Origin of the sequence: Nonomuraea sp. NPDC048881 (assembly GCF_040649795.1) — a bacterium.
Taxonomy (GTDB): Bacteria; Actinomycetota; Actinomycetes; order Streptosporangiales; family Streptosporangiaceae; genus Nonomuraea.
In genome coordinates, this window is the sequence record NZ_JBEZGC010000006.1 from 127,514 (window position 1) to 181,603 (window position 54,090).

The window sequence follows — 54,090 nt, forward strand, 5'->3', positions numbered from 1 at the left end:
CGGCCGACCTGGCGATCCCGGTCGAGGTGTTCGGCCGTGCCCGGCTGGCCGACGGGAGCCGCCCGTACCGGGTCCGGGTGTGCGCGGCGACGCCGCAGGTGCCCGGCGACGCCTTCACGATCGTCGCGCCCCACGGCCTGGAGGCGCTGCGCACCGCCGACACGATCATCGTGCCCGGCTGCTCGGAGCAGGCCGTCCCGCCGGGGCCCGAGGTGCTCGCGGCGCTGCGTGACGCGGCCGCCGCCGGCACCCGCGTCGCCTCCATCTGCGTGGGGGCCTTCACCCTGGCCGCGGCCGGGCTGCTCGACGGGCTGGGCGCGACCACCCACTGGATGGCCGCCGACCGGCTGGCCGAACTGTTCCCCGACGTCGACGTGCGGCCCGACGTGCTCTACGTCGACAACGGCCAGATCCTGACCTCGGCCGGCGCCGCCGCCGGGCTCGACCTGTGCCTGCACCTCGTCCGGCGTGACTTCGGCTCGGCGGTCGCCGCCGACTCGGCCCGCCTGTCGGTGACGCCCCTGGAGCGGGAGGGCGGCCAGGCCCAGTTCATGGCGCACACCCGGCCGCCCGTGCCCCAGGGCTCGCTGCTGGAGCCGGTGCTGGCGTGGATCGAGGACAACCTCGACGGCAGGGTGACCCTGGCCGCGATGGCCGCGCACTGCGGGATGAGCGAGCGCACGTTCGGCCGCCGGTTCCGCGAGCAGACCGGCACCACGCCGCTGCAGTGGCTGCTGCGCGCCCGGGTGCGGCGGGCGCAGCTCCTCCTGGAGACCACCGACCACGGCGTGGAGCGGATCGCCGCGCAGTCCGGGTTCGGCTCGGCGGTCGCCCTCCGCGAGCGGTTCAAGCGGGTGGTCGGCGTGCCGCCGCAGTCCTACCGCGCCTCTTTCCGGCCTCTCGTCACGGACAAGGCCTCTCGTCACGGACGCAGCGCCGCGAGCGCGCTCTCCCAGACGTAGGTGTCGTTGCCGTCGCCCGCGCTCGGCGTGTGCGGCTCGAACTGCCCCGGCCCGATCAGGACGCGCACCCCCTCCGACCGCAGTTCCTCGACGCTGCGCCGGAAGGGCGCGCGGGCGGCGAGCGCGCTGTTGACGAACGGCAGCACGACCACGGGGATGCCGAGCCCCGGAGCCTCGGCCAGCAGCCCGAGCGCGTAGGTGTCGGCGACGCCCATGGCGAACTTGTTGATCGTGTTGTACGTGGCCGGGGCGACGATGATCGCGTCGGCCCTCGGCGGCCTGGGCTCGTGCGGCTTGCGGTAGCGGCTGCGGACCGGGCGCCCGGTCAGGCGCTCCAGCTCCGGCACGTCGACGAAGCCGAGCGCCGACGGCGTGGCGACGACCTGGACGTCCCAGCCCTCCTCCTGGGCCGGGACGACCAGCCTGGCCACGTCGCCGGCCGGGCCGGCCGCGCACACGATGACATAGAGACTGCGTGCCGGTGTCTTCACGGTTGAGATCGTAGGACGCCCGCCGTCCCCTCGACCTCGCGTACGCGGGCGGCGACCTCCGGCGTGAGGTGGCGGGCCAGCACCTCCAGGGCGGCGGTGACCTCGCCGACCGCCTCGGGGGCCGGATCGGGCAGGGCGGCGGCGAGGGCGTCGTCGATCGTGGCGGCCCTGACCTCGGCGACCCGGGCGGAGGGCGTCGCCGCGGGACGGATGAGCCGCCGCCGCCGGTCGGCCGGATCGGGCACGCCCTCGATCGACCCCGTGGACTCCAGCCGGGCGACGGCCGTGGACACCTGGCTCTGCGGCAGGCCGGTCCGCGCCGCGATCTCGCTGACCGTCGTGCCGGGGTGGGCGACCACGTCGCCGAGGACGACGAGCACCGTACGGACCGAGCCCCGGGGCCCGTCGCCCTTCGGCTGGGGCATCGCCTGCTCGCCGATCTTCATGAGGGTGCGGCCGAGCAGGAACAGTTCGACTCCGTTCATGAAGTCATGATACATCTATATTGATGCATCGATTTAGATGCTTTTTTTACCTAGCGGAGGAGACCCCCATGAACGCCCTTCCCGTCCCAGGCGCCACCCTCCACTTCCAGGTCGAGGGCAGCGGCCCGGTCCTGTTGTTGTCGCAGAGCGGCGAGGGCGACGCCGATCGCACCGCCGACCTCGTGCCGCTCCTCGCCGATGCCTTCACCGTCGTCACCTACGACCGGCGCGGCCTGTCGCGCAGCACCCTCGACCCCGCCGCGCCGCCCGTCACCATGGCCGACCACGCCGACGACGTCGCGCGGCTGCTCGCCGAGGTCGCCGACGGGCCCGCCCTGATGGCCGGGTTCAGCATGGGAGGCGCGATCGGCCTGCGGGTCGCGGCCCGCCACCCCGGCGTGCTCGGCACGCTGGTCGCGCACGAGCCCGTGCTGCCGAACCTGCTGCCCGCCGGCGGCCGCGCCGAGCACGTGGCCGAGCTGGCGGCCATCCAGCGGGCGTACGCGGACGGGGGGCTGGCCGCGGCCTTCCCCGCGATCACCCGGCACCTCGGCATCGACCCGGCCCACGACGAGACCGAGGACGGCCTCACCCCGCAACCGCTCACGGCCCGGCGGCAGGCCAACTTCGGGTTCTTCATCGGGACGGAGTTCACGGCCGTCATGGAGGACGACCTCGCCCCGGCGGAGACGGTGGGCACCGGGACCCGGGTGATCCCGGCGATCGGCCTCGCCACCCGGCCGTCGGTGCACACCTACCGCTGCGCGCTCGCGCTGGCCGAGTTGCTCGGCGTCGAGCCGGTCACGCTGCCGGGCGGCCACAACGGCAACACGGCCTTCCCGCGCGCGACGGCTCGGGCGCTCAAGGAACTGCTCGCTCCGCGTCACGTCCAGGCGTGAACGTCCGGGCGGCCAGGTGGACACGCGGTCAGCGGCCGCAGGTGCGGAGCATGTTGGACAGCGCCACGCGCTCGCTGCGCGTCACGAACAGGCGGTAGTGGTGTTTCACGGTGATCCACGAGGTCGCGTAGCGGCACCAGTAGGCGCGGCGGCGCGGACGCCAGCTCTGCGGCCCCTGCCCGCCCTTGGCGATGTTGGCGGAATGGCTGACGGTGACCAGCTCAGGACGGGTGAGATCGTTGGCGAAGGCCCGCCGCCGCGCCTGGCTCCACCTCTTGGCGCCCGAGCGCCAGGCGTAGGCCAGCGGGACGACGTGGTCGACGTCCACCATGCGCTCGCTCTTCAACCGCCTGCCGTCGTACGGGCTGTACCAGACGCCCTTCACCGGATGGCAGGCCGCGTTCCTGCGCACCCGCCGCCCGTCCCGGGCCAGGACGGTCTCGCGTACGTCACACCTTCCCTTGTGACGTCCCCACCTGGGCTGGAACCGGCGATGCGTGTAGCCGCGCAGCGATAAGGGCCTGGCGACCCGTAGCTGGGCCAGCATGCGGCGGGCCCGCGCCGCACCGGCCTGCGCGCCTGCGTGGGCGCGTGCGCCGGACTGCGCCGCGGCCGGCTGCGGCGCGGCGACGACCTCGGTGATCGGGATGACCAGAAAGGCGAGGACGGCCATCAGGACGGCCCGTCTCAGGAAGATCATGCTTTACCCCATACCCACCCACGACGGACCTCCTCCAAGTGGATGGCCAGCCCTCCGCAAGTGGGGGTGCGTACCTTCCCGAACCATGAGAAAGCTCCCTCTCCTCCTCGCCGCCCTGACCGCCGCCTCCGCCACCGCGCTGCCCGCGCTGCCCGCGACCGCGTCCCTCGCGTCGGCCTCCTCCGCCGGGAAGACGCTCTCCTTCCGCGGCATGACGCTGCGGATCCCCGCCGACTGGAAGGTGCACCGGTCCGGCGACCACGTCGTGGTGGTGACCGGGTTGTTGTGCAAGAAGCCGGAGCCGTTCGCGCCCGACTGCGAGAGCTTCTGGATCTTCGGCCCGAAGGACTACACGAACGTGCCGGTCGGCGGCGGGTCCGTCACGTACACGGGCAAGCAGCAGTTCCATCCGTTCAGCGGGGTGATCCCGTGCCCGTTCAACTCCAACCTGAGCTGGTATCCCGGCGAGAAGGCGTCCTACCGCGGGCTGCGGCCGGTGGGCTCCGGGCACAAGGCGACGTACACCACCTGGCCGAACCGCTGCGTGACGAACGACACCGGCCGCACCACCGCCAGGTGGAACGAGAAGGAGTGGTTCCTGCCGCGGTCCGGGATCCTGGTGGTGGACGCCTGGAACACCTACGGGCTGGCCGGCGTGCTCAAGCGCGCCACCTGGAGCTGATCCCGCATGTCCCGATCTCCGGCACCATGGGCGGTGGTTCGGTGATGCGGGGTGAGGAATGACGAGCCGGTTCTTCATCGGTGAGGGGTACGCGTCGTACCAGGGGCCGTCGGCGGACAACTCGCTCCATCGTCACGCCGCCTACCAGGTGACGGCCGCCGTGGAGGGCGAGGTGACCGTCATCGACGAGCGGGGGGCGTGTCATCGCGGGCCTGCCCTGATCATCCCGCCCATGGTCCGGCACCGCATGCCGGGGACGCCGGACGTCCGCATCTGGTTCGTCGAGCCGCAGTGCTCGGACGCGTCCACCCTGCGCGACCGCTGCACCCCGGCCTCCGACCGGTTATCCACCGGCTCCGGCCTTTCAGCCGCGGGAGGCAGCTCCCCCAACGGCTCGGGCCTTCCGCCCACCGTCGGCTCCGGCTTCCCGTCCGTCGGTGGCGTGATCACCGCGGCCGCCGACCTGCATGCCCTCCGTGAGGAGGACTTCCGTCTGGTGGCGGAACCTCGGCCGTCCCGGGCGCTCGATCCGCGCCTGGTGATCGCGATGGAGGCGTTGACGTCGCGGAACCTCCTGGTCGCCGACGCGGCCGCGCAGGCCGGGCTGTCCCCCCAACGCCTGCGCGCCCTGGCCCGGCTGCAACTCGGCATGCCGCTCGCCCGGTGGCGCATCTGGCGGCGGCTCACCCGAGCGGCCCGCGCCCTGGCCGACGGCCGCTCGATCACCGAGGCCGCGCTCGACGGCGGCTTCGCCGACCAGGCCCACTTCCACCGGCAGCTGCGCGACATGCTGGGGCTCACGCCGGCGACCGTGCTGCCGCTGCTGCGCCGGTCAGCCGCAGGCGGCCACGTAGACGGAGATCGAGCCGGTCAGCCGCGGGCGGCCACGTAGACGGAGATCGAGCCGGTCATCGTCCGCACGATCTCAGCCTCCCGGACGTCCGCGAACCCCGCGCCGGTCATCAGCTCCGGCAGCACGCCGTCCGCGTTGGGCTGCGTGTCCCGCACCCCGTCGGCCAGTTGCACGACACGGAACGCCAGCCGCATCGACGCCGTCCGCTGCCACCCGTAGTCGGCGATCACCAGCTTGCCGCCCGGCCGCAGCACGGCGTGCATCGAGGCGAGGATCGCGCGTTTCATCGCAAGCGGACATTGGTGGAGGACCAGGCTCGACACCGCCGTGTCGGCCGAACCCGGCCCCAGCAGGCCGGTCAGCGCGTCCCCCATGCCGAGCCGCCATTCCGGGGCCGTACCGCTCGCCCTGCTCTTGCGTCGCGCCTGGGCCAGCGTCTCCGGATCGGGGTCGACGCCGATGATCCGGGCCCGCGGTTCGAGGCGGTGCAGCAGCATGGCCTGCGAACCGGTGCCGCAGCCGACGTCCACGATCGTGTCGTCGGGCCTGGGGGCGACGTGCATGGCCACCAGGCTGCGCCACAGCCGTTCCCGCGTCAGGGCGACCACCGGGTCGTACAGGCGGGTGAACTTCAGGCGTCCGAGGGCGGGGGTGAAGGTCTGTTGCGACATGAGCGCAGTCTCAGCCGTACGCCGCCCCCCGGTCTTGAACAGAACGCTCGCGCGTCGACGCCGCTACTCGCATTCCCGGGTTCGGGCTTCGACGTTCTGCAGCCCGTATTCGGACCAGAGCCGCGCCGCTTGGGACACGCACTCGTGGTCCCACACCTGGCTGACCCCCGGCATCTTCGCGAGCCGGTGACGCCAGGGACCGCGGTTCACCTCCGGCTGTATCGACAGCCGATACGACTCGGGCATGTCCGACACCTTGGTAGCCGCGACCAACGTCTCACCGGACTCCTCGCACCACGAGAATATTCACCTGCGCCTGCGCGGGCGTCGCTGACGTACCGGCGCGGTCGAGGAATCGTAGCCGGACCATCGCACCATCAAGATGGACAGGCCGACGACCGTCGTCACCGCACCGGAGAAGAGGCCCAGAAGCGCCAGGACGCTTTCGCCTTCCGGATCGCCTATCCCGGACGGGCCAGTCTCGACCCATTCGCCCATGGCCCATGCCTGAGTGGCGACCAGCACCCCGAAAAGGGTCGTGACCGTCCCCAGCAGATAGCCAGGAGTCCGCGCCCATGCCCCTTTCACGGCGAGCACGAGCTCCCCGACCAGCGCGATCGGCACGGTGACGAACTGCCCTATCTCCAGGGCCATCAGCGTCGAGAGCCGCGCATGCTGAAAATCGTCCTCACGTAGCGGCGACCACAGGAACAGGCACAACGCGGCACCGGCAAGAAGACCTATCGCGAACAACCGGAGCATCGCCACGGGCAGCATGATCCCGGACCAACCCACCAAACCACCAGACGTTTGACCATAGTCATCGACCGGCGGACCGCCCGCTCCAAACCGGGTGGTACGGTATGCGTCATGCGGATGATCCACTCATTTCTCGGCTGGTGGCGCCCCTAACCGGGCGGCACTGCTCATCCGCGCAGACCTGACAAAGCGGCCGCCCAGTCCCGGGCGGCCCGTCGGTGTCCTCATCTCTCGGCCGATCCAGGACGACAGGCGGCTCCCGACCTGAGGGAGCTCCACCGATGCCACGACGTCTCACGGGTTTCACGCCGTCCGGCGACCTGCACCTCGGCAACTACTTCGGCGCCATCGCCCCGATCATCGCCGGTCAGACCACCACGGACACCGTCGTCTTCATCTCCGACCTGCACGCGCTCACCCTGGACCACGATCCCACCCAGGTGCACCGGCGAACCCTGGAATTCGCCGCCCTGCTGCTCGCCGCCGGCACCGACCCCGAGTCCTGTCTGTTCCTCGTCCAGTCGCACGTCCCGGAACACACCGAACTGCACTACCTGCTCGAATGCACCACGGGCTACGGCGAGGCCCAGCGGATGATCCAGTTCAAGGAGAAGTCCGGCCGTCAGCAGCAGGTCCGCATGTCGCTGCTGACGTACCCGATCCTCATGGCCGCCGACATCCTGCTGTACGACACCGACGAGGTCCCCGTCGGCGAGGACCAACGCCAGCACGTCGAGCTGGCCAGAACCGTCGCCCAGCGGTTCAACACCCGGTACGCCCCCGTCTTCGCCGTGCCCACGGCGGTCAACCCGCCGGTGGCCGCCCGTCTCATGGACCTGACGTCCCCGGCCGACAAGATGAGCAAGTCGGCCGCCACGCCGGGCGGCGCCCTGCGCCTGCTCGACGAGCCCGACGTGCTGCGGCGCAAGGTGATGCGCGCGGTCACCGACGCGGACAACACGGTCGCGTACGACCCCGACCGCAAACCCGGCGTCTCGAACCTCCTGGCCATCCTGGCCGCCTGCACCGGCCACGCCCCCGAGGACCTGGCGTCCCGCTTCGACCGCTACGGCGAGCTCAAGGAGGCGGTGGCCGACGCGGTGGTGGCCACCCTCACCCCCATCCGCGACCGCTACCTGCACCTGTCGGAAGACCCCGGCCACGTCCAGAAGGCCCTGCGGGCCGGCGCCGAGCAAGCCCGCGACCTGGCCGGCGCCAAGGTCCGTCAGGCCAAGGCAGCCATCGGCCTGCTCCCCGCCTGACTGCGACTCCACCCCGCACCACGCCCGCCTCCGACCCCGCACCGGAGGCGGGCACCCATCACCCGCCGATCACGACATGGGCCCCCTCAGAGCCTCACGAATCCGCCCGAGCACCCGCAGAGAACGACGACCGTGCGGATACAGGCTGCTCCCGGGAAGTCCCGGCGTCAGAGCAGCGCCAGGCAGACCGCGAACGGCAGCGGAATGAGCACTGCCGTGCCGAGCCGCGCCGCGAGCCCCCGCCTGCGCCGGACGGGAAGAACCACGTCGACCACCACCACCAGCGCCAGGATGACGACACCGGTAACCGCCAGGAGGAACATGACGATGCTCGCGTGATCGAGCGTCGTGTAGTTGCAGTTGACGAGACCCGGCTTGGCGAGGTCTTCCGTGCTCCTGCAGTCCATCGGCAGGTACTCGGTCAGCAGCCAGCGCGCCAGAGCGAGCGGCAGGGCCGTGGGCACGCCGAGCGCGAGGTTGACCAGGGCGGGGCCCAAGAGCCCGCTCCTTGCTCGTCCCTCACGCCGAGAAGGCGGGTCCGTCCTGCGCACAGCCATCGAAACGCCCTCTGCTCTTCGGTAACCCGCCAGGGGCATCATGACCTACGACGCCCGGCCGACCGTCATCGGCTGACCTGTTCCCATGCGACGCCTACAGGCAGCTCGGCAGCGGGACAGTCCGTCAATCACGCAGGCGAATCGCGGCTTCGATGCGAAGCCCGACACCGATCCCAGCGAAAATGAGCGTCCCGAGGAGAGCATTGGTGGAGAGCTCTTGCTGGAAAATGAGATCGAAAGCGGCCACCACCGCTGCAAGTATGAAAGCGGCGTTCCCAGGGCTCTCACGGTAAGGGCATCAGCTGCAGCGCCTGTTTCAGGGGTGGCGGCGTCGTCCGCCTCATTCACACGGCAAAGCATCGCAGAAGAGTCCGGAGCAGCACAGGCAGCGAATCGGGAGGTGGCGTCCGGTGGATGGGCGCGGCTGTCGGCCGTGCCCATCATTCCTATGAGTCCGTTTCCCAGCCTGGAGAGGTGACGGCTTGCGGCAGGACGACTCTACCTGTCCACCCGCGTACGCTACCGCCATGCTGCCCGAATTCGCCTATCACCCGGCCCCCCTCAACACGGGATCGGTGACGGCATCTGATGCCACCTGCGTGTGTTGCGAGAGACAGAGAGGCTACGTCTATACAGGGCCGGTCTACTGCGTCGAGTCTCTCGCCGGTGAGCCATGCCCCTGGTGCATCGCGGACGGAAGTCTGGCAACCCGCTTCGATGCCACCTTCGTGGACGTGTATGACGTCCCGGACGACGTCCCAACGAAGGTGATCGAGGTCATCAGTCGCCGCACCCCCGGTTTCTCCACCTGGCAGGGAAACCGTTGGCTTTTCCATTGTGGCGACGGGGCTGCTTTCCTCGGCGCAGTCGGGGCATCGGAACTCGTCGCTTACCCGGATGCGCGGGAAATGCTGCGCTTCGAGAATTCCACGGGCGGGTGGTCTGCCGAGCAGGTGAACGAATTCCTTGCCGCGCTCGACAAAGACGGCAACCCGACCGGCTATCTGTTCAGGTGCCGCGACTGCGGGATCCACATGGCGTACGCGGACTACACCTGACTTCGGTCGTGCACGCCGAGCCCCTACTGGGACGGCACCTGGTTGGCATTTATCGAGGCTCGTTCAGCGTCGGTCAGGCCGGCTTCCGCGAGGATGGCCTGGACCGTCGCGTTCTTTCTTCGGACGTAGTCGTCGATGTCGGCGGCGTTCCCGGCAACGTGCTTCTTCACCATGGCGTACTGGTCGCGAAGTCTCGCGTTGGTTCGCAGGGTGTCTCTGACCGCGAGATGATTGCGGAGGGACAGCGAACCGTCGACGATGACGTAGGTGTGGGTCCCGGCGAGTCGTGCGGGTGCCTTGAAGGCCCATCTCTGGGGGATCCCCCGCTCGCCCAACGGCGAGAACCCCAGGCCGATCAGGACGTCCGTGGCGGCGGCGACATCCTGCTCCGCCACCACGATGTCGCAGTCGATGATCGGCTTGGCGGCCAGCCCAGGGACTGACGTGCTGCCGACATGTTCGATGGAGATCACGGCGACTTCGGCGGCTGCCAATGCCTCGGCGTACTCCCTGCGCAGCGCCTCGAACCGATCCGGCCATGTGGGGTCATAGTCGACTATCGTGATCACGGCTGGAGCCTAGTGGGCGGACAGGCATGCGTGAGCGGTGCGCAGGAACGTCCGGCTGCCGGCCACGTTCCGTTCGGGCCGAACACGCGGCGATCCACTGCACCCCGATCGACCCGGCACAGACGCCGGCGGGCCACCGTCCGGGACCGGCCCCCGCCGCGCGCCCGGACGGCGGGCGGGGTGAGGGCCGCGGTGCCGTTCTTCCGATGCCCCTGTCGGGCGGGACGCCGTCCGACCTCGTGCCCCGTGGTCAGGAGGGTTGGTGACCGCGATCAACGGTGGTTGGGCGGTCGTAGACGCCGACCGCCCACTCGCCGGGCTGTTCGCCGACCTCCGCCGAGAGGCGTTCGAGCACGTCAGGGCGGGAAAGTGAGACGCTGGCCGCCAGCTCGTCGCATGTCGCCCCCTTCCGGAACGGCAGGCAGCGGCCGAGTTCTTCGGCGACCCTGACGACGGGGGCGTCCGCGGGGAAGACCCATACCTGGATCGTCTGCCGGCCCTTGAGCCATTTGGTCGGTGCCGACAGCCGGTCGTGATGGCCGCCCGCCCCGGCGCCGCACCGCCCGGACGTGCCGCCCGATTCGCCGCTCTTGAGCGGGACCCTGACGACGACCCATGCTCGGGGATCAGCACAGACCACCTTGTAACCGGTGGAGAAGCTCGTCGGTGTGAACGTCACGCTCTTGCGGACGCCTGTCGTACCGAAGCGCTGGGTGTGGATGAGGGGAAGGGTGAACTTCTCGGCTCCCAGCACCACGGGGAACGTCTTGGGCAGCTCCGGGGGCGTCTGGATCCGCGCCGAGCTGGGCGGCGCGGCCACCGCGGCCTGGTCGGTCCGGTCGGGGCCGGTCAGCATGACGGCAGCGACGGTGGCGACGGCCAGCACCCCGACGTTCAGCGAACGTCGGACCCGCCGCATCCGGGTGCCTCGGCGGACGATCGCGTCGAGGTGGGGGACCGGTTCCCTATTGGTCGTGTCATGGGCGTACGTGTCCAGGAGCGTGCGCAGGTTGCTCTCCGTGTGCCTCATCGCTGGAGCTCCTTCAGATTCATGGTGCGGATGTCCGGATCGACGCGCAGACGGGTCAGCGCCCTGCCGAGCTGGCTCTTGACCGCGCCCAGCGAGCAGCCGATGATGTCGGCGATCTGGGTGAGCGTCCGTCCCTCGAAACAGTGCAGGACGATCACCGCCCGCTGACGGGGCGACAGCGTGGCGATGGCCTTCCACAGCGCCGCCTGGTCCCCCACGGCGGCCGCGTGGTCCTGCGGGTCGGCCGTTTCGGGCAGGGTTTCGACCGGCAACTCGCCACGCCACAACCGACGCCACCAGGTGGCGTGGGTGTTGACGATGATGCGATAGACGTACGGATCGGGGTTGCCCTCGATCCGCCGCCAGGCCACCCAGGCCTTGGCCAACGCCGTCTGCACCAGGTCCTCGGCGGTGCCCCAGTCCCTGGTGAGGAGGTACGCCATCCGGCACAGCCGTAGATGGCGATGCGCCACGTACTTGGCGAACCCGTCGTCCATCAGTCATCTCCGTCTCGTCGTCTCCGGCGATGACTACAACGTGGGGGGCACGTACGGATGACAGGCGGCGCGGTGAGCGCTCACGTCGAGGCCGGGCAGGCGTAGATCATCAGCTGCCAGTGGCATCGACGCCCAAGGCGCTTATCGCGTATCCGCTCACGTCTCCTCGCATGGGTACGGCCCGCCGTAGGCGTTCGGGCGCGGCGCCGAGGACGCGCTGAATGCACCGGAGACCGTCACCACTCTCAGGGCAGCCAGACGACTTGGACCCTGTGGATCAGACCGGAAGAATACTGGCCTGACCTCTCTGGAAGGATCGTGGTCGTACTCCCCAGGATGCGGGGACTGCCCCTGGCGAAGGCTCCTCCGACGGATCGTGGCTGCTCAAGCAGCACCTCATGCGCTGTGATCATGTCGGTCAGCCCTAACTGGAGTGCGACCATGACCAGTTCGGAGGAACTTGAGCGAGAGAACGCGATAGTTCTGGATGCGGTCCAAGCATTATTGGGCCTTGTTTCTGCTGACGTCATTGCCGTCGCAGTCTGCGTGGAGACGGATCGCGTCGGATTGCACTTCTGGGTTCGACGCCGTACCAGTGAACTCGACGAGGACATCGAGGATGCGATTTTCGAGCTCGACGCTCTTCTCTCTGGAGACGGCCCTCTCATCGAGTCCCGAATCCATGACGGGCCACCTGATTCGACGATGCTGCGTTCGTACGGTCGGATGATCTATTGGGCGAAGTGCTAGGCGCGCTGTAGCTCAACCGCGCTCCCAGCGACTCCCCCACCAGCCCCTGATTTGCCCCACGTCGAACCGCCGACGGCTTACAGCGAGTCAGTCGTCAAGGCCCCCAAAATCTGAGCGTCGACCTGCGGTGGAAACTCGAACCGCGCACACCTGAGCCCAAGACCATCGAACGTACTTAGGAGCCTGGAACGGTTAACGGTGACGGACAGCCGCTTCAATGCGCAGAGTCAATCCAACCAGGACCACGAGCGTGAAGACTCCAAGGACCTGCCAGGGGGGCTCACCCTCTGCGAAGAACAGGGCTCCTACACAAAGAGCCAGGCCCAGCACCAGGACAACGGTGCCACACACGCGGAGGGTATCGATCTTGTCCGACTCGGTGGGTGGGGTTGTATGGAGCATCGTTCACCTCGTCCCTACCGCGGTCATGTCGAGAGCATCCCACGTTGATCCACAATCCGAAAGTGCGGAGTTGCCGTATCGCCCCCAGACTGGTCCATGCCTCAGCTTGGCAGCAGACCGCAATCACATCGTCCAAGCAATGTGCGACGGCCAACTACGCGTGGCGATCGTCAAGACCACATCTGTACGACGGCATTGGGCCAGGTTGGAGCGTTCGGTTCATAAGTGCGGGGCCGGCCCGGTGTCCCGCCGTTTGATCGGGGAGCCGATGGCCCGCATGGGCCACACAGCACCCGCGCCGTCCTTATGTTCCAGCACTCCACGGACGAACATCAACGCGAAGTAGCGCGCAAGTTCGACGAGCTTACTTGTGTATCTCTCCTGTGAAGTGAATACGCTGCCGGGATGGTCAGGAACTATGGGACGTCGGAATCGCAGTTCCCGCCGAAGCGGGTGGTTGGTCAGGAGCGTGGCTGGTATCGAGGTGACTGCCATGTGCATTCGGTTCTCTCGAACGGTGGAGAGCTGACGCCGGAGGAGCTTGCGGCCGGTGCTCGTGCTGCGGGGCTGGACTTCATCGCGACCACTGAGCACAACACCGCAGATGCGCATGGTGCGTGGGGTTCGCTCGTCGGTGACGACCTGCTGGTGATCATTGGCCAGGAGGCCACCAGCCAGACCGGGCACTGGCTGGCGCTCGGCATCAGTCCGGGGCAGCTGGTCGACTGGCGGTACGGCGTACGCGACGACGTGATCGGCAAGCATCTGGATCAGGTACATGAGGCTGGTGGCCTATGCGTGGCGGCCCACCCGCATGCGCCGTACCCCTCTGGTGTCTTCATGTACCCGTTCGAGGGATTTGATCTGGTGGAGGTGTGGAACGGGCCATGGATCTCCGATGAGCCTTGGCAGGCGGACAATGCGGCAGCACTGGCCGAATGGGGCCGGGGCCTGGCCGTCGACATCCGCCGTGGACGGTGGCGTCCTGCGATGGGCAACAGCGACACCCATCTGGAGGGCCAGATCGGCAGACCGCACACCGTCGTGCTGGCTGAGGAACTGAGTGCTGACGCAGTCCTCGCCGGCATCCGTGCCGGCCGGAGCTGGATCGCCGAATCGGCCACGGTTGAGCTGTGGCTCCAGGTTTCTGCTGGTGATGGCAGTGCCGATATCGGGGGGCGGCTGGATACCTACGGCGAACCGGCTGTGGTCCGGGTGGATGTCTGTGGTGTGCCGTCCGGCACTGTCAGCTTTCACACCGATCGAGGAACGGTGCACCGCGCACCATTGCCAGGCGATGGATCAGGCGTCTTGGAGTGGCATACCAATGCGGAGGAATCGTCCTTCGTCCGCGTTGAGGTGCGTCATCCCAACGAACACATGGCGGCGCTCACCAACCCCATCATCCTGAGCTGAAAGGGCCGAAGGGTCAGATGGTGCACCTCCTCCAGACGGAGAACGCGACCCTGTGGGGACAGGTCAGCGACAAGCGCTTCTCCACGGTGGTCAGCGTCGAGTACGACCCGTCAACAGGCGAGCCCATCAAGGCCGAGCTGGCGAGCCCGCTCTACCGGCACGAAGAGGAGTAAGCGGTGCGGGTCACCTTCGCCGCCCAAGCAGCCCCAGGTCGGCCGAACGAGGACTTCGTCGCCGCCACGCCGGACGCCGCCGTACTCCTCGACGGCGCAGGCACACCACCCGGATCCGACTCCGGCTGCTCCCACGGCGTGGCCTGGTACTCCCGTACCCTCGGCTCCACCCTCATCGCCTCGATCAGCCAAGGTCCGAATCCTCTGCCTGAACTCGTCCCGGCCGACTCCGTCCTCGTCCTGGACATCACCGGCACCCCGGACCCGACGGTCATCTGCGACGACCGGGAAGCCCAGGCAGGCGCCCGCTACAGAGCCGAGATGGACGCCCTCGACTCCGGCAGCGACACACACGTTTCCGCCCACCGGCGCCACGTCGAGACCCTGCGCTCCTACCGCAACCGCGACGGCGGCTTCTGGGTCGCCGCCACCTGCCCCCTCGCCGCCGACCAAGCCCTCACCGGCAACATCCCCGCCGACCGAGTACGCGCAGCCGCCCTGCTCAGCGACGGCGCCTCCCGCCTCGTCGACCGCTTCCACCTAACCACCTGGCGCGAAGCCCTGGACACACTCGACCAGCACGGGCCGGCGAACCTCATCTCCGAAGTCCGGGCCGCCGAGCACTCAGATCCGCACGGCGAACGCTGGCCCCGCGGCAAGACCTACGACGACGCCACCGCCGCTCACATCTCATTCACCACGACGGAATAGGCACGTGATGTTGTCGTGGCGGCGGCCGAAGGCGGCCACCAGAACACTGGTGGCCATGTGCTCCAAGTACCACCCCTGCCCCTCGATCTCCTCGATGAGCTCACCTATCTCGGGGAGAGTTCTCCCATCGGGCGCCTTGTCCAGAGGGGCAGTGAACCGGGCAACGAAGACCCGCCGCCCCGCCGCATGGGCATGTCCGGCAGCCATGACGACCTGCTGCTGACTAGGGCTAGCCCCACGAAGCACCATTAATGACGCACCTTTCTGCCATTCATCGAGGATTGCCTCGATATGACACGCAAGGGGCATAATCCCAGTCCAAGGCTACTGAGCACAGCAAAAAGTCAGATCCCTTAGCCGCAGCCCCCCCTATTCGCCACTCCGAGAAGTCGACCACCGGTGTCGACGCCCTGGACAGTTGGGGAGACTCTGGCTTTCGTCCTCCACGTAGCCACCTGGACAGCTCCTCGGAGCGAACCGATCGCACCCGAGCCGCGCTGCCTTCCCAGCACCCCACAGACGAACGCCAGATCAGAATTTCAGGCTGATGACCTGGACTGCCGGACGCCGTGTTCAGTGGGTGGTGGACGGTCGTCGCAGTGAGCGCGTGTACGGGGACGTTGCTGTCAGGGTCATGATCCAGCAAGCGCGACGACAGCAGCAAGCAGGAGAACGGAGAGGCTGTCGTGGGGCAGACACCTCATGCAGAGACGAACCTCCTTGCAGAGGCACTCCGCGCCGGGGCGGTCCTGGCAGTCTCCGGGCCGGTCATCCTGAAGACCTCCCGGATCAGCGCGGCAGAGCTGAACATCGGGATCTGCCGGGGAGCCGACTTCGTCGTTCCCTTCCTCATGACGACAAGTGCATGGTGGCAGCTGCTCTCGTGGGCCGAACTCCTGCTGCCTGTGGTCCTGGCAGGTCTCCTGCTGCGCGCCTCGCCACGAACCACGCTCTTCGGGGTCGCGGCGATAAGCGCCGTACTCTCGTTCCGAATGCTCACGATCTTCCTCCCGCCCGGGACCCACCCCCTGACCGGCCAGCCCCTTCCCGCTGACGGGCCCTGGCCGTCGATCCTCTGTTACGCCGTGGCCATCGCCGCGCTGCTCCTGGCGGCTCGTTCGCCCCTGCCTCCGGCGCGTAAGGGAGCCTTGTTCTGGGCGGGGGCCATCGTGGCGGCTGCCTGGACGGTCGGCCGGCTCTCTCTCCCGAGCGGCGAGTCCGCCTCCTTCGGCTGGTTCGCTTACACACCGCCTGCGGAGCTGTTGTGGAAGCAGCCGGGGACGTGGTCCTGCAAGGCCGACGTGGACGGCGTGCTGATCGTGCTCATCGCCTTGGCTGCGGCGGCCGGCGGCGTCATGACGGGCCGCTCCCGGCGCCGGGTCGCGCTGGGGATCGGCGCACTCCTCGTCTTTGCCGCCTTCGAGGGATTCGTAGCGGTTCTCATCGTCGCGGGCGGCAAATACCTCACGGGCGCGGCCATGATGATCCGATGGCACTTACCGGTTGCAGCGGCGCTCGTCATCGCAACCACTTTCCAGGACCGAACACCATCGACCGACGCTGAAGAGGCTGACCCACTGTAGAAGCAGACCGAGAAACGGTTCCGTCGCCGGCACCCGTACGAGAGTCACATCTTTCGCTTGCCCTGAGGTCATCACACGACGGGGCTGTAGGGGCGGCGTACGACAAGCCACGGGGGAGGCTCGCAGGCTTCGGATGTTGTAATCGGCAATCAACTGTTCTCATCGACGGCGCGAATGAGCCGTCGAGTCCTCGTGACTTCCCGCTCGCCACGTTCGACGGCCACACATCAGGCACCCATTCTGAGCCCAGCGACCGGGCTTGCGATTCCAGCGATACGAACCATTGCTTGCCCGAGTCATCGAAACGATCTGTTGGAGGGGCACCGACCATGGCGTTGGCATGGCATCCCATCGATCTTGCCCTCGTGGACACTGTGATCCGCCTCGCGAGAAGCCCCTGGAGTCGTGAAGCACTCGATCAGACTTGGCAGCAGACCGGATGGCCGCGCCCGGAAGGTGGCTCTCTCGCCAAGCACGTTCTCGAAGAGGAAGAGCATCCCATGCTGCCTGTGGGAGAGCGGAACGTCGGAGTCATCGTCAACAGCAAGAGCACCCAGGTAAGAGGATTCTCGGTGGGCTTCGCCATCTTCTACGAGTCTGACGATATCTGGGGTCCTGACCCGGATCCCGACCTGGCCGAGTTTCCCCAGTACATCCCTTCGGACATCTGGCGAATCGATCGCACAGCCGAGCGACCCCAGTTCAGGGCTGTCTGGGAAGACGGACACAAGACTGCCGCGGAACGATTGGGCCCGCCAAATGTGATCGATGACGACTGGGACGACGAGTCTGAATGGCAACATGCGGTCTGGCGGCTGGGCGCACGTCTTCTCACCGTGGCCCAAGGCGACGACATCACGACATACAGCCTCTACGACGAGGCCTCGCTCCAGGTGATCGACTATCCGGAAGACAGGCCCGTCCCGACGGGATGGGATCTCCACGGCCTTCTCCTGGGCTCCAACCTGGAATGAGACCAACCCGTACGCCCGTGCATGCCTGACCATCTACCAGCGGTCCGCCTCCGCTCGGGCCGCGCAGGGAAATATACGTAGCCCGGTGAGCCGGGGCCGCGGATCGAATCCCCGGACCTTCGATCGCCTCCAGTCACATGCGGCGACCAACCATGCCGTGGCGATCGTGAGGCTTCATCTGTGCGGCGGCACAGCAACGCCGATCGGTCCGTTCGGTTGGTACGGCTGGGTCGGCGTGCGGCGGCCGGGCCTGGTGCCCCCGCCGCCGTCCGGGACCGGCACCCGGGCCGCACGCCCGGACGGCGGGCATCCGAAGAGGGCTGGGGTCGTAGCTGTACTTGCAGCTGTACAAGATCGAAAAGGCCACTTCCCGATCACAGGTAGTGGCCTTGACCTGGAGTAGAGCCTAGGAGGTTCGAACTCCTGACATCCTGCTTGCGAAGACGCGCGCCGATCTTGCTTCAACAGGGAAGACGCAGCTCAGCATGCGGATGGCATCCCCCGTGATTCTCCACCATTTCCCCGCTTCCCCGCCTCATCGGGCACGCCAACCACACCGTTCGGCAGGCCGGGGCTGAGGAACGTGTACGCGGCCCTACAAGACTCCAGGTGGACGGACAGGTGCATCCAGGCGGATAGCCAGAAGGGTCCCGATAGGCGGACATCGGAAATCCTGGTCGATGGCCACGTAATGCCTTGATCTTGCCGTTACTACCGGAGCTCCTGGAAGCACGACAATGACTGACCGCGATCAAGAGAAACGCAATGCGTCGGCTTATCCCGAGATGTGGCGGTCCTGCTTTGCGACAGCTGGCCACCGCGCAGGACGAACCCGATGACCTCGCCGCTGTGGGGCGTCCGTACCGTCAGCGTGCCGGTGAGGTGGTGTCCGAGAGTCAGCCGGCCTGATCACCGGATCGGACCAATCGGTGTTCCCAGACCAGGGCCGCGACGATACCGATGGCATAGGCGACCAGGTCCCATGGGTCGGGGAACGCACCAACCAGGACACCACCGATCCCCGGCGGGGTCATGCCGACTATTTGGTAGAACTCGACGGCGACGGCGATCGCGGCCGTGGCCAGGGCGCGGCGTGCGGCGGTGGTGCGCCACAACAGCCCCAAGAACGCGTAGACCAGCATGGTGGCGCCGACGTCGCTCACGTAGCCGCGGATGAACGGTTGTCCCGGGCCCCGGTAGAAGAGGACGAATGCGCCGATGGCGAGGGCGACGCCACCCAGAAGGACCATGGCGCGGCGCATGAGATTGACATCTTCTCCGAATCTCAACGATCAGGACGAACCTGATCATAGAGCTCGTCACCCATGGCGCATGCTCATTGCGTCAGGTCGGCGACCCACGTACGGACGATTCATCCGGAATGCAGCCATCGCTCATCCCCGCCCCACCGAGTCGACACGCGCGTACTCGCTGCTCGACTCATGCAGACGGCTTCTCAGACATTCTCGGTGCGTGACGACAGTATGGCTGCCAGGGCCGTCTGCGCTCCTGACATCCATGACCACGCCGTCCCCTGCCGGGCTGAGGATGGTGGGCGTACCGCAGAAATCACACAGCCACTGAAAGCTGTGATTCCTGAGATCGAATCGTCAGACGCGCCCACGCCGACGGACTCCATCGACGGATCTCTTGCACCACGGCGTCCACCTCCGTCCCAACAGCCGGATACTCGCCAAGCCACGCCCGTCCGGCGCCGGAGGGACTGTCGATCGCCGCGCCATCGATCGATGCACCGATGCCCTCGTGACCCAGGATCTTCACCATGACGCCCCACGGGTGCTGCTGGGCCACTCGGACCCGGACCCGTTGACCAGGGACCAGGTCTGCTCCTGCGGCATCGAATCGCTGCACGAGATCATTGTGCCGCAGGGGCGTGTTGAACCCTTCGCCTACCTTGTTAAGCAGGGCGAATGATGGCTTGAGCTCCTCTAGGCAGAGCCGACGGTTTTACATCTGGTGACTGCTCCGGTCCCGACTTGGCCTTCCATCTGCAACAGGACTAAAGCCCCAACGCTAGGGAGATCTCCGGACGCAAACGCAGAACCTGCGGGTCAGCGCCGTAACTCCGAGACAGGTCCTCGTGGCATCGCTGGGTCCCAAACGAGGGGCGACACGTACCTGCGTTGTAAGACCCGTCGATCTACGTGAGCTACAGATAGGAGCTGAAGTGGTCGGCCACGGTGTCTGCCACGACTTCCGCATCGTCGGAGCCATCGACCTCCAGGACTCGGATGCCCAAGCGGCAAGCGGAGCGGACCGCCTCATCTGCGACGAGGCGGTCTCGGGCAAGCCGGTTCTCCTGTGCTCGCTCAGGGTCGCTCACCTGGAGGCGAAGGCTGCCGGCACGGGGCAGTTCGCGGAGTTGGCGCTGACGGAATGCTTCGCTCGGCACCATGACGATCATCCGACAAGGCGAGTCGATGATGGGAGCGACCAGTTCGGGACGCAGTCCCCAGCCTTCGGCAACGACAGGTCGCCCCGACACCAGGCCGCGCAGGTCGTCCAACGCCCACTCGAACCGCGCGGGAAAGCCGGCCAGGGTCTCGTCGGCCATCTCTTGAGGGGTGGTGTTCACCCAGACGGTCTCCGGGTCAGGATCCGCGGTGGGCTCGCCAAGTCGCACTCGGCGGGCGATCCGGCGGTCATTGTGTGCGCGCGCGTCGTGGTAGTCGTAGTGATAGGCGGTCAGCTTGTACCGGATGGCCAGCACCCTGGCAACGGTGGATTTCCCGGCCCATTGCCCACCTCCGATCCATAGGGCGTTGTGGAGGGTGCCGAACGGATCCCAGACCCCGCTACTTGTGGCGTTCACGGATACAGCTTGGCGAAGGCATGGGCCAAGAAACAGTCTTGTTGTGCTTGCCCACCCGGATGATGATCGTAGAGAGGGAAGCGCCACCCTCTCCGCTTGCAACGTTTTCGGAACACCCCTGGTGTCGTATCGTCCTCTGCCCCCCCTGCACGACCGGGCCTCAGGCTCCGACAACCGCCCGCTCCGCAACACCAACGTCAACCGCCGCGTCTGGACCAAGGCCCTCCAGCACGCCAACCTACCAAAGATCCACTTCCACGACCTGAGGCACACCGGCAACACCCTCGCCACCAGCGCCGGCGCCTCGACGCGAGAGCTGATGGCACGCATGGGCCACTCCAGCACCCGCGCCGCCCTCATCCACCAGCACTCCACCGACGAACGCCAACGCGATGTGGCACGCAAGCTCGACGAACTGGCAAGGGGCGCCCTCGACACATCGGGCACGCAACGGGCACGGCCCCAGAACAAGGCCCACTAACGATCAAAAGCCCAGGTCACTGACCTGGGCTTTTGTATGAGTGGAGCCTAGGAGATTCGAACTCCTGACATCCTGCTTGCAAACGGGAGCCGGTCACGACGTAGAGCCTTCCGCTCCCTGCTCAAGCGGTAGTTGGAGACTGGTGGCATTTGACTGGGTGGGGCAGCGTTGCTGTATCCGGCTGCTGTACGGCACCGCGCGCGAACGGCAGCACCGTCTGACGATGCGCCAGCCGAAACCCACCGCCTCAACCGCACGGTTCGGTCTCTCGCCGCTTCGAGCTACCTCAAACCCGATGCCACCTCGATGTGCCGAACGACGAGCAGGAGATCCGCCGAGTGCAGACGTTGCTCAATCTCGCTTAATCGGACGCCGAGGAGGTCGCGCTGCGCTTCCGTGAAGACGGCGCCGAAGTCCAGGCACTCGCTAACGCATATGGTGATCTCCAGGAGAACGGGGTCCGAGGAGGGCAGCAGACGAGGGAAGCGTTGGCGGCGCCAAAACCGCAATGCGAGCAACGCGGCCTTCTGGGGGTTGCCGTACCAGTACCAGCGAACCTGCAGGTTGGGATTTGGTTCCTCTGCACGCGGAGATCGCCGGCCTTGCATTTTGGCCTCCCGACGCCTTGTCGCGTAGGCGTGGAGCTCGGCATGCCAGGCAGCGCGGCTGGCCTCGATAGCGTCCAGCGCCTGAAGCAGTGCCGCCTCATCGTGTTGAAACCTCCCGGCCTGGAACTCGAGGAAACTCAGCGTCGCCTCGAATCCGAGTGGCCGATACAACTGCACGCAGGACCGGAACGCTGACAGCCGCCATCGGTAGGGCAAGTCAGGGTCACGTACCCTACGGGCGAAGTTGGCGAAGCTCACCGGGGAAGGCTAGCCAATTGGACGCGGGGAGGCACCAACTCGGCAACGGCGCTGCGGGGACATTGCTAGTGGTCTGTCCCAACCACTCACTTCCGGACCTGACCATCCGCTTTTCAGGTGTAGCAATCACCCTGCTCCCCAACGGCTACCAGGAGTCAGCCGGCCGTCCGTGGTGCCCTTCGTGTGAGCTTGGTGGCCGACGTTGCCGTCAGCGTTGCCGTCACAGAACCCCCCTGTCCACCGCCACCGGCCCCGGACGGAGGGAGAGCCACGGCAGTCCGGCCTCTGAAGGGAGAAGCCGGCGTGGCGGTTGTGGGGTTGCCGCTGAGGGAGCTGAGCGATTCGGCAGGGAGCGTGCGGACTTGCCTGCCCGTCCCCATCCTCCCTAGCTTGACCTCGCTTGAGAGGTCGTTCCCTTCGTCTCACCGCCTGCCTGGCGCAACGAAGTGGTACCCGGACAACTGATCCCCTCAGAGGGCGGCGAGGAAGGCCCGCATCTCCAGCAGGTCGACCTTCTCGGCGTCCTGGGGCCGGATGACGACCACGAGCTCTCTGGACACCGCCTGCAGGCGTGAACGCGCCATGAACGACAAGATGCTCACCTTGAGCAGATTCTCCCGATCGAGCGCGTAGATTCGGGCGAGTTCAGCCCCCATGATCGGGATCGCCACTCGGCTTAGCTGCCCTCTGGCGGCAATCGCCTCCCATAGGTGATCCAGGCTTACCCAGAGGTCGTTCATCGACGAATGTGCCGTCAATTCGTTGCCCATTCGGCTGTAGGCGACGCAATAGATTCGCTGATTCGGCGGTCCGATGAGCGCGACCGTACCGATGGGATAGCGCTTCAGCTTCCCTTTTGGTTTGGCCGATCTCGTCTCCACATTTGCTGGAGCGACGGCCGCCAGCGCCTTTCTCAAATCCTCGTCCAGTCGCGATCGATCACCCCCGTATATACGGGTTAGGAGCTGACCCTGCAGGCTCGACCGGTTGATGACCACGTCGTCCTCGATGTCGGTGTCGAACGTGTCGCTGAAACCCACAACTAGATCGGCCTTCTCCTCCAACAGGTCGCCAATCTTGATCACCACGGTCAGGTTGGGGTGCGTGAACTGGCGCTCGATGCTGCTGCGCGGGTAGGCGCGGACGAGCCCCCACACGACGCAGAGCCCCAGGGATACTGCCGTAAGCAACCCAGGTTGGGCGAACCTTAGTCCGAACACCTGCCCGACGAACTGTACGACCGCGGAGATCAGACCGAAGGCGATGAGCATATGGCTGATAGCCAGTGATCGGCCACGCGAAGTGCCGCCCACGAGCCGTAGACCGTTCATCCGCGCGGACGACGCGTGTAGGTGTCAAGGTCGCGAAGCTGGTCAGTATCCAGGTAGTCGCTGCCGGCATCACGTACGGCGCAGCCCGCAGTCTGCAGGCGCACTTTGAGCTTGTTGATGCTCTGGACGGAGCCATCGAATGCCACATAGTTGCGACCACCGAAGTCCGACACGGCTCGCATGCGCCCCGCATAGAGGAGCACGGTGCGCTCTGGGCATTTGCCCAAGGCCATCCCAGCCTCGAACAGCACGTTGGGCCGTGGCTGGCACTCCGTCAGCCGATCTTGGTCGGGCTCCGCTAGATCGGGATGGAGACGCACCATGTCATCCGGTGTCATCAGGACGAGAGCTGCCTGCATCATCGTGAACGCGTGATCCAAGACTTCACCGAGGTAGGGACTGGAGTGGCCCAGATCGTCCACCATCGTTCCCCATTCAAGAGGGTTCAGGTCCATGCGACGCAGAAGGTCGAAGATGCCCTTTCTGAACTCCTCATCGCGCCCATGGATGACGAAGACATTCCTTTCCTTCTCCTGGATCAACCGGTCAGCGCGCTGCCGCACAGCGGCCCTGCTTTCACCGCTTCCCGCATGTGCACCGGGACCGCCCGCGATGTTCACCGCGTTAACTACACCACCACTGATGTGAACCCCATCGTTACGTTCCATTAGGCTGCCCTCCGCCCTTCTGCCCACCGTGGCCGGCATGCGCCCCTGCGCCGCCTGCAACATTCTCCGCATTGATAGAGCCGTTACCAGTCACCATCACGCCATTGTTAAGAATCGTGGTTTGCCGCTGAACAAGTTCCCCCGTATCTATGTGGCGTTCATCCAGAAACTGCACAAGTGCGTCGAATATGCGCTGCTCGACAACTTTCGTGTACATCTCGCTATCCAGTTTCTGAAAGTAGCGTTGATAGCGCTCGTCGCTAGCCCATTCGCGAGCACTGAAAGAGGCACCGTAATCAAAGTCAGAGCCAGTGAAACGATCTGCTACTCCAACGAGTGCACGCCTGTCATCTCGCCGTTCTCCCAAGTGGGAAAAGCCTGACAGCGGTCTACTAAACAGCCTTATCGACCTCAGCGCCAGACTAAGGTATCCCTGCCACCCTTCCACCCGCTTCACCTGATCATGCCTTCGGAAGGAGTCGCGCAAGGGCGTAAGAATTGAATGGCTTGCCTCAATGAACAGATTGCGCTTTACGATTACGAAGCGCAGGAAGATCGTGAGAGCTAACTCGCCGTCCCACCCCAGCAACCGAATGACCGTGTACGGTCGAGCTCGATTGTCCGGCTCCGACAGCAAATTCCGCATCTCACGGCCCGCGATCGTCGCCCTCGGCCTACCATCCTGACCAATGAATGTCCCACCATCCGAAACATCGCGACCGCTAACGAAGATGCGTTCCTCCACCGTAAGCCCCAACCACTCCAGAGCCTCCACCTGATGGCGCACATAATCACGCATTTCGTGCACCTTGAACCTGGAGCATTTTCCGCCGAGCTCCTTCGGCTTTGTGATGTCTATCGCGAAGGACCAGCCTCCAATGACTTTCCCATATCCACGAAATGGCTTGAATCCCTTATAGATCGTTATGTTTCCTTGCTGCTGCTTGTCGACCTCCAGGATGCGTGCCCTCAACAGCGAATTCCGCGGCTCTGGAGCGTCGCCAGCCGAGAAATGTTGACGGCTCAGCGGGCCAGTGATCGCGTGGTTATAGAAGAGCCTGAAGAGAAAGGTGGTCACTGACGATACGACTATGGACACCCCCAGCACTGGTAAGATCACGCGAAGAGGTGCGAGGGAGAGGGTAATAACCGCGATCACCACGGATCCAAGAACCAAAATAATCGCGGGAAAATTTACTCCCGTAAGTAGCGTGTCACGCCACGCTCGGCGCCTGCGTGCAGCACAAGCGTGTCGGAGAACCGCCCCGATGTCGACTCCGGGCGACTTCGCTATCCCACGGCGGGGCTGCCGTATGATCATTGACACAAGCTTCTGCGCGAACCATTCGTCCGATTGTGCCGCGCAACACAGATGTCTTGTCACATGACTATCCGCTTTTTCAATATCCACGGCATGCACATGGATGCCTTCCAGGCCAAGCGGATCATGTCCGTTTAGTGAACATTCAGCACATATATCCATATCTGTCGTCGGAGCATCGCAAACGACGCATCGCATACCTAACCCTTCCTCCGCCGCAGAGAAAGAATCCCGCACATGTTTCTATACACGGAGAAGACCGCCCAGGCTAGAGATCCAGGTGGATTAGCCGTGGTCCTAGGCGACGTCATCGAAACATCGCCTGCCGTCGTAGCTAGCGGATTTACAGGGCGTCGCCCGTTCCGGCTCGTTAGCGACGCCGACCTGCGGCCCAGCCAGATCACGAGACGCTGACCTCATAGATCATTCCGCGCATATGCCGGATCACGAGAACTGGTTTAGCGCTGGCCCCAACGTGGCTCGGTGGCGGGCCGATACCACGATGTTCGATGAGCCGTGCTGAGGAACGAAGCACGGATCGACGATCGCCCCCAGCAACCTACGGCGGCCAGCCATGCCGTGGCGATCGTAGTGCTGCATCTGTGCGCAGTGTCTGCGGGTGCCCCATCAAAGCCCTCGGTAGTGCACTGCGGCAATCAATCTGGGGCTGGCGCGCCTTGGCCGGTGGCGTTCATCTTGGCCTGCCTACGGAATTCGTTGAGCCAGTCGGCTATCTGATCGTCGTCATGGAGATAACCGCCTTGGGGGTCGGTGCACAGGTCGATGCCATAGAGGCGTCCTAGCGCCCACCACACAAGGTCGTCGTCTACCTCGGTGACTTCGCCACACACCCATTGCGCCGCCCACCGATCGACTTTGTCTCGTGTCGTGGCGCCGTGGAGAATGCCTTCGAATTGCGCTTCGATCTCGGCGCGGGTCGGTCGAGCCGTCATGGGTTCACGGTCTCATGCTTGCGCGACTCTGGCCTGCTCGGTTTGTTCTGGATCGATGGCGTACGGGATGACCAAGCTTTCACATCAAATCTCCTGCGGCCCCTGGTCCCGTGCGCGGCAATCACCCCGGAGCCGAAGCGCCCTCACCGAGGGCACAAAAAGGGCTTTCGGACCGAGCCAAAACTAAGGGGCACATTTGTGCCCCTTGTCAGGCTCGGCCGTCCTGATAATCAGGCCTGTGACAAGTGCCATGTTCCTTCTTGGAGCCCTTACGTTGGGCATGCTCACCCTGCTGGGCGGCATCGTCCTACCTGCGGTCTGGTCCCGCAAGGCGTCTCGCAGGAAAGTTGCACTCACCGTACTGGATCGCATGCTTGCTTGCCTGGTGGGCATTGCGACTGAGCGGGCAAGCCGGCCCGAGCACGGCCGTGCGCAGGAACGGCCCTCGGGCCGCACTCGTAGCGTGCGGCCGAGCGCAGGGCCGAATGGCGGTGCGAAGCGCCGCCATTGACCTCCTATGAGTGCAACCCGACAAGCTCGAGGCTGCGGTGTCCTCAGTAGTCTGGTGCTGAGACACCAGGTTCAGACGGTCAAGGGCTTGGCCGTGATGCGCCTTTCGCCGTTTCAGCTGTTCGCCATACTGCTGATAGCGCGTGGGTGGTGCTGGCCGCGACCGGCCGAAGAGCCGTAGCGCGGCCAGCGACCACCAGACGCGCGGCGAGACGCCGAAGGCGGCTCGCCTTTAATGACGTGGAGAGAAGTTGCTTTCTGGTCGGACCGTAGCTGCGGCTGTTGAGGCTTGAGCTACTTGAGCTACATGCTGTGAGGTCGTGCGGTGGTCCAGATGCGGGTGAAGCTGGCCACGTAAGTGCTTGCCGGTCCCTGGTCGTCGGTGTGGGTGAGGTGCATGACGGGGGCGTTTGCTGCCGGGGTGCCGTAGGCGTGGGAGTTGACGAGGATTTGGTCATCTGCCCGGTAGATGGAGTTGTAGAGCACCGTGTGGTGGAGCCGGATTTCGACCCCTTGGACATCGAGTAGCGCTCGATACAGCGCGAGTGCGTTCTTGACTCTCGCCGCCATCACCTCGGCTCCGATTCCCTCGTCGGTTCCTCGTGCGGCGACTTCCGGGCCTTCGGGGTCGCCCAGGAGGATGCGGACTTGGACGCCGGCTGTGGCTCGTTGGGTGAGGATGCGGAGGGTGGCTGAGTCTTCGGCGAGGAACAGGGCGCTGTAGGCGAGGATGCCGATCTCTCGCCGGGCTCCGTTGAAGAGGTTGCGCCAGGTCGTCTGCGGGACGGCCCAGCGGTGCGGGTAGATCGCCTGTATGCCGTCGGTGAGTGCTCGGTGCCGTGGGGTGATTTCCGGCCAGAGGTCGGCTTCGTCGGTCCCGAGGAGGTCGGCGACGGCGTAGCGGTGGCGGGGGTAGGGGATGCGGCCGTTGAGCCATCGGCTGACGGTCTTGGGGTCGACGGCCAGTGCGGCGGCGACGTCCGTGGTGGTGAGCCGGGCGGCGGCCAGTGCGTAGCGGAGGTTGTTGTTCATGTGACCGGCCTGTTCCTCTCGCAGAACGACCCTTGTTCTGCGACGTTAACATCAGACGTCCCTAGACGTCCCCGAGTTGCGGTGTTCCCGCCCCCGGTCACGGGGCGAACCTCGACGCACACGAGAAACCGCACGAACGTCAGGGAGGACGAGAGTGCAGACGAGTCAGACCATCAAGCAACAGCAACGGGCTTACGCGGAGCGGCTGCTGATCGCGTTGGGCAAGCATCTCGCCGAACGGGACATCACACCCGTGCTCATCGTCAGCAAGGACGGGTGCCCGGCCCTGGACGTCACCGACGTCCGGTACCGGACAAGGCGGGTGTTCGTGCACCTGCCGTTCTGCTGGTTCTACTGGGGTGATCAGCCCGACGAGCGGGTGTCGTTCCTGCAGATGGCCGGCGCCGTGGATCGGATCGAACAGGCCGCGCGCGAAGGATGGCGTGAGGGCGAACAGGGTGACCTCCGCATCGACCTGGACAAGATGCTCGATGCCTACCGCGGCTGACCCTGTGACCTGGGAGCGATGGCTGACCGGGGGGCGGGTCTATCCCCAGATCGCCGACCTGGTTCGCGAGCGGATCCGGTCGGGAGAGTTTCCACCGGGTGGTGCGCTTCCGTCCGAGGCGAAGCTGTGCCAGGTCTTCGGGGTGGCGCGTAACACGGTACGGCGTGGGCTGGCCATCTTGGAGGAGGAGGGATTGCTGGTCACTGTTCCGTCCAAGGGCCGCGTGGTTGCCGGGGAGAGTGCGGCCGTCCCGTACCGCTACGAGGTGATCGCCGCGAGGTTGCGGGAGCAGATCGTCCACGGAGACCTCGGCCCCGGTGCCGGGCTGCCCAGTGAGGCCGAATTGCGGCGGCAGTTCGGGGTCTCGCGCAACACTGTGCGGCAGGCGCTGTCCGTGCTGGAACACGAGGGGCTGGTCGTGGCGGAGCACGGCCGTGGGCGCTTCGTCCGGCTATGAGCCGGTCTGACAGGGAGAGGACGTCCCAGGACGTCTGGCCTCGCCCACTAGATGCGGTTACGCCCCTGATGTCTATCGTGAGGCCCGTGGGACATATCGAATGGGCATACGGCCTGGCCAAGGACCTACTGGAGACGACCCTGCCGCGCCGCTGGGCACACACCCAGGGAGTCGCCGGCCAAGCCGAAACCTTGGCCCCGATCCTGGGCGCGGACGCTGACACGTTGGTCGCCGCCTGTCTGCTGCACGACATCGGGTACGCCCCGGACCTGGTCGACACCGGCATGCACCAGCTCGACGGCGCACGCTACCTGCGCGACGTGGCCGGGGCCGACGAACAGTTGTGCCGCCTGGTGGCCTACCACTCGTGCGCGGACAACGAGGCGCGGCAACGTGATCTGCTGGATGTGCTGGTCAAGGAGTTCGACCAGGAGCGGCCGGAGCTGGCCAGGGCGCTGACGTACTGCGACATGACCACCGGCCCGGACGGTCGGCTCCTGGACGTACACGATCGGCTGGCGGAGATCCACTCCCGATACGGCCCCGAGCACGTGGTGAGCCGGTCGATCACCAATGCGACGCCGTGCATCGTGTCGTCGGTGCGGGCGGTGGAGGCGGCTCTATCCGATGTGCGGCAGGCCGGCACCGGCTAGGTAGTGCTCGATCCGCATCCGCATCGACCGGTCCATCGGCAGCGCCATGACCTCGTCCGGCGTCACCCAGCGGACCTCCCGGGACTCATCGCTCGGTGTCGGCCGGCCGCCCACGGCGCGGGCCGTGAGGACGATGGAGAACTCTTGGCGGGCCTCGCCATCGGAGGTGTAGAGGATCACGTGCCGGGGGTCGCTGTAGGTGCCGACCAGGCCGGTGATCTCACAGGTGATGCCGGTCTCCTCGAACGTCTCCCGAACGGCCGCCGCAGGGATGGACTCGCCCAGGTCGATCGCGCCACCGGGCACGGCCCAGTTGTCGTTGTCGCTCCGGCGGATCACCAAGATGTTTCCCGCCGCGTCGGTGACGATGACGTTCACCGACGGGACCAGGCTGTTCGGCTCGGGTGCGCTGGGGTCGTCGTAGAAGTCGATTCGCTTGGCCACGATCAGGGCTCCACGGGAGTTGCTTGTGCCCATACTTTCTCGAAGCTGTCGGCGTAGGTCGTCACCATCTCCCCGCCGGCCACCCTCCGCAGATGGAGTACGGGGGCGTTCCCGGCGCGGGTGCCGTACACATGCATGTTGACCAGATAGTCGGAGTCGGCCTGGTAGATCGAGTTGTACAGGATCGTCTGGTGGAACCGCAGTTCGAAGTTGTCCAGGCCGAGCAGCGGCCGGTAGAAGACCAGTGCGCTACGGATCTGCGCGGCCATGCTGTCCCCGACACCCTCGTCCGTTCCCCGCTGGGCGACCTCGGCGCAGTCGGGGTCGCCGAGCAGGATGCGAACCCGCGATCCCGCCCGGGCCTTCTCGCCGAGCAGCCGCACCATGGCGGCATCGTCGGCGAGGAACAGTCCGCTGTAGACCAAGACGCCGATCTCCTCGGACGCCGCGGTGAACAGACGTCCCCACGTGTCCCGGGGAACGGCCCAGCGGTGCGGATAAATCGCCAGGACCTCGCTCTCGGAAGCGGCGACCACCTGCTCGCGCGAAAGGGCTTGCGGCCACAGGTACGTTTCGTCCACGCCCAGGTACGAAGCCGTGGCGAAACGGTGCTTACGGTACGGCTCGCGGCCCTTGGTGATCCACCGTTCCACCGTCTTGGGGTCGACCTCGATCGCCTCGGCCAGATCCGCGACGCTCACGCCCTTCTGCAACAGGGCCGCGCGTAGCCGTTCGTTCGCCATCTCACCTGCTCCCAAGGACGTCCGGGGACCTGGCCATCGTAGGCCGGACGTCTTGAACATGTCCCGTCGTGTAGTGATCTCGTCCTGACTCTGCGTCGCATCCTCGGTTGCACAACGCCACAACGGCAGCAACCGAAGGAGGAGATGCACTCATGAACAACGAGATCACCATCCCGGGCGAGACCCCATCGTGCGAGTGCGGCAACGCCCTGACCGAGGGCCAGACCCGATGCTCCAAGTGCCTGGCACGGGGCCGCTGGGCGCGCAAGGAGCGGGCCAGGAACCGGCGCAACCGACGGCGGTCCGAGGCCCGGCGTCCCCCGCACGCCCCTCGCGGCCTGGCTCAGGCGGGAGTGATCTGGTCATGACCACGATCCCCCTGATCATCGCCGGAGTACTCAGCGTTGCGCTGCTGGTGGGGTACGTGATGGTGCTGGTCGGCATCCGCCGCGAGGACAAGCGGCTGAGCCTGCGTCACGCGCCGGACGGGGCGTCCGCGTCGCTGGCGCGGAAGGTCACCGGATGCCGCGTCCGGAACGGTGTGTCGTGGACGTAGCCAACTGCTCCTCGACCTTGGCCAGGCGTACCGACAAGTCCTGTACGGCGGCGCGCAGCTCGGCCACCTCGCCAGCCGTGTCGCCGGCGGGCGCGTCGTCGGTGTCCCGTACGAAGACGCCTTTGCCCTGCTGGCCGATCACCAGGCCCTCGTTGCGCAGGATGCCGACGGCCATCTTCACCACGCTCAGCGAGGCGTCGTACTGGTCGGCGAGTTGCGCGGTGGACGGCAGCGGTGTTCCGGGCGCGAGGGAACCGCCTTGGATCTGCTCGCGGAGATCGTCGGCGATCTGGAGGTAGCCGGGGCGCCCGGTGTTCTTGACCATCGCCGTCCATCACACCACGAAACATCGACCAAGCCAACCGAGAGGACGTTGACAACCAAGCCAACTAGGTTAACTATGTTGGTGAACGACGAAAGAGGAGGTCACAGCCCATGCGTTCCGTCCCGATCCCTGTGGATGTCAGCAAGCTCGCCATCACCTGCGTGAAGGCCCCGCGCCCGCGGGTGCTCAACAAGGACACCGGCGAGATCAAGACCGACAAGAACGGCAACACCGTCTTCGAGGTCACCGTCTCGGTCGAGGATGAGTTCGGCCGGATCGAACTCGTCAAGATCGGCATCACCGGCGAACCGCCCATCACCGTCGGCGACCAGGTCAACGCCGTCGGCCTGCTCGGCTACGTCTGGGAGATCGCCGGCCGGTGGGGCATCGCCTACCGCGCCTCGGCGCTGCTCCCCGCGCGGGAGGCCGCCGATGCGTGACGCGCTGGAAGTGCTCGCAGCCCTGGCCGCTGTCGCGGTCGGGCTGTGGGCCTGGCCCCGCAGCCGGTGGCGCTGGTCGGCTTCGACCTCAAGGGCGGGGTCGAGTTCACGCCGTACGCGCCCCGGCTATCGGCGCTGGCTACCTCCCGCGCCGAGTCCGTCACCCTGCTGTGCGACCTGGTCGGGCTGATGATCGACCGGATGGGGCTGTGCCGCCAGGCCGCCGCCCGCAACATCTGGCAACTCCCACCCGGCGTCCGCCCGGTCCCGGTCGTGGCCCTGGTCGATGAGCTCGCGGAGCTCTACTTGGTGGCCGACAAGTCCGAGAAGGACGAAGTCGCCAAGTCCTCCACCGCACTGCTCCGGGTCGCGCAGCTCGGGCGGGCGTTCGGCATCTACCTGTTCTGCTGCGGCCAGCGCATCGGCTCCGACCTCGGGCCTGGGGTCACCGCGCTCAGGGCTCAGTGCTCGGGACGGATCTGCCATCGGGTCAACGATCCGGAGACCGCGACCATGACCCTTGGCGACCTCGACCCGGCCGCGCTCGTCTCAGCCCGTGCAATCGCCGCCGAGACACCCGGCGTCGCCATCGTCGCCTCACAGGACGGCCAGTGGTATCGCGCCCGCTCCTTCTACGTCACCGAGCAGACCGCCGAACGCGCCGCCCGTACGCACGCTCACCTCGCCCCGTCCTGGGACGAGATCACCGCCCACCTACCCGAGTCCATCACCGTCTGAAACCGAAGGGAGGAACGATGCGACGCTTCGCCTGCTGGCTGCTCGACACCGGCCCGGTTCTCGTCCTGGCCGCCATCGCGGGTGCCGGATCGTTCACCCACATCCGCGACACCGCCAGCGAGCACGGCCAGACCGGCTGGATGTCCTGGGCCGTCGCCGTCTGCATCGATCTGACCTGCGTCATGGCCGCCCGCGAACGCCAACGCGACAAGAAGACCGGCAACCGCCGGCGGGGTCCGCTCTCGTGGCCCGTCCTCGTCCTGACCGGGGGAGTCGCCCTGTCCCTGGCCGCCAACCTCGCCCAAGCCGCCCCGACCGTCTGGGGCTGGATCACCGCCGCCACCCCGGCCGCCGCCTTCCTCATCGCCGTCTCGATGCTGGAACGCCGCGCTACCCGTCCTGAACCGTCCGCCATCCCGGCGCCCTCGTCCCCGGCCCCGGAACTCGTCCCACAACACGCCCAGGACGAGGACGACGGTCAGGACGAGCGGGACGGCGACCTCGCGCCCGCGCTCGTCGACTACGCCCGCCGCGTCGCCGACGAACACCACACCCGGCACGGCAAGCCCATCACCCTCGACGCCCTACGCGCCCACCTGGGCGTGTCCCACCAGCTCGCATCCGACCTGCTGCGCACCCTGCGCACCGCCTGAAGGGAGAACTGACCGATGACCCACGACCCTCGCACCGCTCTCATCAACGGCCTGCTCGACCTGGCCGCCTTCCTGGAGGCCCACCCCGACGTGCCCGTCACCACGAGCGTGACCGTCGACCACTTCCCCCGCCACCACACCGACGCCGAAAAGTGCGCCGACATCGACCAGATCGCCGCCCGCATCGGCTCCACCATCGACCAGGCCGACATCCCGTACGGCCACTACTCCACCTCGCGCTTCTTCGGCCCCGTCGAATACCGCGCCGTCGCCATCCTGGCCGCCGCCCGCGCCCGCCACGACGCCGAAGCCAGCTACCGCGGCTGTGTCCAACCCGACGTCTGACCAGGAGAACCACTCATGCGCATCCGCATCGACGGCACCCGAGCCGAAATCGTCGACGCCCTGTTCCGCCTGCGCCTGCACTTCACCGTCTGCGGCGTTTCCCGGGCCTACCCCGACCGCGCCCACCCTCACCACTGGCGGGTCTATCTCACCACTCGCCCACGAGAAAGGAGCTGACCCTTGCTCGAAAGCCTGCCGGTGATCCGCTACCGCTGTTGCACCTGCAACGGCACCGGCATCGACTCCAACGGTGTCCGCTGCCTCGACTGCGACGGCACCGGCATCGACAACCACGGCGCATAACGCGCAGCGCCCCCGGCCTGGCCGTACATCCGCCAAGACGCCTGCCAGGTCGGGGGCCATCCCTTCACCCGAACGAGCGAAAGGAGGTCTCCATCTTGCCCACAATCCACGCCAACGCGCATGCAAAAGCAGGCATGATCGCCCGACTCAACCACCCCGACTACGACCGCTGGGCGAGCCAGATCAAGCGAACCGGCGGCTGCCGCCAACCCATCCACCTACGCGGCAAGGTCGACCACTACGACCCCGCCACCGGCCAACTCCTGCACCGCTACACCACCCGCACCGAACCCGACGGCATCCTGCGCGTCCCATGCAAGACCCGCCGCGCCTCTCGCTGCCCCGCCTGCGCCGAGACCTACCGCGCCGACACCTATCACCTCATTCGCGCGGGCCTCGTTGGTGGCAAAGGCGTCCCCGAGACAGTCACCACCCACCCGACCCTGTTCGTCACCCTCACCGCCCCGTCGTTCGGCGCCGTCCACACCCGCCGCGAACACAACAGAAAGGTCCAGCCCTGCCACGCCCGCCGCAACGCCACCACGTGCCCGCACGGCCGCGTCATGTCCTGCACCGCACGCCACGGCAAAGACGACCCGCGCCTCGGCGAACCACTCTGCCCGGACTGCTACGACTACACCGGCTCCGTCCTCTTCAACGCCCTGGCCCCACTCCTCTGGAAACGCTTCGCCGACTCCGTACGCCGCCACCTTGCCAAACTCGGTGGCCTGCTCCTCAAAGAGCTCCGCCACCACCTCACCCTCTCCTTCGCCAAAGTCGCCGAATACCAGCGGCGCGGCATCGTCCACTTCCACGCCGTCATCCGCCTCGACGGCCCCGGCGGACCCGCCACACCACCACCGGCCTGGGCCACCACCGACACCCTGACCCACGCCATCCAGCACGCCGCCAAGGCCGTCTCCGCCAAAGCTCCCGCCTACGCCGACCACCCTGAGCGGGTCCTGCGGTGGGGCGACCAGCTCGACATCCGCCCCATCACGCTTGACGGCGACCTCACCGAACAAGCCGTCGCCGGCTACATCGCCAAGTACGCCACCAAAGCCGCCGAATGTGTCGGCACCCTCGACCGCCGCATCAACCCACTCGACAACCTCGACGCCTACAACCTGCGCGACCACGCCCGCCGCCTCATCACCACCTGCATGCAGCTCGGCACCGAACCGGACCTGGCCGAACTCCGCCTCGCCGACTGGGCCCACATGCTCGGCTTCCGCGGCCACTTCTCCACTCGGTCCCGCCACTACTCCACCACCCTCGGTGACATCCGCGCTGACCGCGAACACCACGCCCGCCTCAACGACATCACCACCGGCCGCCTCCCCCTCTTCGACGAAGACACCGTCCTCGTCATCAGCGAATGGGAGTACGCAGGCAAAGGCCACTCCCTCGGAGATCAACTCCTCGCTGCCGCCATCACCGGAACCCAGCTCGGAGGCGTACATGACCTCTGAACTGCTCACAATCCCGCAGACAATGGCCGCGCTGAAGGTCAGCCGCTGGACCGTCTACAACCTCATCCGTTCCGGCGAACTCGGCTCGATCGTCGTCGGCACCCGCTGCCGTCGCATCCCCGTGACCGCCCTCAACGACTACGTAACCCGGCTCTGCGAGGAGGTCGCCTGATGCCCGTCAAGACCGAACTCGCCACACCCGAAGAGCCCAAGCGCCCTGGTAAGAGCCGCCGCAGTCGCGCCAACAACGAAGGTTCGATCTTCCCGTACAAGAACGGCTGGGCAGGCTACGTCTGGGTCACCACGCCGGAAGGCAAGAAGACCCGCAAGTGGGCGTACGGCAAGACTCGTGAGGAGACCCACGAGAAGTGGCTCAAGCTTCACGAGCTGGCCCGCAAGGGCCCCGTTGTCACCAAGTCGCCGAAGCTCTCGGACTACCTGACGTACTGGCTCACGAACGTCGTGGAACCCAACCTCGCGCCCAAGACGGTGGCGAACTACGAGATGTTCTCCCGGCTCTACATCACGCCAACGCTCGGCTCCAAGCGGCTCGACAAGCTGACCGTTCGGGAAGTCCAAGCTTGGCTTAACAAGCTGCGCCGCTCCTGCCTCTGCTGCGACCAGGGTAAGGATGCCGCTCGGCCCGAGAGCCACAGCAACCCGAAACGGCGTCGGCACTGCTGCGCCGTCGGCAAGTGCTGTCGGTCGCTGCCCTCGGAGTGGACGGTGCACGACGCCTACATGACGCTGCGGGCCGCGCTGAGCAACGCCGTGCGGGAGGAGACGCTGGCCCGTAACGTCGCCGCCAACGTCAAGATGTCGGTTCCTCGCAAGCGCAAGGTCAAGCCCTGGTCCGTCGAAGAAGCACGGGCCTTCCTGGAGTCGGCACGCAAGAACGAGGACCCGATGTACCCGGCCTACGTCCTGGTGCTCGTCCTCGGGCTGCGCCTGGGTGAGACGCTCGGGCTGCGTTGGGAAGACGTGGATCTCGACCAGGCCGAGATGACGATCGGCTGGCAGCTCCAACGCGTCGGAGGAAAGCTGCTGCACCGCCAGACGAAGACGGACGCGTCCGACGCCACTCTGCCCTTCCCCGAGATCGTCACGACAGCCCTCCGTGCCCGTCAACGGGCGTGCGACACCGCCCGGGAAGTGGCTGGAGACGACTGGCAGGACACCGGACTCGTCTTCACCACCGCCAGTGGCCGGCCAATCGAACCGTCCAACTTCCGCCGCAGCTTCGCGAGCGCCTGTGCTAAGGCCGGAGTGCGGAGAGTCCATGTCCACGCCACACGCAAGACTTGCGCATCCTTGCTAGTCGCCCTCGACGTCCACCCGCGGGTGGCCATGCAGATCCTCCGTCACTCGCAAATCGCGGTGACCATGAATATCTACAGCGAAGTGTCCTCGGAGGAGACACGCAAGGCACTCAAGCGCCTAGGAGATCATCTAGAACGCTAGAACAAGATTGATCGCTGAAGGCCATCCCTTCCGAGGGATGGCCTTCCTTAGTGCCGCGACTGCATACGCTCGCCGCATTGTAGACCGCGCTACTCTTTTCACGCCTTGGCGCCGAATGTACTGGTCAGAGGACTACTTCTCGCGCAGACTCTCGATTTCGGCGGCCAATACGGCTATGTCGCGCACATGCCCGTAGTACTTGGTCGCATACTGATCGTCGATCACCGGGAGGACCTTCTCGCACGCCGACGCCAGCCGCGTCAGGCCAGAGCGGTGTTGTGCGCTGAGCGGGCCTTTAAGGACGCCTGCGGCGAAGCCATAGGTGTCCGCGTCGAGCATCACCATGTCCTGGTCTTCGATGTCGAGGCCGCGGAAGCCAGACGGGAACGGCATGGCCATGTGCTCGGCCATCATCTGTGAGAGCGCATAGAGCTTCTCTTCCAACATGCGGGAAATCCTCCCAGGGCACGCGGGCGTCCCCACGTGCGGTTTTCCAGCGATTGGGAACATCTGCCTCAGCGAATCTCAACCCTTCTGTTGCCCAGCGCTCGTAAGGTCAGCAGTCATGGCGCATGTCGTGATTTGGGTGAAGCCCTACGAACGAGAGAATCACAGCCCAGACACAGAGGGATACAAAGGCCTCTGCGGCTGGCACGGAACGACTGCGGGGCGAGGTCCGTGTCCGAACAAGCCGTACGCGAGCGTAAAGCTCCGCTACGCGGACTACCAGCCGGTGCAGTCAGCGTGTGTCGACGCCCTCAAGGAGATCTCACAGCGCTACGGCTTCCCGATCCCCCAGGAGTAGAGCGAGCGTGTCGAGGCAAGTTGATGCTGTAGCTGTATTCTGCAGCTGTACAAGATCAAAAAGGCCACTTCCCGATCATGGGAAGTGGCCTTTGACCTGGGGTGGAGCCTAGGAGATTCGAACTCCTGACTTCCTGCTTGCAAAGCAGGCGCTCTGCCAACTGAGCTAAGGCCCCTTCGACGAAGATAGCTTACCGGGCCGGGGAAGCCACCCGCGTCGTCCCGAGGTCGTCGCTCAGCACCAGGCCTGGGAAGTCCGCGATGGAGTCCAGGATGTGCGTGGCGCCGCCCTTGAGCAACCGTTCTCTGCTGTGCACGCCGGTCATCACCCCCGCCACCACGGAGGCCCCGGCCCGGCGCCCGCAGAGCATGTCGCTCTCCGAGTCGCCGACGACCGCCACGTGCCGTACGTCCGCCACGCCGAGTCGCAGCACGGCGTGCAGGACCATGTCCGGCCAGGGACGGCCGCGGCCGCCCGCGTCCTCCGGGGAGATGGCGAGGTCGACCTTGTCGTGCCAGCCGAGGACGCCGAGCACGCGGCTGAGCGTCGTACGGCTGAACCCGGTGATCAGGGCGAGCTTGACCCCGGTGCCGCGGAGTTTGTCGAGCGCCTCCAGGACCCCGGGCATGGGCTCCAGTCCGGCACGTTCCAGCGCACCCTCGTAGGAGCGCTCGAACGTCAGGTTCGCCGCCTGGGCCTGGGCCTCGTTGCCGGGGAAGATGCCCCGGAAGACATCGATCTTGGGACAGCCCCGGGACCGGTGCACGTGAACCATGGCACGCGCGTACGCTCCGGTCCCGGGCACTATGCCCTGGGTGGCGATCGCCTCGGCGAAGGCGCGCTCGACCATGGCGATGTCACCGACTGTGGTGCCTGCCAGGTCCAGGCACGCCAGCTCGATGGGGACGACGTCACTCATCGCCTCGCCGGTCGGTTAGTTCTCGCTGCCGGTCGCCTCGGTCCAGAGATCGAGCTCGGCGCGGTCAGCCTGCACCTTACGCCAGATCAGCAATCCCCCAAGGGCGACCAGCGCCAGAACGAGCAGCTTCTTCACGGTGTGACCCCACTTCTTCGACGGTCTCACCTGCCGGGGTGAGACCCAACGGTTGACATGCAGCCTAGCAAGGGATGGCTGCGCTCCTTGTGTTGCGCACGAACCTGATGTGCGGCTTGTGCGTAGAACGAGCCTTCAGCTCGGCCTGGATCATCCCTTCGACCCCGGCCTGTCTCCATCCCGTCCTGGGCAACCTGCCAATCACTTCGGACAACATCCCGATCATGCCAAATATCCGGACGTCCCGCGCGCGCGGCATACCCCTGCCCGTATCTTACGTTCCCGCCGCCGCCCAGTTCATGGTGATCGCGAAAGCGTCCGTCGCGATGCCGGAGACGCGGCGCGGTCTCGGCTTCTCGGCCTGGCGGCGGGGGCCCGCTGAGCGAGGTTGTCCGAGCTGTTCGGGGCATGTACGGCGTTCGTCCCCGGATGGGTGGCGCCGATCGGCGGGCCAGTGATCGCCGCCGCGGCCAGGACTGCCAGGGCGGGACGGCCTGAGCGGGCTCGCCGGGCGCGCAGGGCAGGGTGTCGGCGGCGCGCTCATCGCCCCCGCCGCGATTCCTCTGCTCGTGGTGCTCTTCGGAAACGACTCCCGCGGTTTCCGGGCCGCCTGTCCGGGCACCGCGGTGGTGGCCGTCAGGGGTGCGGGACGCTGAGCGCACAGGCGGTCCGTACGCGAAACCGTGAGCTGAATCTCATACCCTCCGAAATACCCTAGGGGGGTACCGTGTTAGAGTATTCGGCAGGAACCGGAACTGCGTTGAAGGAGACCGTAATGAGCACCGCCACCTACACCGTCAAGGGCATGACCTGCGGCCACTGCGTGAGCTCGGTGAAGGAGGAGGTCGGCGGCGTGGCCGGCGTCACCGGCGTCGAGGTCGACCTGGCCAGCGGGCGGCTCACCGTGACCAGCGAGAGCCAGGTCGAGGAGTCCCAGATCGCCTCCGCGGTCGAGGAAGCCGGATACGAGCTGGTCGGGCAGTCATGAACACCGCCGCCAAGCTCGGCTCCTACGTCCTGGGACTCGCCGTCGTCTTCGGCGGGGCCCTGGGCGTGGGCCGGGCGGTCGGCCCGGTGGCCCAGGACCCGCCGACACAGAGCCACACCGCCATGGCGAAGAGCCAGGAGGGCCACGAGGGCCAAGACGCCCTGAAGGGCCAGGAAGCCGGCGAAGGCCAGGAGCCCGGCGAAGGGCAAGAGGGCCGCGAAGGTCAGAAGAGCGAGAAGAGCCAGGAGCACGGGACGCCGGAGCAGGCGTCCAGTGACACCCCCGGGGGGCTGCAAGTGTCGCAGAACGGATACACCCTCAACCCGCTGACCCCGATCGAGACCGGCAAGACCACCGACTTCCGCTTCGCGGTCACCGGCCCGGACAGCCGCCCGGTGACCGACTACCAGGTGGAGCACGACAAGAAGCTGCACTTCATCGTGGTCTCCCGCGACCTGACGACCTTCCTCCACCTGCATCCGGAGATGACCCCCGACGGCATCTGGTCGGTCGGGCTGACGCTGCCGGCGGCGGGGCCGTACCGGGCCTTCGCCGACTTCGCCCCGACCGGCGGTGGGAACCCGACCGGCGGTGAGAAGCTGACGCTCGGCACGGACCTGCAGGCCGCCGGCGACTACCGGCCGAAGCCCCTGCCCGAGGCGAGCCGCTCCTCGAAGGTCGGCGACTACACTGTGAGCCTCGACGGAGACCTGGTCCCCGGGCGGGCGAGCAAGCTCACCCTCTCGGTGAGCAAAGACGGCGAACCGGTCACCGACCTGCAGCCCTACCTGGGCGCGTACGGCCACCTGGTCGCACTCCGCGCCGGTGACCTGGCCTACCTGCACGTGCACCCCGAGCAGAGCGAGAAGGCCGGCCCGCAGATCACCTTCTACGCCGAGGTGCCGAGCATCGGCGACTACCGGCTGTTCCTCGACTTCAAGCACGGGGACGAGGTCCGTACCGCGGACTTCACCGTGCGCGCCACGCAGGGCGACGCGGAACCGCCGTCCCCCAAAGGCCACTGAGAAGCACTGAGACGCTGAGAAAGGAGAGGTGATGTCTTCCCTCACCGAGGAAAAGGCCGTCGAGCTCGCGATCGGCGGAATGACGTGCGCGTCCTGCGCCAACCGCATCGAGCGCAAGCTGAACAAGCTTGAGGGCGTGACCGCGACGGTCAACTACGCGACGGAGAAGGCGAAGGTCACCTTTCCCGACGGGCTCGACCCCCAGACGCTGATCAGCGAGGTGGAGAAGGCCGGATACACCGCCGCGCTCCCGGTCGCCAAGGAGCGTAAGGAGCAGGAGGAGCAGGCCGAACCCGCCGACGAGCTGCGTCCGCTGCGCGACCGGCTGATCGCCGCCGTCACGCTGAGCGTGCCGGTGATCGCGATGGCGATGGTCCCGGCGCTGCAGTTCACGAACTGGCAGTGGTTGTCGCTGGTGCTGGCCGCGCCGGTCGTGGTCTACGCGGGCTGGCCCTTCCACAAGGCCGCCTGGACGAACCTGCGCCACGGCGCCGCCACCATGGACACGCTGATCTCCATCGGCACGCTGGCCGCGCTCGGCTGGTCGCTGTGGGCGCTGTTCTTCGGCACGGCCGGCACGCCGGGCATGACGCACCCGTTCGAGCTGACCATCGAGCGCACCGACGGCTCGGGCAACATCTACCTGGAGGCCGCGGCGGGGGTGACCGCGTTCATCCTGGCCGGACGCTACTTCGAGTCGCGTTCCAAGCGGCGGGCGGGGGCCGCGCTGCGGGCCCTGATGGAGCTGGGCGCCAAGGACGTCGAGCTGGCCGACGGGCGGCGGGTGCCGGTCGAGCAGCTCAAGGCGGGCGACACGTTCGTCGTGCGGCCGGGCGAGAAGATCGCGACCGACGGCGTGATCGAGGAGGGCGCCTCGGCGGTCGACGCCTCGATGCTGACCGGCGAGTCCGTGCCCGTCGAGGTGCGTCCGGGCGACGCCGTCACCGGCGCGACGGTGAACGCGGGCGGCCGGCTGGTGGTGCGGGCCACCCGGGTCGGCGCGGACACGCAGCTCGCCCAGATGGCCAAGCTGGTGGAGGAGGCCCAGACGGGCAAGGCCGAGGTGCAGCGGCTGGCCGACCGCGTGTCGGGCATCTTCGTCCCGATCGTGATCGCGCTGGCGGTGGGCACGCTGGGCTTCTGGCTCGGCACCGGCAACGGCGCGGGGGCCGCGTTCACCGCGGCGGTGGCCGTGCTGATCATCGCCTGCCCGTGCGCGCTCGGCCTGGCCACGCCCACGGCGTTGCTGGTCGGCACCGGCCGGGGCGCGCAGCTCGGCATCCTGATCAAGGGGCCGGAGGTGCTGGAGTCCACCCGCCGCATCGACACCATCGTCCTGGACAAGACCGGCACGGTCACCGAGGGCAGGATGACGCTGGTCGACGTGCACCTGGCCGAGGGCGAGAGCCGCGAGGAGGTGCTGCGGCTGGCCGGCGCCATCGAGCACGCCTCCGAGCACCCGATCGCCCAGGCCATCGCCAGGGAGGCGAAGTCCGACGCGACCGTGGAGGACTTCGCCAACGTCGAGGGGCTCGGCGTGCAGGGCATCGTGGACGGGCACGCGGTCCTGGTCGGCCGGCCGAGGCTGCTGGCCGAGTGGTCGCAGCACCTGCCCGCCGACCTGGCGGCCACCCTTGAGGAGGAGCAGGCCAAGGGCCGCACAGTGGTCGCGGCCGGCTGGGACGGCAAGGCCAGGGCGCTGCTGGTGGTGTCCGACGTGGTCAAGGAGACCAGTGCGGAGGCCATCGCCAGGCTGCGCGCGCTGGGCCTCACCCCGGTGCTGCTGACCGGCGACAACGAGGCCGTCGCCCGGCAGGTCGCGGACGAGGTCGGCATCGACGAGGTGATCGCCGAGGTGCTGCCCGCCGACAAGGTGGACGTGGTCAAGCGGCTGCAGTCGGAGGGCAAGGTCGTGGCGATGGCCGGCGACGGCGTCAACGACGCGGCCGCGCTCGCCCAGGCCGACCTGGGCCTGGCCATGGGCACCGGCACGGACGCCGCCATCGAGGCGTCGGACCTCACCCTGGTCCGCGGTGACCTGCGGGTGGCCGCCGACGCGATCAGGCTCTCCCGCCGGACGCTCGGCACCATCAAGGGCAACCTGTTCTGGGCCTTCGCCTACAACGTGGCCGCCCTGCCGCTGGCCGCGCTCGGCCTGCTCAACCCGATGATCGCGGGGGCCGCGATGGCCTTCTCCAGCGTGTTCGTGGTCAGCAACAGCCTCCGGCTGCGCCGCTTCAGGTGACCGCCGGGTCGAGTGATCGCTGAGCCCATCTGACGGCCGGTGCCATCGCGGCGCCGGCCGTCATGAACGCCAGCCCCAGCAGCAACCAGCCCACGGTCCCGCCGTCGAGCACGAGCGTGGTGAGCACGGCCGGGCCGAGCATCCTCGCCACCGCCGTGCCGGTGCCGAAGAAGCCCTGGTACTGGCCCTGCCTGTCGTCGGGGGCCAGGCCGAAGCCGATCTCCCAGGCCCCCGCGGCCAGCAGCATCTCCCCCGCGACCTGCAGACAGCCCGCCGCGATCAGAAAGACCCAGCCGTGCGGGCTGAGGGCGAACACCGCGCACGCGGCGAACAGCACGACGCCCGCCCGGCGGACGGCCGTGGACGCGTCCCGCAGGTCGCGCACCCGGCGGGCCACGCGTACCTGGAAGAGCAGCACGCTGCCGGTGTTGAGCACGAGCAGCACCGAGACCATCCAGGCGGGCCCGGACGTGCGCTGCGCGATCCACAGCGGCACCACAAGACTGAGCAGCGGCATGTAGAACAGCATCACCGCGTTGATCACCGTGACCAGCGCGTACGGCCGGTCCCTGAGCACGGCCAGCCGCGGCCCCGGCGCGGCCGGCGCGGGCCGCACGGCGGGCAGCCTGAGCAGGACCAGCGCGGCCACCAGGAAGCTCAGGGCGTCGAGCGTGAACACCGCGACGTATCCGGCCCGGGTGCCGACGGCCAGCGCGACGCCGCCCAGCGCGGCCCCCACGGCCATGCCGCCGTTGAGCGTGGACTGCAGCACCGCCCGCACGACCGTGCGGCGGGCCGGCTCGACCAGCCCGGCCAGCAGAGCCTGCCGGGCCGCCGACAGGCCGGTCTGCGCGGTCCCGTAGAGGCAGGCGACCAGCATGAACAGCGCGAACGAGCGGACGAACACGAACGAGCCGGCCGCCACCGCGGTCGTGAGCGCGAGCAGCACCGCCACGCCGCGCGGCCCCCGCCGGTCGGCCAGGTGCCCGAGCGGCACCCCCGCCACCGAGCCGACCGCCCAGCCCAGCGTGAGGCCGAGGCCGATCTCGGTGGCCGACAGCCCCACGACGTCGGCGAAGTAGAGCGCCGAGGTGACCAGGTACGCGCCGTCGCCGATGGAGTTGGCGAGCTGCGCGGCGGCGAGCACGCGCTGGGCTCTCATGACTTGTATGACTCCGGGGTCATCCGGGTGGCGACGCCCATCCTGTTCCAGGCGTTGATGGTGGCCACGGCCACGGTCAGCGCGGCCATCTGCTGCTCGTCGAATTGCGCGGCGGCCTGCGCCCAGACCTCGTCGGTGACGTCGTCGGTGGACAGGCGGGTGGCGGCCTCGGTGAAGGCCAGGGCGGCGCGTTCCTGCGGGGTGAAGAAGGGGGCCTCGCGCCAGACAGCCACGGCGTGCAGCCTGGCGTCGCTCTCCCCCGCCTGCTTGGCGTCGGAGCTGTGCATGTCCACGCAGTAGACGCAGCCGTTGATCTGGCTGGCGCGCAGCCGTACGAGTTCGAGGAGGGGCTTGGGGAGGGTGCTCTGGGCCACGAACCGGTCCAGGCCGGCCATCGCCTTGTACGCTTCGCCGGCGAACTTCCCGAGTTCCATGCGTTCGGTCATATGCCCATCTTGGCCGTACTCTTGTCCCTACATAAGCTCCAATTTCCGCCAAGTTGATTGGGCCAAGTTGGACGTTCACATCAGCCTCCAAGGGCGCGGTGACCTGGCCGCACAGGTCTACCGGCAGCTGCTCGACGCCATACTCGACGGCCGCCTGCGCTCGGGCGAGCGGCTGCCGCCGACCAGGGAGCTGGCCGGCCGGCTGGAGATCTCCAGGAACACGGTGGCGGTGGCCTACGACCGGCTGGTGGCCGACGGCTTCCTGGTCGGCCGGGCGGGGGCGGGCACGTTCGTGTCGGCCGAGCCGGTGCGCGGCCGGGCCGCGCCCAAGGGGGTGGTCAGGCCGCGGGCGTTCTGGCGGGAGCTCGGGGAGACCGTCGAGGTGCCGCCCGCCCGGTACGACTTCCGCGTCGGCGTGCCGGACGCGCGGCTGTTCCCGATGGAGACCTGGCGCAGGCTGGTGGCCAGGGAACTGCGGGTGGGGCTGGCGACGTACGAGCCTTCGTCCGGCTATAAGCCTCTACGTGAGGCTATTTCGCGTCATATCGGGATCAGCCGGTCGGTGCACGCGGGCCCCGACGACGTCCTGATCACCAACGGCGCGCAGCAGGCCCTCGACCTCATCGGACGCGTCCTCATCGAGCCCGGCACGACCGTCGCCGTCGAGGAGCCCGGCTACCCGCCCGCCCGCCGGCTGTTCAGCTCGCTCGGCGCCCGCGTGACCGGCGTGCCCGTGGACGCCGAGGGCCTGGACGTGGCGGCCATCCCCCGCTCGGCGAGCCTGGTCTACGTCACGCCCTCGCACCAGTTCCCGCTGGGCACGCCCATGTCGCTGGCCCGCCGCGCCGCCCTGCTCGCCTGGGCCGAACGCCGCGCCGCCGTGGTGATCGAGGACGACTACGACAGCGAGTTCCGCTTCGGCGAACGCCCGCTCGAACCCCTGCAGAGCCTCGACCGGTCGGGCCGGGTGATCTACGTGGGCTCGTTCTCGAAGACCCTGCTGCCCATGCTCAGGCTCGGCTTCCTCGTCGCCCCCGCCTCGCTCGGCCCGGCCCTGTGCGCCGCGCGGCAGCTGTCCGACTGGCACGGCGACATGCCCACGCAGGCCGCCCTGGCCCGTTTCATCGACGAGGGCCTGCTCGCCAGGCACATCAGGAAGGCGACCCGCGAGTACGCCGCCCGGCACGAGCTGGTCACCGCGGCGCTGGCCGGGGACGAGCGGCTGCGCCTGATCCCGTCCGCCGCGGGCCTGCACGTGTGCGCCCGCCTGGCCCCCGGCGTGTCCCTGGAGCCCGTGGTGGACCTGGCCGTCGAGCAGCTCGACGCCTACTGCGGCGAGACCCCGGCGCAGCCGGGCCTGGTGCTCGGTTACGGCGCGATCGGGCCGCGCGACATCGGCCCCGGCCTGCGCCTGCTCACCGACAACCTGAGGACGACCACGCCCGGTCAGTAGTTGCGCCGGCTCCAGAACCGCCGCGCCCGGTCCCCCGTCAGCTCCGGATCGTCCGGCGGCGAGGGCTGCTGCACGATGACGACGGTCGTCTTGGCGTGCCGGGCGCAGTACATGCTGGTGGAGGGCAGCAGGATCCTGCTCAGCAGCCGCCGCCGCCCCCGGCCGAGCACCAGCAGGTCGCCCTCGCGGGCCAGATCGACGAGGTGGTAGCCGGGGTCGCCGACCTTGCTGAGCGTCGCCACGCGCAGGTCGTCGGGCACGCCTCCGGCGACGTCCTCGAACACGCCCGCGATCACCTCCGCGCAGCGGGACTCCTCGCCCTGCCGGATCGCGTGCTGCACGGGCAGCGCCTCGGGAAAGGGATGGACGGGCGCACGACTGACGTGAACGGCCACCAGAGCCATCCGGTGCAGCCTGGCCGCGCCGATGGCCCAGGCGAGTGCCCAACGCGAGGCCGGGGACTCGTCCACCCCCACGATCAGCCTCACACCGCCAGGCAGATCCTGTTCCACGGTGCCTCCTGGAAATGAAGTACGACCATAGTGCGCCAACCGGCCAGTTACCGGGAGGTGGCACTTTGCGAACTCTGGAGTCCCCCGCGAGCCCGGGCGTAGCATGCGGGGGTGGAACGAGGGTGGGTGCAACCCCGTCCCGCCCTCGACCGGCGGCTCGACGGGGCGCTTACGCACAGGCTCACCACGCTCGTGGCCTCTACAGGCTACGGGAAGTCGATCGCGCTCGCCGGTTGGAGCCACGCCGTGGGCGGCGTCCTGCACCTGCTCGGGCCTGCCGACCGCGACCTGCCGACGCTGGCGGGCTCGGTGGCGTCGGCGCTGGCCGAGGCCGTCCCGGGGTTGCCCGCCGACCTGCTGGCCGCGGCCGGGGCGCCGCTCGGGCCCGACGCCGACGAGCTGTCCAGGGCCGCCGCGCTGGCGGGCGCGCTGGCCGAGGCGCTGGCCCGGCGGCTGACCAGGGGACTGGCGCTGGTCTTCGACGGCGTCGACGCGATCATCGGCGCGCCCGGCTCGGTGCGTTACGTCGAGACGCTGGTCCGCGCCGCGCCCCGGCACCTGCACCTGGTCACCGCCTCGCGGGCGCCGCTGCCGTTCCCGACGGCCCGGCTGCGCCAGGACCACGAGGTGCTCGACCTCGACGCCACCGACCTCGCGCTCACCGCGTCCGAGACCGGCGCCTGGGCCAGGGAACGGCTGGGCGAGCAGGGGGCGGGCATCGCCGCCAGACTGCACGAGGCGTGCGCGGGCTGGCCGGCCGCCGTCCAGGCCGCCCTCGACGCGCTGGCCCGCGAGGAGCCGGCGAGCTGGCCGCGTACCGCGGCGAGCCTGGCCGCCAACTCGGCCACGCTCGAACACCTGACGCTCGCCGCGTTCAAGGACCTGCCGGCGGGCATGCGGGAGCTGCTGCGCGCGGCGACCGTCCTGCCGGTGCTGACGTCCGGCCTGGCCGCCACGCTCGGCGCGCCGCCCGACACGCTCGCGGCCCTGACCAGCCGCGGCCTGTTCATCGAGGCCGACCAGGACGGCCACCGGCTGACCTCGACCAGCAGGCACGTCCTGGCCAGACACGCCCCGCTCGACCGGCACGAGGCCCACGACGTGGCCGCCGTCGCCGCCCGCTGGTACGTCGAGCACGACCAGCCCGAGCTGGCCCTGCGCGCCGCCGTCGCGACCGCCCACCCCGACCTCGCCGCGGCGCTGCTCAACTCCCACGGCCCCCGCCTGGCCGAGCGCGGCGACGTGATCGCGGCCCTCGACCTGCTGCCCGAGCAGGCCAGAGGGTCGCCGCCGATGCTCAGGCTGGCCGGCATCGCCGAGCAGAACCGCGGCCACTGGACCCGCGCCCGCGACCTGCTGGCCCGCGTCGCCGACGGCCCCGCCTTCGACGCGTTCGTGGCCAGGCGGCTCGGCTTCATCGACCACCTGCGCGGCGACCTCGACGCCGCCATGACGATGTACGCCAAGGGTCACGCCTACGGCTCGCCGCCCGCCGACGCCGCCATGTGCGCCGCCTCCATGGCCTCGGTGCTGTGGCTGAAGGGCGACCGGGCGGGCTGCGCCGAGTTGGCCGACCGGGCGCTGGAGCAGGCCGGCGGCCTCGGCGACCCCGGCGCGCTGGCGATGGCCAACACGGTGCTGGCCATGCTCGCCGCCCTCGACGGCGACCGCCGCGCCAACGACGCCTACTACCTGCGCGCCCTGGAGTACGCCGAACGCGCCGGCGACGTCGTCCAGCTCATCAGGATCCGGGCCAACCGGGCCTCCCGCCATCTGGACGAGGGCGCCTACGCCGAGGCGCTGGCCGAGACGGATGCCGCGAGCAGGCTGTGCGACCTGGTGTCGTTCGCGCCGTACGCCGCGCTCAACGTGGCCAACCGGGCCAAGGCGCTGGTCGGGCTCGGCCGGCTGGAGGAGTCGGCGATCGACGCCGCCGACGCGGTGGCCAGGTGGGAGGCGATGGGGTCGCGGCTGGTCAGCGTCGGGCTGGTCCGGCTGGCCGAGATCCACGCGCTGCGCGGCGACCGCGGGCAGGCGGCCGCCGTCTACCGCCGGGTGATCGCCGAGACCGAGCCGCTGGGCGAGGTGCAGACCCGCTCCAACGCGCTCAACGCGCTGGCCGAGCTGCTGGCCGAGGACGATCCCGAGGAGGCGGCCCAGGTGGCCCAGCAGGCGCTGGCGTACGCCGGCGGCATCGCCGGGGTCTCCGCGCGGGTGGCCGCGGCGCACGTGGCCCTGGCCGCCGGCCGTCGTGACGAGGCCGCCCGGCTGGTGGGCGAGACCGAGCGGATCGCCGTGGAGCGCAGGGACCACGCGGCCCAGGCCGTGCTGCACGAGCTGCGCGCCCGGCTCGACGGTGATCCCGCGCAGGCCGACGAGGCGGTGCGCGGGTGGGCGGCGCTCGGCGACCCGATCGGGCGGGCCAGGGCCGAGCTGGTGCGGGCGGCCCTGTCCGACCCGGTGAGCGGGGGCGAGGTGGCCGTACGGGTGCGCGAGCGGATGCACGCGATCGGCTGCCGGGCGCTGGACGACCGGATCGACGAGCTGATAGCCCGCGCGGCGCCCGTGCCGGGGGCGGCGGTGGTGATCGAGACCATGGGAACGTTCCGGGTGCTGCGCGGCGCGGTGCCGGTCCCGCGTACGGCCTGGCAGTCGCGCAAGGCCCGCGACCTGCTGAAGATCCTGGTCAGCCGCCGGGGCGGCGCGATCAGCAGGGAACGGCTGGTGGAGATCCTCTGGCCCGAGCAGCGGGACGACGCGGTCGGGCTGCGGCGGCTCAACGTCATGGTCTCCACGTTGCGCGCGGTGCTCGACCCGGCCCACGAACGGCCCGCCGACGACGTCGTGGTCTCCGAGGAGGGCGCGCTGCGCCTGGACCTGGCACACGCCGACGTCGACGTGGAGCGCTTCCTCGACCTGACCGCCGGAGCCGTACGGCTGGAGCAGGCCGGCCGCGCCGCCGAGGCGCTGGAGCGGTGGACGGCGGCCGAGAGCGCGTACGGCGGCGAGTTCTGCGAGGAGGACCCCTACGCCGACTGGGCGGTGGGCCTGCGCGAACAGGCACGGCTGGCCTACGTGCAGGCGGCCGCCCGGCTGGCCGCGGCGCGCACCCGCGAGCGGCGCTACGACGAGGCCGCCCGCTACTGGCTGCGCCTGCTGGAGCGCGACGGCTACGACGAACGCGCCCACCTGGGCCTGGTGCGCGTGCTCGACCTGGCGGGCCGGCGCGGCGACGCCCGCAGGCGCTACCACCTCTACGCCGAGCGCATGCGGGAGCTGGAGGTCGAGCCCGCGCCCTACCCCACCTGAACCAGACCTGAACCGTCCGGGGCGATGGTGATCGGATGAGGACGGTCATCGTACGGCTGGTCGAGCCCGAGCAATCCGGCGGCCAGCTCCGCGGGCTGCTCGAAGAGGTGGGGGGCGAGCCGGTGCCGTTCAGCGGCGCCGACGCCGTGATCACCCTGTTGCTGAACGCGGCCGGCCTGAACCGCGATCCCGCCTGAATCTCGCGGCCTGAACCGCGATCCCGCCTGAACCTCGCGCGAACCTCGGCTCGCCACCATCTGTGGTGAGAGGAGGCACGATGAGCGAGCAACTGGGGAGTGGATGGCCGTTCGTCGGGCGAGGGGGATCGATCGCGACCGTGCGCGCGGCGCTGCGGTCGGGAGCGGGCGCGATGATCGCCGGTGAGGCGGGCGTCGGCAAGAGCAGGCTGGCCGCGCAGGCGCTGGCCGGTCTCGACGGGTACGAGGTCGTGCGCGTGCTGGGCACGGAGACCGCGTCGATGATCCCGTTCGGGGCGTTCGCCCATGTGTTGACGGGGCCGCCGCGGGGCGGCGAGAACCTGCTGCGCTGGGCCGCGCGGCACCTGCGCAGGGGAGAGGGAGAACTGCTGGTGAGCGTGGACGACGCCCACCGGCTGGACGCGGCGTCGGCGGCGCTGGTGCACTACCTGGCCGCGGGTGGGGAGGCCAGGGTGCTGGTCACCGTGCGTACGGGCGGTCCGCTGCCCGCGCCGGTGGCCGCGCTGTGGAAGGACGAGCTGCTGACCAGGGTCGAGCTGCCGCCGCTCGGCCGCGACGAGGTCGGCCAGGTGCTGGCGGGCGCGCTCGGCGGCGAGGTGGCGGAGGGGACCGTCCGGCATCTGGCGGCCGTCACCGGCGGGAACGTGCTCTACCTGCGCGAGGTCGTCCATGCCGGGCACACGTCCGGCTGCCTGGCCGAGAGCGGCGGCGAGTGGCGCTGGCGGGGCGAGCTGTCGATGACGACCCGGCTGCGCGAGCTGGTCGAGGCCCGGATCGGTCACCTGGACCAGGACGAGCGGGAGGTGCTGGAGCTGGTGGCGTACGGCGAGCCGGTGGGCGCGGAGCTGCTGATCGCGCTGACCTCGCCGCGCGCGGTGGAGCGGGTCGAGGCCCGCGGCCTGGTCACGGTCGCCGGCGACGGCAGGCGCGAGCAGGTACGCCTCGGCCACCCCCTGTACGGCGAGGTGGTCCGCGGCGACTGCGGCACCCTGCGGGCCAGGCGGCGGCTGCGGACGCTGGCCGAGGCCCTGGAGGCCGGCGGCCTGCGACGGCGCGAGGACGAGCTGCGCGCGGCCGTCTGGCGGCTGGACAGCCGGTCGGCCGCCGCGCCGGAGCTGTTGTTGTCGGCCGCGGGCCTGGCCTGGGCCAGGCGTGACCCCAGGCTGGCCGCCCGGCTGGCCAGGGCCGCGATCGAGGCGGGCGCGGGCGTGGCGGCGGTCGCGCTGCTCGGCCAGGTGCTGATGGTGCTGGGCGACCAGGACGCGGCGCTGGCGGCGCTGCGGCAGGCGGCCAGGAACGCCGTCACCGAGGGCGAGCGCGCCCAGCACGCCTTCAGCCTGGGCATGAACCTCGCCTGGGCGGGCGCGGACGCCGAGGCGTGCCGGGTGCTCGACCTGGCCGCCGGGTCGCTGACCGATCCGGCCTGGCGGCAGGAGGCGCACGTCTACCGGGGCGTCGCCGACTTCTTCGCCGGCCGGCTGGCCGGGGCCGCGGACGCCCTGGCGCGGGCGCGCGCGTGCGGGCCGGCGACCGTGCGCGGCGCGGCGCACGCGGCCGCGCTGGAGTCCTGGACCGCCGCCTACTCCGGGCGTACGGAGAGCGCGCTCGCCGTGGCCGGGCGGGCCCTCGCGGGCCGGGACGACTGGGACGACGACGCCCCGTACGCGCTCCCGGCCCTGCTGGACGCGCGCTGCGCCGCCCAGGTGTTCGCCGGCCGCCTGGACGCGGCGGAACGGACGGCCGCCGAGGGCATGGAGCCGACCGCGGCCGAGCTGCCGGTGTCGGGGTCCGGGGCGTACCGGGCGATGGTCGGCAGGCTGCGCGGCGACGCGGCCGGCGCGGCCCGCTGGGCCAGGGAGGACGCGGCCCGGCTGCCGCCCGGGACGCCGTACCGGGGGCGCTGCCTGGCCGAGCTGGCCCACGCGCGGGCGCTGCTGGGGGAGACGGCGGCGGCGCGGTCCGCGCTGGCCGAGGCCGAGGGGCCGGCCTCGCGGTGGGCGTTCACCCGGCAGCCGGTGTTGCAGGCCGCGGTCTGGGTGACGGCCTCGGCGGGCGACCTGGACCAGGCGGTGAGCCTGTGCCTGACGGCCGCCGGGCTGGCCGAGCGGCACGAGCAGTTCGGGCACCTGATGTTCGCGCTGCACGACCTGGTGCGGCTGGGCGCGCCCGCCCTGGCGGCCCGGCGGCTGGCCGCGCTCGCCGAACGGGTGGACGGGCCGCTGGCCGGGCTCTTCGCCCGGCACGCGCGGGCCGCGGGCGACCCGGCCGAGCTGCGGGACGTCGCCGCCGAGTTCGAACGGCTCGGCCTGCTCCTGTACGCCGCCGAGGCCCTCGCCCAGGAGTCGGCGGCCCACCGCCGGGACGGCCGGGGCACGCTGGCCAGAGGGGCGCAGACCAGGGCATGGGCGCTGGCCAGGCGGTGCCCGGGGGTCTCGACGCCCGCGCTGGTCGAGCTGGCCACGCCGGAGCTCACGCCGCGCCAGCGGGAGATCGTCAAGCTGGCGGCGGCCGGGCTGACGAACCGGCAGATCGCCGACCGGCTGACGTTGTCCACCCGGACGGCGGCCAACCATCTGCAGGCGGCCTACGAGAAGCTGGGGGTCAACGACCGCACGCAGGTGGGCCGCCTGCTCGCGGCGCTCTAGACAAGGCTCAGGAGGCCGCCGTACAGGGTCTCGCGGTCGTCGTCCGTCATGGCCCGGTACGGGTCGGCGGCCCGCCGGTTCGTCTCGGCCTCGATCGCGGCCCGGACGGGACCGTCCCTCAGCGCGACGATCCCGTCCGCGGTCAGCCCGGCCGCGCGCCAGGACTCGGCGTGCGCGTCGGCCCGGTGGTAGCGCAGCGCGGCGAGCCGGTTGAACAGCAGCAGGCCGTCGGGGGCGGCGTCCGGCTCGTACGGCGGCGCCATCACCTCCAGGGCGCCGCCCGGCACGCGTACGGCCCGGTCGAGCACCCCGCCCACCGCCACGGCGAGACCGGCCACGTCGTGGCCCGCCCAGACGCGGCCGGCCGCCTCGGCGTGCGCGGCGTACAGGCCGTCCACGAACGCCCGTCCCTCGGAGGTGAGCCGCAGCGCCCCGGCGGCGTCCCGTTCGAGCGCGCCCTCGCGCAGGTGGACGCCGACGCCTTCGGTGACGTCGCCGTACCGGTGGACGGCGGCGAGCGCGGCCGTGGTCACCGGGCGCAGGGGGAGCACGAAGCGCAGGTCGTTGAGGAGGCCGCTGGTCAGGCCGGAGCGCTCGGTCAGGTCCAGGACGGCTCTGCGGGCGGCGGCGTGCACGTCGACGTGGGCCGCGTCGATGACGGGGGCGATCGCCGCGGCAAACTCCCCCAACCCCTGAAATTTCGGCATTGAGCGTCATTATGGCGCTCAATCCGTAGCTCATCAGCAGGAAACCGTAATCGCCTGGCTCCAGGGTGAGGGACGTGACCTGGGCACTGGCGGCCGGGGTCAACCGTCCGGCGTCCGCCGGTGTTCTTCCACCGCCCGGTTCCTCCCTCCCCTGGAGTCCCTGATGTCCCTCCGTCCTCGCTGGGCGGCCCTGCCCGTGGTGCTGGTCGCGGTGTTCATGACCACGCTCGACTTCTTCGTCGCGAACGTGGCCGTGCCCTCGATCCGCGCCGACCTGGGAGCGGGCGACGCGGCGAGCCAGTTCGTGGTCGCCGGGTACGGGCTGGCGTACGCGGCGGGCCTGATCGTCTCGGGGCGGCTCGGCGACCTGTACGGGCCGCGCCGCCTCTTCGCCGCCGGGCTGGCCCTGTTCACGCTCGCCTCGGCGGCCTGCGGCGGCGCGCCGGACGCCGCCGCGCTGGTGCTCGCCCGGGTGGCGCAGGGCGTCGCGGCCGCGCTGCTCGCGCCGCAGGTCCTGACGCTGATCGGGACGCTGTTCCCGGGCGCGGGCCGGGCCAGGGCGTTCGGCTGGTACGGCACGGTGGTGGGCCTGGCCGGGATGAGCGGCCAAGTGGTGGGCGGGCTGGTGGTGGCGGCCGACCCCCTCGGGCTCGGCTGGCGGGCGTGCTTCCTGGTCAACGTCCCGATCGGCCTCGCGGCGCTGGCGCTGACCGGGCGGCTGGTCCCCCGGGTCGCCGGGGCCGGGTCGCGTGCGGGGCTGGACCTGCCGGGGGCGGCGCTGGTCGCGGCGGGGCTGGCAGGCGTCGTGCTGCCGCTGGTCCAGGGCCGCGAGGAGGGCTGGCCGCACTGGACGTGGCCGTGCCTGGGCGGCGCGGCGCTCATGCTGGCGGCGTTCGTCCGGCGGCAGCGGCGGCTGGCGGCGAGCGGCCGGGAACCGTTGCTGG

The 54,090-nt window shown here is 68.7% G+C and carries 64 protein-coding genes, 1 tRNA gene and 1 pseudogene (2 of these 66 only partly in view); 35 read left to right on the forward strand and 31 right to left on the reverse strand.

Annotated features, from left to right (window positions below; translation table 11 throughout):
• Positions 1-962 carry the 3' portion of a helix-turn-helix domain-containing protein gene (locus tag AB0C33_RS22565; protein ID WP_358291058.1) on the forward strand. The gene continues 40 nt to the left of window position 1, outside the view, so the window shows 962 of its 1,002 coding nt (coding positions 41-1,002); the start codon falls outside the window, past its left edge; its stop codon occupies positions 960-962.
• Here the strand turns inward: AB0C33_RS22565 and AB0C33_RS22570 are convergent.
• Complete coding sequence (locus tag AB0C33_RS22570; RefSeq protein WP_358291060.1) at positions 923-1,453, reverse strand: flavoprotein; 531 nt, start codon at positions 1,451-1,453, stop codon at positions 923-925. The genes AB0C33_RS22565 and AB0C33_RS22570 overlap by 40 nt on opposite strands.
• Positions 1,450-1,938, reverse strand: coding sequence for a helix-turn-helix domain-containing protein (locus AB0C33_RS22575; protein ID WP_358291062.1), 489 nt, complete (start codon positions 1,936-1,938; stop codon positions 1,450-1,452). The genes AB0C33_RS22570 and AB0C33_RS22575 overlap by 4 nt, the downstream gene beginning before the upstream one ends.
• Positions 1,939-2,006: 68 nt before the next feature.
• Here AB0C33_RS22575 and AB0C33_RS22580 point away from each other — a divergent pair, with 68 nt between their 5' ends.
• The gene (locus AB0C33_RS22580) at positions 2,007-2,837 is read left to right on the forward strand and encodes an alpha/beta hydrolase (protein ID WP_358291064.1); all 831 of its coding nucleotides are present in this window, start codon (positions 2,007-2,009) and stop codon (positions 2,835-2,837) included.
• A 28-nt stretch (positions 2,838-2,865) separates the two neighbouring features.
• Here the strand turns inward: AB0C33_RS22580 and AB0C33_RS22585 are convergent, their stop codons facing one another.
• The gene (locus tag AB0C33_RS22585; RefSeq protein WP_358291066.1) at positions 2,866-3,537 is read right to left on the reverse strand and encodes an HNH endonuclease family protein; all 672 of its coding nucleotides are present in this window, start codon (positions 3,535-3,537) and stop codon (positions 2,866-2,868) included.
• Positions 3,538-3,622: 85 nt separating this feature from the next.
• Here AB0C33_RS22585 and AB0C33_RS22590 point away from each other — a divergent pair, with 85 nt between their 5' ends.
• Positions 3,623-4,219 (forward strand): hypothetical protein, encoded by a 597-nt coding sequence (locus AB0C33_RS22590; RefSeq protein WP_358291068.1) that lies wholly within the window; start codon positions 3,623-3,625, stop codon positions 4,217-4,219.
• A gap of 58 nt (positions 4,220-4,277) precedes the next feature.
• Positions 4,278-5,111, forward strand: coding sequence for an AraC family transcriptional regulator (locus AB0C33_RS22595; RefSeq protein WP_358291070.1), 834 nt, complete (start codon positions 4,278-4,280; stop codon positions 5,109-5,111).
• Here AB0C33_RS22595 and AB0C33_RS22600 read toward each other — a convergent pair.
• From AB0C33_RS22600 to AB0C33_RS22610, 3 genes are all read right to left on the reverse strand, one after another.
• Positions 5,090-5,743, reverse strand: a complete 654-nt coding sequence (locus AB0C33_RS22600; RefSeq protein ID WP_358291072.1) for a methyltransferase domain-containing protein — start codon at positions 5,741-5,743, stop codon at positions 5,090-5,092. The genes AB0C33_RS22595 and AB0C33_RS22600 overlap by 22 nt on opposite strands.
• A gap of 63 nt (positions 5,744-5,806) precedes the next feature.
• Positions 5,807-5,989, reverse strand: coding sequence for a hypothetical protein (locus tag AB0C33_RS22605; RefSeq protein ID WP_358291074.1), 183 nt, complete (start codon positions 5,987-5,989; stop codon positions 5,807-5,809).
• Positions 5,990-6,049: 60 nt separating this feature from the next.
• Positions 6,050-6,511 carry a hypothetical protein gene (locus tag AB0C33_RS22610; protein ID WP_358291076.1) on the reverse strand — a complete coding sequence of 154 codons (462 nt, stop codon included), beginning with the start codon at positions 6,509-6,511 and terminating at the stop codon, positions 6,050-6,052.
• Between the two features lie 272 nt (positions 6,512-6,783).
• Between AB0C33_RS22610 and trpS the strand changes: the two genes are divergently transcribed.
• A complete protein-coding gene (gene trpS / locus AB0C33_RS22615) occupies positions 6,784-7,764 on the forward strand; it encodes a tryptophan--tRNA ligase (protein WP_358291078.1) in 981 nt (326 codons plus the stop codon).
• Positions 7,765-7,931: 167 nt separating this feature from the next.
• Here trpS and AB0C33_RS22620 read toward each other — a convergent pair whose 3' ends face one another.
• Entirely contained in the window at positions 7,932-8,261 is a 330-nt protein-coding gene (locus tag AB0C33_RS22620; RefSeq protein ID WP_358291080.1) for a hypothetical protein, read from the reverse strand.
• A 184-nt stretch (positions 8,262-8,445) separates the two neighbouring features.
• Positions 8,446-8,571 carry a hypothetical protein gene (locus AB0C33_RS22625; RefSeq protein ID WP_358291082.1) on the reverse strand — a complete coding sequence of 42 codons (126 nt, stop codon included), beginning with the start codon at positions 8,569-8,571 and terminating at the stop codon, positions 8,446-8,448.
• A 277-nt stretch (positions 8,572-8,848) separates the two neighbouring features.
• Between AB0C33_RS22625 and AB0C33_RS22630 the strand changes: the two genes are divergently transcribed.
• Positions 8,849-9,379 (forward strand): CbrC family protein, encoded by a 531-nt coding sequence (locus AB0C33_RS22630; protein ID WP_358291083.1) that lies wholly within the window; start codon positions 8,849-8,851, stop codon positions 9,377-9,379.
• Between the two features lie 23 nt (positions 9,380-9,402).
• On the opposite strand, the gene AB0C33_RS22635 is transcribed toward AB0C33_RS22630, so the two are convergent.
• The 3 genes from AB0C33_RS22635 to AB0C33_RS22645 form a co-directional block, all read right to left on the reverse strand.
• Positions 9,403-9,948, reverse strand: a complete 546-nt coding sequence (locus AB0C33_RS22635; protein ID WP_358291085.1) for a GrpB family protein — start codon at positions 9,946-9,948, stop codon at positions 9,403-9,405.
• 250 nt (positions 9,949-10,198) lie between these two features.
• Positions 10,199-10,978, reverse strand: a complete 780-nt coding sequence (locus AB0C33_RS22640; RefSeq protein WP_358291087.1) for a hypothetical protein — start codon at positions 10,976-10,978, stop codon at positions 10,199-10,201.
• Positions 10,975-11,475 carry a SigE family RNA polymerase sigma factor gene (locus tag AB0C33_RS22645; RefSeq protein ID WP_358291089.1) on the reverse strand — a complete coding sequence of 167 codons (501 nt, stop codon included), beginning with the start codon at positions 11,473-11,475 and terminating at the stop codon, positions 10,975-10,977. The genes AB0C33_RS22640 and AB0C33_RS22645 overlap by 4 nt, the downstream gene beginning before the upstream one ends.
• A 441-nt stretch (positions 11,476-11,916) precedes the next feature.
• On the opposite strand from AB0C33_RS22645, the gene AB0C33_RS22650 reads away from it, so the two are divergent.
• From AB0C33_RS22650 to AB0C33_RS22675, 6 genes are all read left to right on the forward strand, one after another.
• Positions 11,917-12,225, forward strand: coding sequence for a hypothetical protein (locus AB0C33_RS22650; protein ID WP_358291090.1), 309 nt, complete (start codon positions 11,917-11,919; stop codon positions 12,223-12,225).
• Between the two features lie 807 nt (positions 12,226-13,032).
• Positions 13,033-14,043: a CehA/McbA family metallohydrolase gene (locus AB0C33_RS22655; RefSeq protein WP_358291092.1), complete on the forward strand. Its 1,011-nt coding sequence runs from the start codon at positions 13,033-13,035 to the stop codon at positions 14,041-14,043.
• A gap of 17 nt (positions 14,044-14,060) precedes the next feature.
• Positions 14,061-14,216, forward strand: a complete 156-nt coding sequence (locus AB0C33_RS22660; RefSeq protein WP_358291094.1) for a hypothetical protein — start codon at positions 14,061-14,063, stop codon at positions 14,214-14,216.
• 3 nt (positions 14,217-14,219) lie between these two features.
• On the forward strand, positions 14,220-14,927 hold the full coding sequence (locus AB0C33_RS22665; protein WP_358291096.1) for an integrase: 708 nt from the start codon (positions 14,220-14,222) through the stop codon (positions 14,925-14,927).
• A 686-nt stretch (positions 14,928-15,613) separates the two neighbouring features.
• Positions 15,614-16,510, forward strand: coding sequence for a hypothetical protein (locus AB0C33_RS22670; protein ID WP_358291098.1), 897 nt, complete (start codon positions 15,614-15,616; stop codon positions 16,508-16,510).
• Between the two features lie 365 nt (positions 16,511-16,875).
• The gene (locus AB0C33_RS22675) at positions 16,876-17,484 is read left to right on the forward strand and encodes a hypothetical protein (RefSeq protein WP_358291099.1); all 609 of its coding nucleotides are present in this window, start codon (positions 16,876-16,878) and stop codon (positions 17,482-17,484) included.
• 896 nt (positions 17,485-18,380) lie between these two features.
• Here AB0C33_RS22675 and AB0C33_RS22680 read toward each other — a convergent pair.
• The 3 genes from AB0C33_RS22680 to AB0C33_RS22690 all read right to left on the reverse strand — a co-directional run bounded on the left by AB0C33_RS22680 (position 18,381) and on the right by AB0C33_RS22690 (position 20,317).
• The gene (locus tag AB0C33_RS22680) at positions 18,381-18,746 is read right to left on the reverse strand and encodes a DUF2809 domain-containing protein (protein ID WP_358291101.1); all 366 of its coding nucleotides are present in this window, start codon (positions 18,744-18,746) and stop codon (positions 18,381-18,383) included.
• A 307-nt stretch (positions 18,747-19,053) separates the two neighbouring features.
• Positions 19,054-19,269, reverse strand: a complete 216-nt coding sequence (locus AB0C33_RS22685) for a hypothetical protein (protein ID WP_358291103.1) — start codon at positions 19,267-19,269, stop codon at positions 19,054-19,056.
• Positions 19,270-19,654: 385 nt separating this feature from the next.
• Entirely contained in the window at positions 19,655-20,317 is a 663-nt protein-coding gene (locus AB0C33_RS22690; RefSeq protein WP_358291104.1) for a hypothetical protein, read from the reverse strand.
• A 121-nt stretch (positions 20,318-20,438) separates the two neighbouring features.
• Here AB0C33_RS22690 and AB0C33_RS22695 point away from each other — a divergent pair, with 121 nt between their 5' ends.
• Positions 20,439-20,798 carry a tyrosine-type recombinase/integrase gene (locus AB0C33_RS22695; protein ID WP_358291106.1) on the forward strand — a complete coding sequence of 120 codons (360 nt, stop codon included), beginning with the start codon at positions 20,439-20,441 and terminating at the stop codon, positions 20,796-20,798.
• Between the two features lie 281 nt (positions 20,799-21,079).
• Here the strand turns inward: AB0C33_RS22695 and AB0C33_RS22700 are convergent, their stop codons facing one another.
• The 6 genes from AB0C33_RS22700 to AB0C33_RS22725 all read right to left on the reverse strand — a co-directional run bounded on the left by AB0C33_RS22700 (position 21,080) and on the right by AB0C33_RS22725 (position 27,479).
• Positions 21,080-21,664, reverse strand: coding sequence for a hypothetical protein (locus AB0C33_RS22700; RefSeq protein WP_358291108.1), 585 nt, complete (start codon positions 21,662-21,664; stop codon positions 21,080-21,082).
• 470 nt (positions 21,665-22,134) lie between these two features.
• A complete protein-coding gene (locus AB0C33_RS22705) occupies positions 22,135-22,935 on the reverse strand; it encodes a macro domain-containing protein (RefSeq protein WP_358291110.1) in 801 nt (266 codons plus the stop codon).
• Positions 22,936-22,991: 56 nt separating this feature from the next.
• Positions 22,992-23,615 (reverse strand): nucleotide-binding protein, encoded by a 624-nt coding sequence (locus tag AB0C33_RS22710; protein ID WP_358291112.1) that lies wholly within the window; start codon positions 23,613-23,615, stop codon positions 22,992-22,994.
• Positions 23,616-23,652: 37 nt separating this feature from the next.
• Positions 23,653-24,741 (reverse strand): hypothetical protein, encoded by a 1,089-nt coding sequence (locus tag AB0C33_RS22715; RefSeq protein WP_358291114.1) that lies wholly within the window; start codon positions 24,739-24,741, stop codon positions 23,653-23,655.
• Positions 24,742-25,640: 899 nt separating this feature from the next.
• On the reverse strand, positions 25,641-25,937 hold the full coding sequence (locus AB0C33_RS22720) for a hypothetical protein (protein ID WP_358291116.1): 297 nt from the start codon (positions 25,935-25,937) through the stop codon (positions 25,641-25,643).
• An 813-nt stretch (positions 25,938-26,750) separates the two neighbouring features.
• Positions 26,751-27,479: a helix-turn-helix transcriptional regulator gene (locus tag AB0C33_RS22725; protein ID WP_358291117.1), complete on the reverse strand. Its 729-nt coding sequence runs from the start codon at positions 27,477-27,479 to the stop codon at positions 26,751-26,753.
• Between the two features lie 154 nt (positions 27,480-27,633).
• On the opposite strand from AB0C33_RS22725, the gene AB0C33_RS22730 reads away from it, so the two are divergent.
• The 3 genes from AB0C33_RS22730 (at position 27,634) to AB0C33_RS22740 (ending at position 29,097) form a co-directional block, all read left to right on the forward strand.
• The gene (locus AB0C33_RS22730) at positions 27,634-27,987 is read left to right on the forward strand and encodes a hypothetical protein (protein WP_358291119.1); all 354 of its coding nucleotides are present in this window, start codon (positions 27,634-27,636) and stop codon (positions 27,985-27,987) included.
• Positions 27,971-28,444, forward strand: a complete 474-nt coding sequence (locus AB0C33_RS22735; RefSeq protein WP_358291121.1) for a winged helix-turn-helix domain-containing protein — start codon at positions 27,971-27,973, stop codon at positions 28,442-28,444. Before AB0C33_RS22730 ends, AB0C33_RS22735 begins: the two co-directional genes overlap by 17 nt.
• 86 nt (positions 28,445-28,530) lie before the next feature.
• Positions 28,531-29,097, forward strand: a complete 567-nt coding sequence (locus tag AB0C33_RS22740; protein WP_358291123.1) for an HD domain-containing protein — start codon at positions 28,531-28,533, stop codon at positions 29,095-29,097.
• Here the strand turns inward: AB0C33_RS22740 and AB0C33_RS22745 are convergent.
• Both AB0C33_RS22745 and AB0C33_RS22750 read right to left on the reverse strand, forming a co-directional pair.
• Positions 29,065-29,541, reverse strand: coding sequence for an NUDIX domain-containing protein (locus AB0C33_RS22745; RefSeq protein WP_358291125.1), 477 nt, complete (start codon positions 29,539-29,541; stop codon positions 29,065-29,067). The genes AB0C33_RS22740 and AB0C33_RS22745 overlap by 33 nt on opposite strands.
• 2 nt (positions 29,542-29,543) lie before the next feature.
• Positions 29,544-30,284, reverse strand: a complete 741-nt coding sequence (locus tag AB0C33_RS22750) for a helix-turn-helix transcriptional regulator (RefSeq protein ID WP_358291127.1) — start codon at positions 30,282-30,284, stop codon at positions 29,544-29,546.
• Between the two features lie 152 nt (positions 30,285-30,436).
• On the opposite strand from AB0C33_RS22750, the gene AB0C33_RS22755 reads away from it, so the two are divergent.
• Both AB0C33_RS22755 and AB0C33_RS22760 read left to right on the forward strand, forming a co-directional pair.
• Complete coding sequence (locus AB0C33_RS22755; RefSeq protein ID WP_358291129.1) at positions 30,437-30,652, forward strand: hypothetical protein; 216 nt, start codon at positions 30,437-30,439, stop codon at positions 30,650-30,652.
• Positions 30,649-30,840, forward strand: a complete 192-nt coding sequence (locus AB0C33_RS22760; RefSeq protein WP_358291131.1) for a hypothetical protein — start codon at positions 30,649-30,651, stop codon at positions 30,838-30,840. Before AB0C33_RS22755 ends, AB0C33_RS22760 begins: the two co-directional genes overlap by 4 nt.
• Here AB0C33_RS22760 and AB0C33_RS22765 read toward each other — a convergent pair.
• The gene (locus AB0C33_RS22765) at positions 30,800-31,165 is read right to left on the reverse strand and encodes a winged helix-turn-helix domain-containing protein (protein WP_358291133.1); all 366 of its coding nucleotides are present in this window, start codon (positions 31,163-31,165) and stop codon (positions 30,800-30,802) included. The genes AB0C33_RS22760 and AB0C33_RS22765 overlap by 41 nt on opposite strands.
• Positions 31,166-31,275: 110 nt before the next feature.
• Between AB0C33_RS22765 and AB0C33_RS22770 the strand changes: the two genes are divergently transcribed.
• From AB0C33_RS22770 to AB0C33_RS22810, 9 genes and pseudogenes are all read left to right on the forward strand, one after another.
• Positions 31,276-31,605, forward strand: coding sequence for a hypothetical protein (locus AB0C33_RS22770; protein ID WP_358291135.1), 330 nt, complete (start codon positions 31,276-31,278; stop codon positions 31,603-31,605).
• A gap of 45 nt (positions 31,606-31,650) precedes the next feature.
• A pseudogene (locus tag AB0C33_RS22775) lies at positions 31,651-32,343 on the forward strand (FtsK/SpoIIIE domain-containing protein); the annotation flags it as partial.
• Between the two features lie 17 nt (positions 32,344-32,360).
• Positions 32,361-32,996 carry a DUF2637 domain-containing protein gene (locus AB0C33_RS22780; protein WP_358291137.1) on the forward strand — a complete coding sequence of 212 codons (636 nt, stop codon included), beginning with the start codon at positions 32,361-32,363 and terminating at the stop codon, positions 32,994-32,996.
• A 15-nt stretch (positions 32,997-33,011) separates the two neighbouring features.
• A complete protein-coding gene (locus AB0C33_RS22785) occupies positions 33,012-33,341 on the forward strand; it encodes a hypothetical protein (RefSeq protein WP_358291139.1) in 330 nt (109 codons plus the stop codon).
• Between the two features lie 15 nt (positions 33,342-33,356).
• Positions 33,357-33,518 carry a hypothetical protein gene (locus AB0C33_RS22790; protein WP_355379708.1) on the forward strand — a complete coding sequence of 54 codons (162 nt, stop codon included), beginning with the start codon at positions 33,357-33,359 and terminating at the stop codon, positions 33,516-33,518.
• 3 nt (positions 33,519-33,521) lie between these two features.
• Complete coding sequence (locus AB0C33_RS22795) at positions 33,522-33,644, forward strand: hypothetical protein (protein WP_358291142.1); 123 nt, start codon at positions 33,522-33,524, stop codon at positions 33,642-33,644.
• A gap of 134 nt (positions 33,645-33,778) precedes the next feature.
• Complete coding sequence (locus AB0C33_RS22800; protein WP_358291144.1) at positions 33,779-35,116, forward strand: replication initiator; 1,338 nt, start codon at positions 33,779-33,781, stop codon at positions 35,114-35,116.
• Positions 35,106-35,288, forward strand: a complete 183-nt coding sequence (locus tag AB0C33_RS22805) for a helix-turn-helix domain-containing protein (protein ID WP_319719612.1) — start codon at positions 35,106-35,108, stop codon at positions 35,286-35,288. The genes AB0C33_RS22800 and AB0C33_RS22805 overlap by 11 nt, the downstream gene beginning before the upstream one ends.
• A complete protein-coding gene (locus AB0C33_RS22810; RefSeq protein ID WP_358291146.1) occupies positions 35,288-36,577 on the forward strand; it encodes a site-specific integrase in 1,290 nt (429 codons plus the stop codon). Before AB0C33_RS22805 ends, AB0C33_RS22810 begins: the two co-directional genes overlap by 1 nt.
• Positions 36,578-36,709: 132 nt before the next feature.
• On the opposite strand, the gene AB0C33_RS22815 is transcribed toward AB0C33_RS22810, so the two are convergent.
• The 4 genes from AB0C33_RS22815 to AB0C33_RS22830 all read right to left on the reverse strand — a co-directional run bounded on the left by AB0C33_RS22815 (position 36,710) and on the right by AB0C33_RS22830 (position 38,436).
• Positions 36,710-37,024, reverse strand: coding sequence for a hypothetical protein (locus tag AB0C33_RS22815; protein WP_358291148.1), 315 nt, complete (start codon positions 37,022-37,024; stop codon positions 36,710-36,712).
• Between the two features lie 460 nt (positions 37,025-37,484).
• A tRNA-Ala gene (locus tag AB0C33_RS22820) sits at positions 37,485-37,557 on the reverse strand.
• 15 nt (positions 37,558-37,572) lie between these two features.
• Positions 37,573-38,301, reverse strand: coding sequence for an HAD-IA family hydrolase (locus tag AB0C33_RS22825; protein WP_358291150.1), 729 nt, complete (start codon positions 38,299-38,301; stop codon positions 37,573-37,575).
• A 15-nt stretch (positions 38,302-38,316) separates the two neighbouring features.
• Complete coding sequence (locus AB0C33_RS22830; RefSeq protein ID WP_013130296.1) at positions 38,317-38,436, reverse strand: DLW-39 family protein; 120 nt, start codon at positions 38,434-38,436, stop codon at positions 38,317-38,319.
• Positions 38,437-39,211: 775 nt separating this feature from the next.
• On the opposite strand from AB0C33_RS22830, the gene AB0C33_RS22835 reads away from it, so the two are divergent.
• The 3 genes from AB0C33_RS22835 to AB0C33_RS22845 are packed head-to-tail and all read left to right on the forward strand — an operon-like array spanning position 39,212 to position 42,694.
• Positions 39,212-39,424, forward strand: coding sequence for a heavy-metal-associated domain-containing protein (locus AB0C33_RS22835; RefSeq protein WP_352323852.1), 213 nt, complete (start codon positions 39,212-39,214; stop codon positions 39,422-39,424).
• Positions 39,421-40,449 carry a hypothetical protein gene (locus tag AB0C33_RS22840; RefSeq protein WP_358291152.1) on the forward strand — a complete coding sequence of 343 codons (1,029 nt, stop codon included), beginning with the start codon at positions 39,421-39,423 and terminating at the stop codon, positions 40,447-40,449. Before AB0C33_RS22835 ends, AB0C33_RS22840 begins: the two co-directional genes overlap by 4 nt.
• A 31-nt stretch (positions 40,450-40,480) precedes the next feature.
• Complete coding sequence (locus tag AB0C33_RS22845) at positions 40,481-42,694, forward strand: heavy metal translocating P-type ATPase (protein ID WP_358291153.1); 2,214 nt, start codon at positions 40,481-40,483, stop codon at positions 42,692-42,694.
• Here the strand turns inward: AB0C33_RS22845 and AB0C33_RS22850 are convergent.
• Together AB0C33_RS22850 and AB0C33_RS22855 are read right to left on the reverse strand one after the other, a co-directional pair.
• Positions 42,687-43,856, reverse strand: coding sequence for an MFS transporter (locus AB0C33_RS22850; protein WP_358291155.1), 1,170 nt, complete (start codon positions 43,854-43,856; stop codon positions 42,687-42,689). The genes AB0C33_RS22845 and AB0C33_RS22850 overlap by 8 nt on opposite strands.
• On the reverse strand, positions 43,853-44,302 hold the full coding sequence (locus AB0C33_RS22855; protein WP_358291157.1) for a carboxymuconolactone decarboxylase family protein: 450 nt from the start codon (positions 44,300-44,302) through the stop codon (positions 43,853-43,855). The genes AB0C33_RS22850 and AB0C33_RS22855 overlap by 4 nt, the downstream gene beginning before the upstream one ends.
• Before the next feature lie 67 nt (positions 44,303-44,369).
• On the opposite strand from AB0C33_RS22855, the gene AB0C33_RS22860 reads away from it, so the two are divergent.
• Positions 44,370-45,755 (forward strand): PLP-dependent aminotransferase family protein, encoded by a 1,386-nt coding sequence (locus AB0C33_RS22860; RefSeq protein ID WP_358291158.1) that lies wholly within the window; start codon positions 44,370-44,372, stop codon positions 45,753-45,755.
• Here AB0C33_RS22860 and AB0C33_RS22865 read toward each other — a convergent pair.
• Positions 45,749-46,267: a universal stress protein gene (locus AB0C33_RS22865; RefSeq protein WP_352362352.1), complete on the reverse strand. Its 519-nt coding sequence runs from the start codon at positions 46,265-46,267 to the stop codon at positions 45,749-45,751. The genes AB0C33_RS22860 and AB0C33_RS22865 overlap by 7 nt on opposite strands.
• A gap of 111 nt (positions 46,268-46,378) precedes the next feature.
• On the opposite strand from AB0C33_RS22865, the gene AB0C33_RS22870 reads away from it, so the two are divergent.
• The 3 genes from AB0C33_RS22870 to AB0C33_RS22880 all read left to right on the forward strand — a co-directional run bounded on the left by AB0C33_RS22870 (position 46,379) and on the right by AB0C33_RS22880 (position 52,439).
• A complete protein-coding gene (locus AB0C33_RS22870) occupies positions 46,379-49,576 on the forward strand; it encodes a BTAD domain-containing putative transcriptional regulator (protein WP_358291160.1) in 3,198 nt (1,065 codons plus the stop codon).
• Between the two features lie 35 nt (positions 49,577-49,611).
• The gene (locus AB0C33_RS22875; RefSeq protein ID WP_185844989.1) at positions 49,612-49,773 is read left to right on the forward strand and encodes a hypothetical protein; all 162 of its coding nucleotides are present in this window, start codon (positions 49,612-49,614) and stop codon (positions 49,771-49,773) included.
• 80 nt (positions 49,774-49,853) lie between these two features.
• Complete coding sequence (locus AB0C33_RS22880; protein ID WP_358291162.1) at positions 49,854-52,439, forward strand: LuxR C-terminal-related transcriptional regulator; 2,586 nt, start codon at positions 49,854-49,856, stop codon at positions 52,437-52,439.
• Here AB0C33_RS22880 and AB0C33_RS22885 read toward each other — a convergent pair.
• Complete coding sequence (locus AB0C33_RS22885) at positions 52,436-53,128, reverse strand: hypothetical protein (protein ID WP_358291164.1); 693 nt, start codon at positions 53,126-53,128, stop codon at positions 52,436-52,438. The two genes, AB0C33_RS22880 and AB0C33_RS22885, sit on opposite strands and share 4 nt — an antisense overlap.
• Before the next feature lie 181 nt (positions 53,129-53,309).
• On the opposite strand from AB0C33_RS22885, the gene AB0C33_RS22890 reads away from it, so the two are divergent.
• Positions 53,310-54,090: the 5' portion of an MFS transporter gene (locus AB0C33_RS22890; RefSeq protein ID WP_358291166.1), read on the forward strand. 608 nt of this gene lie beyond the right edge of the window; 781 of the gene's 1,389 nt are visible here — the first part of the coding sequence; its start codon is at positions 53,310-53,312; its stop codon lies beyond the right edge, outside the window.

Coding starts and splice junctions, on each gene's coding strand:
- AB0C33_RS22575 (WP_358291062.1), bottom strand. CDS start 1,938: ATGAACGGAGTCGAACTGTTCCTGCTCGGCCGCACCCTCATGAAGATC.
- AB0C33_RS22580 (WP_358291064.1), top strand. CDS start 2,007: ATGAACGCCCTTCCCGTCCCAGGCGCCACCCTCCACTTCCAGGTCGAG.
- AB0C33_RS22585 (WP_358291066.1), bottom strand. CDS start 3,537: ATGATCTTCCTGAGACGGGCCGTCCTGATGGCCGTCCTCGCCTTTCTG.
- AB0C33_RS22590 (WP_358291068.1), top strand. CDS start 3,623: ATGAGAAAGCTCCCTCTCCTCCTCGCCGCCCTGACCGCCGCCTCCGCC.
- AB0C33_RS22595 (WP_358291070.1), top strand. CDS start 4,278: ATGACGAGCCGGTTCTTCATCGGTGAGGGGTACGCGTCGTACCAGGGG.
- AB0C33_RS22600 (WP_358291072.1), bottom strand. CDS start 5,743: ATGTCGCAACAGACCTTCACCCCCGCCCTCGGACGCCTGAAGTTCACC.
- AB0C33_RS22605 (WP_358291074.1), bottom strand. CDS start 5,989: ATGCCCGAGTCGTATCGGCTGTCGATACAGCCGGAGGTGAACCGCGGT.
- trpS (WP_358291078.1), top strand. CDS start 6,784: ATGCCACGACGTCTCACGGGTTTCACGCCGTCCGGCGACCTGCACCTC.
- AB0C33_RS22630 (WP_358291083.1), top strand. CDS start 8,849: ATGCTGCCCGAATTCGCCTATCACCCGGCCCCCCTCAACACGGGATCG.
- AB0C33_RS22640 (WP_358291087.1), bottom strand. CDS start 10,978: ATGAGGCACACGGAGAGCAACCTGCGCACGCTCCTGGACACGTACGCC.
- AB0C33_RS22645 (WP_358291089.1), bottom strand. CDS start 11,475: ATGGACGACGGGTTCGCCAAGTACGTGGCGCATCGCCATCTACGGCTG.
- AB0C33_RS22650 (WP_358291090.1), top strand. CDS start 11,917: ATGACCAGTTCGGAGGAACTTGAGCGAGAGAACGCGATAGTTCTGGAT.
- AB0C33_RS22655 (WP_358291092.1), top strand. CDS start 13,033: ATGGTCAGGAACTATGGGACGTCGGAATCGCAGTTCCCGCCGAAGCGG.
- AB0C33_RS22660 (WP_358291094.1), top strand. CDS start 14,061: ATGGTGCACCTCCTCCAGACGGAGAACGCGACCCTGTGGGGACAGGTC.
- AB0C33_RS22680 (WP_358291101.1), bottom strand. CDS start 18,746: ATGCGCCGCGCCATGGTCCTTCTGGGTGGCGTCGCCCTCGCCATCGGC.
- AB0C33_RS22685 (WP_358291103.1), bottom strand. CDS start 19,269: ATGGTGAAGATCCTGGGTCACGAGGGCATCGGTGCATCGATCGATGGC.
- AB0C33_RS22705 (WP_358291110.1), bottom strand. CDS start 22,935: ATGCTCATCGCCTTCGGTCTGATCTCCGCGGTCGTACAGTTCGTCGGG.
- AB0C33_RS22720 (WP_358291116.1), bottom strand. CDS start 25,937: ATGACGGCTCGACCGACCCGCGCCGAGATCGAAGCGCAATTCGAAGGC.
- AB0C33_RS22725 (WP_358291117.1), bottom strand. CDS start 27,479: ATGAACAACAACCTCCGCTACGCACTGGCCGCCGCCCGGCTCACCACC.
- AB0C33_RS22735 (WP_358291121.1), top strand. CDS start 27,971: ATGCCTACCGCGGCTGACCCTGTGACCTGGGAGCGATGGCTGACCGGG.
- AB0C33_RS22750 (WP_358291127.1), bottom strand. CDS start 30,284: ATGGCGAACGAACGGCTACGCGCGGCCCTGTTGCAGAAGGGCGTGAGC.
- AB0C33_RS22755 (WP_358291129.1), top strand. CDS start 30,437: ATGAACAACGAGATCACCATCCCGGGCGAGACCCCATCGTGCGAGTGC.
- AB0C33_RS22760 (WP_358291131.1), top strand. CDS start 30,649: ATGACCACGATCCCCCTGATCATCGCCGGAGTACTCAGCGTTGCGCTG.
- AB0C33_RS22765 (WP_358291133.1), bottom strand. CDS start 31,165: ATGGTCAAGAACACCGGGCGCCCCGGCTACCTCCAGATCGCCGACGAT.
- AB0C33_RS22770 (WP_358291135.1), top strand. CDS start 31,276: ATGCGTTCCGTCCCGATCCCTGTGGATGTCAGCAAGCTCGCCATCACC.
- AB0C33_RS22780 (WP_358291137.1), top strand. CDS start 32,361: ATGCGACGCTTCGCCTGCTGGCTGCTCGACACCGGCCCGGTTCTCGTC.
- AB0C33_RS22785 (WP_358291139.1), top strand. CDS start 33,012: ATGACCCACGACCCTCGCACCGCTCTCATCAACGGCCTGCTCGACCTG.
- AB0C33_RS22790 (WP_355379708.1), top strand. CDS start 33,357: ATGCGCATCCGCATCGACGGCACCCGAGCCGAAATCGTCGACGCCCTG.
- AB0C33_RS22800 (WP_358291144.1), top strand. CDS start 33,779: ATGATCGCCCGACTCAACCACCCCGACTACGACCGCTGGGCGAGCCAG.
- AB0C33_RS22805 (WP_319719612.1), top strand. CDS start 35,106: ATGACCTCTGAACTGCTCACAATCCCGCAGACAATGGCCGCGCTGAAG.
- AB0C33_RS22810 (WP_358291146.1), top strand. CDS start 35,288: ATGCCCGTCAAGACCGAACTCGCCACACCCGAAGAGCCCAAGCGCCCT.
- AB0C33_RS22815 (WP_358291148.1), bottom strand. CDS start 37,024: ATGTTGGAAGAGAAGCTCTATGCGCTCTCACAGATGATGGCCGAGCAC.
- AB0C33_RS22825 (WP_358291150.1), bottom strand. CDS start 38,301: ATGAGTGACGTCGTCCCCATCGAGCTGGCGTGCCTGGACCTGGCAGGC.
- AB0C33_RS22835 (WP_352323852.1), top strand. CDS start 39,212: ATGAGCACCGCCACCTACACCGTCAAGGGCATGACCTGCGGCCACTGC.
- AB0C33_RS22840 (WP_358291152.1), top strand. CDS start 39,421: ATGAACACCGCCGCCAAGCTCGGCTCCTACGTCCTGGGACTCGCCGTC.
- AB0C33_RS22845 (WP_358291153.1), top strand. CDS start 40,481: ATGTCTTCCCTCACCGAGGAAAAGGCCGTCGAGCTCGCGATCGGCGGA.
- AB0C33_RS22850 (WP_358291155.1), bottom strand. CDS start 43,856: ATGAGAGCCCAGCGCGTGCTCGCCGCCGCGCAGCTCGCCAACTCCATC.
- AB0C33_RS22855 (WP_358291157.1), bottom strand. CDS start 44,302: ATGACCGAACGCATGGAACTCGGGAAGTTCGCCGGCGAAGCGTACAAG.
- AB0C33_RS22875 (WP_185844989.1), top strand. CDS start 49,612: ATGAGGACGGTCATCGTACGGCTGGTCGAGCCCGAGCAATCCGGCGGC.
- AB0C33_RS22880 (WP_358291162.1), top strand. CDS start 49,854: ATGAGCGAGCAACTGGGGAGTGGATGGCCGTTCGTCGGGCGAGGGGGA.